The following is a 57,671-nucleotide window of genomic DNA, read 5'->3' on the forward strand; positions in this document are numbered from 1 at the left end:
AGGGAGAGGGAGCCTGATCCCGGTTGCTGCAAAAATTGAGACCGGCTCGGTATTTCGTGTCGCGGTAAATTGCCCCAGCTAAAACGGGCAGCCTTTCCTCAAGTAGGCGTCTGATCCCGGTCGTTTTCAGAACCTGAGATCGCCTCGATTTTTCAGGTCGGCGGAGCTTGCACATCCCCCTCGGTCAGTCCCCTCTCCCTGTGGGAGAGGGTTAGGGTGAGGGGCTCTTGCCTTTCGCCTTCTCTCCCGGAGGGAGAGGGAGCCTGATCCCGGTTGCTGCAAAAATTGAGACCGGCTCGGTATTTCGTGTCGCGGTAAATTGCCCCATCGAAAGCGGGCAGCCTCTCCTCAAGTAGGCGTCTGATCCCGGTCGTTTTCAGAACCTGAGATCGCCTCGATCTTTCAGGTCGGCGGAGCTTGCACATCCCCCTCGGTCAGTCCCCTCTCCCTGTGGGCGGTCCGACGTTTCGGGAGGGTTAGGGTGAGGGGCTTTTGCCTTTCGCCTTTCATGAACCTTTACCTTTTTCATTCGCCGGGTCGTAGACCCTGGTCAAGTCGCCGCCGAGGCGGAAGGTCTTGAACGGCTGCATGTCATGCTTCTTCTCCAGCACATCCGGCGTGCAGGTGTAGAGGGTGCAGAACGGTTCGAGCCAGGCAAATTTCGAGTCGACCTTAAGGTCAGTCATGTCCTGTTCCTTGCCGTTCTTCTCCTCGAACTCATCCGGGTCTTTCACCCCGGCGAGCACGCGATCACCCAGGCGTTTCAACGCACCGTTGTTTTCCTGACGCAGATCCACACCGTTGACCTGAGCGAAACTGGCGATCATCGCCAGCGGCGGCAGGGCGTAGTTGTGGTAGGCCAGTGCCCGTTGCTGACGCTTGAGTTCGTTCGGCAGGTAGCCGTCGGCGTCGACCTGATTGGCGCCGACCTTGTATTCCTTCACGGCCCAGTCAAACAGGTCGCGGCGGTTGGTGGCGACGGAGGTTGCCATCACCGACCAGGCGGCCCAGTAGGAGTGGTTGTTGGTCTGCTCCAGCGGCAGATTGTCCCAGTCGCTGACCACCTGATCGGCCATCTTGCTGAACCACGCTTCGATCAGCTGCGACTCTTGCTGATGGTTGGCCAGCGGATGGGAGTCGGAAAACTTCAGGCGGATGTAGGACGACGCCATGCTGCCCAACGCCCATTTGCGCATGGACTTGCCGGTGTGGTTGAAGTCCTTGGACATCAATGCATCCGCCTTGGCCCAAGCGGTCAACCAGGTCAGGGTGCACTCCAGTTGTTCCGGGCGACCGTCACGCATGAACTGCATCACCCGCTTGCTGGTGCCGCGCTCCATTTTGGTGATGTCCGCAGTACTGTCGCGGAAAGCTTTTTCCGACTGCACGTTCAGGGTCGAACGGGCCTTGTCCGAGCCTTCGTACTTGCTGCGAAACTGCAGCGAGCCGGTGTACGGCGTCGGCACTGCATCGCAGCCTTCGCTCTTGTCGCCGGTTTTGACTTTCTCGATCGGCGCAAAATAGCCCTGTGGCGGACGCAGTGGCGCAGCAGCTTGCGTAGCGCCGGCAAACATCGCCAGGCTCAGTAACGTCGGAGCCAACAGATTTGCAAGTTTCGGATTTCGCATGGCAGACCTCATTGCCCGGTCGAAGCGGTACGTTGCTCCGCGCCCGGGAATACGTTGCGTTTGCAGATTTTCGCTTCGACTTTCTGTGGCGTGGTGGCGTTTTCAGGCCCCTGGATTTCGACGGCCAGCAGGTTCTGCGAGGCCCAGTCTTCATCCGTGCGCAACTCGAAGGCGAAACGCCCGTCGGTGTCGGAGGTTTCCGGTTTGTCGATCTTGATGTCCTCGTGGCGTCCGTTCATGTACCAGAGGGTGGCTTGCAGGGTTTTCACCGAGGTGTCGGCGAAGCGGATGTCGACCTGATGGTTGCCGTTTTGCAGGTTCAGGTTTTTGCTGTTGACCATCAGTTCATTCTTGCCCGGCTTCAGGGTGGTGCTGCCGGACATCTGCGCATCCTTGCCTTCGCAACCGTTGTCCAGCAGCGCCATCATCTGGCGGTAGATGGTTTCCTGGTCGAGGCGATACAGGGGCGAGAATTCCCAGATGAGAATCTTCGGCGGGTTTTTCTGGAACTCTTCGCTGCCCAGGTACTGCAGCATCGAACCTTCCAGGCCGCCGCCAGGGAATGCCACGTTGAGGATGTCGGCGCCGATGGCCTCTTCGAGGAAACCGGCGAAGTTGTAGTTCTTGCCGCTGTGGCTGGTGCCGACCAGGGTAATTTCCGGGTTGCCGGAATCGCCGAACAGGTCGCCATCGCCCGCTTCGCCTTTGGGCTCGGTGGTGAATTGATCCATGTACTGGATCGCGTAGCTGGTGCCACAGAGTTGACCGGCCATGTTGTGCAATGTTCCGGTCTTGCCCATGCGACCCGACTTGTGGGTCTCGAATTCACGCTTGGGAATGTCGGCGAAGGCCGGGATCTGCTTGACCTTCTCGGCCACGATTTTCGCCGTGCGCTGGGCACCGTACGGCGTCCAGTGCTGGTCGCCGCGGAAGTAGAAATCGTGGGCGGGCAGGGTGTCGGGCAGCGACTCGTTGGTCAGCGGCGACAGGTCCGGCACCGCGTAACCCATCTGCGCGAAACGGCCGAGCATGGTCTTGTAGTTCTTCAGCGCCTTGTCGAAATCGAAGCTGGCTTTCTCCGCCGGGTTCAACTTGTTGCGGTTCACCAGGCCACGGGTCGGTTGATAGACCACAACCAGTTCCACGCCTTTGCTCTTGAACGCATCGTGCAGTTGCTTCATGCGCTTGTAGCCGGCGGGTGTGGTGTCGAATTCGGTGCGCAAGTCTTCCTGGGTACGGAACAACCAGTCACCCTGGGCCTGCACCAGCGTGGTGAAGTTCTGCTGATAACGCGTGGTGTAGTTCTTCGCGTCGTGGGCCGCCGGGCACAGACTGCAGCAGGGTTCGGCGCTGAACTTCGGTGCCTGGATATCATCGGCGCGCGCGCCGCCGCTGGCCGCGAGAATGCCGGCGGTCAGGGCCGACAGGCTGAGTAATTTGATCAGGTGTGGGTGCATAAAATTATCCTCAGTCCTGCATTTCGGTCTGGCGTTCGACAGGGTCGATCAGCACGGCTTTCTGCTGGCGCACCAGCAGGTCGAGAATTTCATCCTGGCGCTCACCGAGAATTCCCGAGAAGCTGATGCCGCTGGATTTGGTCGGGGCGAGCATGGACACGCGATACAGCTCGACGCTCAACGGCGAGTCGATGGACAGTGGGCCGCTGCCATTGGCTGCCAGTTCACCGCCGACCACGATCAGCGACACCTGGGCGTCGAACGGGTCGAGCTTGATGTCACGGTCGGTGTTGCTCAGGTCCTTGATGTGGCCGTAGACCCCGGTCAGGCCGTTGGCCATGGCGACGTTTTCGTACAGGCGAATGTTCACGCTGTTACGAATGCGGATGCCGTGGCGGCGGTTGCTGACGACCTTGTTGCCCCACAGCAGGTTGTCGGCACTCTCGTAGAGGGTGATGCCGTCGGTGTGGTTCTGGTAGATCTCGTTGTGAGCAATCAGGTTGTTGACGCTGTTACGGTCGATCACCAGGCCCGACAACTTGTTGTCGTAGCTGCGGTTGTTGAAGATGAAGCTGTCGTTGACCTCACGGGAAATAATGATCCCGTGCTTCTTCTTGGTACCAAACACCGTGTTGTCGGCAATGATCAGACCGTGGGAACGGTCGTGGGGGTCGATGCCGTAGACGATGTTGTCTTTGTAGGTGTTGCCCTTGACTACGAAGTCGCGGGTTTCATAGCAGTAGAAGCCGTACCACATGTCCGAGAATTCGGAACCGACGATCCAGCCGGTCGGCTCGGGACGCTTGAGTACCTTGGCCATGTTCGGCGTGTACTGGGAAATACTCACGCCATAGGACTTACTGTTGGCGTAGCCGAAACTGGCGATCTTGCTGTTGGCGATGTAGGTCTCGGTACCGCCCCAGGACAGCAGGAACGGACGGAATTCCTTGGGCGACTTGAAGGCAGCCGGGCCGTTTGCCTTCTCGCTCCAGCCAGTGATTTTGGTATCGCGCACGAACAACTGGCCGTCGTTGACCAGGAACGAACCGGCCTCTTGGGACAGGCGCAACTCCTGGGTCTGCTGGTCGATTTCGAGTATGCCGTGTTGGCCTACCACGATCGGCAACTTGGCCAGGAACACCCCCGGCGAGGTTTCGCTGAAGTACTGCTTGGGCAGCTTCTTCGCCAGGTCCTTGAGGTTCATGTAGCCGTCGTCGACGAAGATCGCCTGCGGAATGCCGTGCTGGCGCACCACCCACTCGGCCATCTTGTTGTCGCCGCCGATGAAGTCCTTCAGGGCGTCTTCCTGCATCATCCGGCGCACGCTGATCTTGCCGGCCTTGCTGCGCACCACTTTTGCTGCGACAGCTTCGGCGGTGTAGCCGGACACATCCGGCAGTTTTGGCGTGGCCAGTTCCAGCGGTGCGATCGGTGCGCTGCTGACGGTGTAGGTCTTGGCCTGTTGCAGCTCCTTGGCCACGGTCGCCTGCTTGCCTGGTTGAGGAGCTGCCGGCTCCACATTGGCGAAGGCAGTCGCGCTGGCCAGCAGCATCGCGCCGGCCAACAGGCTGATCGAGCCTTTTCTGGCTTGATGATTCATCTGGGGGACTCCCTTCGCAATGTGCATCAGAAGCGCCAGATCACGTCGATGAACGCGCGGTGCATGTACGAGTCGACATCCTTGCCGTAGGCATCGCCGGGCTTGAACACGCCGCCGCGCAAGCGCACCAGGGCCGCTGGCTCATCGATCGACTGGCTCAGCGACGCTGGCAACAGGCCTTGCTTGAAGTACTTGGTCACCACCAGGTCCATTTCCTGACCGAGGTCTTTTTCGCCATCGGCCAGCGGCAGGGAGGTGCTGGACAGTACGGCGCCAGTGACGTCGTCGGTGTTGTTCTGCACGGCGTCGATGCCATTGCTGCCGACCGGCTTGTTGCCGTCGACGCGCCAGAATTTGTGATAGATCAGGCTGGCATCGTATTCGTCGTTGAGCATCCACGAACCGAACAGCGTGGCGCTCTGCATGTTGCTCATTTCGCCACGGAAGGCTTCGCCGAAACGGTGCACCCGCGAGCGGGTACCGGTGTAGTTCGAACGGTTGCTTTCCAGGCCATTTTGCTCGTAATCCTCGCTGGCGCGGGCATAGGCGGCACCGACTTGCCATTGCGGATCGAGGCGCAGGCGCACGCCGATATCGGTGGCCCAGCCATCGACATCGCCGCTGCGCTTGGCTTGCGCGGGAGCCGTGCCATCGGCGTTCAGCGGGTTGACCGTATCGCGATCACCGCTCATGCCGGTGATGCTGCCCCAGTAGTTGACGGTGTTGCTGTTGCGCCAGTTGTAGGCATCGCTGTTGGCCTGCAGGCCCAGCCAGCTGATGTCACCGTTCTGTTTTTTGTCCAGCGAATCGGCGGGAACGCCGGGTTCGGCATAGTCGAGTTTGCCGTCATCGTGGGTGTGATGACCGCGAATGCCGGCCCAGTGACCCGGGGTCCACTGATACTCGGCATCGGCGAAAGCGTGCAGGCGATCCTTGTCTTCGGGGGCCAGCTCTTTCAGGTCAGTACGGTACTCGCTGAAGCGTTCGGCGATACCGACATTGGCGCGCAGCAGGGTGGTGTCGAACGTCCAGTTAAGCGCTTCGATGTTGGTGTCGCGCCACTGGCCGTCGTCATTGTGCAGACGCTGGCGACCGAATTTGAGGATCTCGCCAGGGTAGGGCGTGAAGCCGCTGTAGCCAACCCAGAACTCACGCATCGCCAGGTAGTTCTTCTTGGTCTTGCGGTCATCGTTTTCGGTGTTCTGTGTGCCGTCGCTGCCGGCTTGCTGCAGGGTGTCGGTCTCGATGATGTCGGTGGACGTCACCGCCTGACCCATCGCATAGCCACTCCACGCACCGCTTTCGCCATAGACCCACGGGCGCAGGTCGAGGCCGACGCCGTTGACGTCGCCGCCACTCTGGGTGCCGAGGTCACGGTCGTCTTCGGACTGGCCGGTGATCTTCACGTCCAGGCCGAAATTCTTGGTTTCTTCCGTCATCGCAGCGAGTGTCGGGCAAGACCAGATCAGCGCGATGGTGAGGCCGATACCGGCCTTCATGAATGGATTCAATTTCATAGGGATTCCTCGCCGTCTTCTTCTTGCAGGGCGTGCAGTTGCAGCGTGTTCTGGCTCAAGGCACCACGAACGCTCTGTTCTTGTTTCAACAGGCGTTGGGCCTCGGCGAGCTGCGCAGGCGGCAGTTGGGCTTCGAGTGTTTGTGCAAGCTCGGTGGCTTGCGGGGTGTTCTGCGCCTTGGCCAATTGGCTGAAGACGTACGCATTGAGTGGGTCAGGCTTGGTGCCTTTGCCTTGGGAAAACAGTTGGGCGATGGCGAAGTCGGCGCTGTTCTGGCCGTTGCGCGCAGCGGTCAGCAGGTGATCCAGTGCCTTCTGCGGATAGACTTTGCCCAGGTAGCCACGGCGGTAGATCTGGCCGAGGTAATAATCGGCGGCGACTTCGCGGCCGACGGCTTTCTGGAAGTGTTCTTCGGCGACCTTGGCATCGGCCGGGACCATTTTGCCTTCGTAGTAGAGCTTGCCCAGCAACAGCTCCGCGCGCGGCTGATCGGCGGCGCGGCCGTTGTCGAGGTACTTCATCATCTGGTCGACATCGCCCAGTTCAGGGAAGTCGTAGAGCAGTTGTGCGAGGGTGACCCAGGATGCCGGGTAGCCAGGAGCGATGGGTTCGAGCAGCGACTTTGCGGTTTTTTCGTCGGGCGTACCCAAGGTCGAATCGGCGAGGACGCGGGCGACGCTATCCACACGCTGAGCGGAAACTTTGCCGAGGGCGTGACCGGCCTGCATCTGCTTGATCAGCTCGGCCTGTTGTTCAGGCTGGGCTTTTTTCTGGTAGACCGTGGCCAGTTCGACGTAGCAGATGTCGGTGGTGTTGAGGGCAGCCTTGCAGATCTTTTCCACGTCATCCAGATGTTGGTCGTAAGTGCCCTGGGTGCGATACAGCAGCACCTGCGCCAGGCCCGCTTCCGGCTTGCCTTCAGCGCGCCATTGGCTGATCTGCTGCTGGGCATTCACGTTGGGGAAACTGTGCGGGTATTGCAGGTACAGCATCGCCAACGGGATCAGGGTGTTGCCTTCGCCAGCGGCCGAGGCTTTTTTCAGCAAGGTTTCGGCTTCGTGCTGTTCGGCTTCGGTGGAGCCGGGCTTGGCCACCAGCAGACGACCCAGACGCGCCTGGGCCCGCGGTGAAACGCTGGCGGCGGCGCGGTAAGTCGCCTCGGCCTGTTTCATCTGCGCCGGGTCGCGACTGTCGACCTGGATGTCGGCCAGACCAACCTGGGCTTCGCTGTAGCCCAGGTCTGCCAGTTGCTGATAGTTCTGCGCCGCCAGCGCGGTATCGCCACGCTTGAGGGCTTCATTGGCCAGGCGCTGGTCGGGCAGGCCGGCGCAACCGCTGAGGCTCACCGCCAATGCAACTGCACACAGTGAACCCATGTGGGAGCGGGCTTGCTCGCGAAAGCTGTGTGTCAGCCGGCATTGATTTTGAATGTCGAACCGCATTCGCGAGCAAGCCCGCTCCCACAGGGGATGTGGTGTGTTCACAAGATCTGGCGTCGTCACGTGCATCTCCTCCGGTTACAGACCAGCAGCCATGGCTTTGTCGATCAGCCAGCTCAGGTTCGGGCCACGGTCGCTGCTTACTTCTACCGGGCGGCCGGCGAGGGTGCTGTCCAGGGCGTCGTCCGGCTGGATCAGGACGCGGATGTCGGAGGACAGGTCGGCGCTTTTCAGGCTGGTGCTGCTGACGATCTTGCCGGTGCGGGTCTGGTCTTCGCCGGCGATCTGGAAACGCACGGCGGTGCCCGGGCGCACGTCACCGAACTGGCGGTAGGAGAAGCGTGCTTCGACATTGGCTTCGCTGTTGCGTGGCACCAATTGGAAGATCACGTCACCCTTGCTGGCGTACTGACCGTCGGCGACCATTTGCTGGGCCACGGTGCAGTCGCACGGCGAGGTCAAGGTGCCGGTCATTTGCTTGCCGAACAGTTCTTCAACCTTGGCAGGGGCCAGTTGATCGTCTTCCAGGTGACCCTTGAGCACGTCGAGCATGCTGGTGCTGAAGGTCGCCAGCGGTGCGCCCTTGGCGGCCACGCCGTCGGCTTTCACCAGGCTCTGCACGGTGCCGTCGCGCGGCATGGTGATGTTCACGCCCGGCACGCTGACCAGACCGGCCTGGGCGTGGCTGACGAAGTACATGCCGTACACCGACTTGAAGATGAAGCCGAACGCGGCCAGGCCCACCACGAAAATCCCCAGGCTGAACGTCACGGCTTTCATGCGTCCGAAGGCGGTCATGCCGTGGCCGCCGTCCTTGATCTTGCGCGCCTTGGTGAAGTTGTCGCGCTGCAGGGTCGCCAGCACTTCGCCGATGGTGACGATGTCGCCGGCCAGGTGCGAAGTGATCAGGTGGCGCAGGGTCGAGATGTCTTGCGGTTCCAGGTTCTGGAACTGGCATCCGGTGCGACCGGTTTCGCGATCATAGGAACGCACCTGCAACTCCACGTCCATGGCCAGGCCGAGGTTGTCGATGACGAATTGCAGACGGGCCTTGTACTTGTCGCCGATTTTCAGTGGCAACTGACCGGCATTGAACGCCAGGCCACCGGCGGACAGGTCGATCACCCGGGCTTCGACCGGAGTCCGGTCAGGGCCGAAGAAACGCAGCTTGGCCGGGATTTTCACGCGGGCGTGCTGGCGCTGGGCTTCGGATTCATGCACTACGTTGGCGTTGACGGCGGTATTCATAAGGGCGATTTCCTGGTTAATTCAAAAAGGGGGCGGTCAGACCATCATCAGCAGCACGGCGACAAAAATGCTGCCGGCGGAGAAGGTCATGGTCCGAGACGACCAGGTGTTGAACCAACGTTGAAAGCTGGCGAGATCACGGGTCAGGGCAGTGGGCTGGCGGGTCCAGGACTGTTGGTCGAGGCGGAAGAACACGTAGATCTTCACCAGCGCGCCGACGATCTGGTTGTAATAGAGAATCGCCGGGTAGGCCGGGCCGATCCGGTGACCGGAGCAGGACAGCAACAGGGTCAGGATCAGGCGAGTGATGCCGATCCACAGCAGGTACACGAGGATGAACGCGGTGCCGTACTTGAAGCTGGCGATCAGTGCCACGGTCAGGCCCAGCAGGGAGGTCCACATCGACACGCGCTGATCGAACAGCACCACCGAGGTGAACGCACCGAGGCGTTTGACCCCAAGGCCGAGGGCCCGGGAGTTCTGCCGCAGGTTGTTGCCGTACCAGCGGAACATCAGCTTGCGGCTGGCCTTGATGAAGCTCTTTTCCGGCGGATGTTCGACGGTGTTGATCGCAGCGTCAGGCACGTAGAAGGTGTCGTAGCCCAGGCGCATGAGGCTGAACCAGCTCGACTTGTCGTCGCCGGTAAGGAACTTGAAACGACCCAGGCGCCAGTGTTGCAGCGAGTCGCTTTCCACGTCGGCGATGAATTCCGGGTTGGTCACCACGGTGGCACGGAACACCGACATGCGTCCGGTCATGGTCAGCACGCGCTTGGACAGGGCCATCGAGCACATGTTGATGTGACGCTGGGCAAAACGCAGCTTGTGCCATTCGCTCATGATGTAGCCGCCACGCACTTCGCAGAATTCGTTGGTGGTCAGGCCGCCGACGTTGCCGAACAGCTGGAACCACGGCACGGTCTTGCGCACTACGCCTTCGCCGAGCACGGTGTCGCCATCGATCACGGCGACTACGGCGCGGTCATCCGGCAGGTGACGGGAGATGGCGCGGAAACCGAAGGCCAGGCCGTCGCGCTTGCCGGTGCCGGGGATGCGCACGAAGTCGAGCTTTACGTGCGGTGGCGGGTTCATCCGCTTCCACAGGCTCTTGACCAGCAGTTCATCGGACATTTCCACGATCGAGCAAACCACGGTGGTCGGCAGGCCGCAGTCGATGGCTTCGCGGATCACCGAGCAGTAGACCTGTGCGGTGGTCAGGGCGTCGATGCGGAAACTGGTGACCATCAAAAAAACATGGGATGGGTCAGCCGCTTTGCCCAGCTTGCGCACTTTGCGTCGCAGGTGCGGGTAGACCACGTAGAGGAACAGCATGCCGCGCAGGAAGTGCGTGGCACCCATCGAGTAGCGCCAGATGCCGACGATACCAATCAGGAAAATAAAGTCCTTCGACTCGGAGTCGAACGTGGACACAGGCAACGCCATGGCGATGCCCATCAGTAAACTCAAATAAAACAGCCAACCGGCGGCCTGGAGTAGGCCGTGTTTTAGCCTGTGCATAATCGGAATCCTAAAGTCAGTTGCAAGTCTCGCGCCCCCAGCAGGGACCGGCTTGCCGGCGATGGCGATCTCAGGTAGGCCATCGCTGGCAAGCCAGCTCCTGCAGGATTGCGGTGATCCTGTAGGAGCCGGCGCCCGCTGCGGCTTGCCGGCGATCAGCGCGAAGCGCTTACAACCCGCCGGTTACCAGCAAATGCCTTCGGTGCGACCGCTGACGCTGGTGGCCTTGGACATGAAGCCGACCAGGTCGATCACCTGCTTGCCGTGCGGTACGTCCTTCACCAGGGCGCGGAATTTCTCGTCACGGTTACCGAGGATGATCACGTCGGAGTTGTTGATCACGGCGTCAAAGTCGGCGTTGAGCAAGGACGAGACATGGGGAATCTTCGACTCGATGTAGTCCTTGTTCGCGCCGTGGACACGGGCGTATTCGACGTTGCTGTCGTAGATGCTCAGGTCGTAGCCCTTGCCGATCAGCAGTTCCGCCAGGTCAACCAGCGGGCTTTCGCGCAGGTCGTCTGTGCCGGCCTTGAAGCTCAGGCCCAGCAAGGCAACTTTGCGTTTGTCGTGGCTTTCAACGATGTCGAAGGCGTTCTGCACCTGGGACTCATTACTGCGCATCAGCGAGTTGAGCAGCGGCGCTTCGACATCCAGGGAACCGGCGCGGTAGGTCAGGGCGCGCACGTCTTTTGGCAGGCACGAGCCGCCGAACGCGAAACCCGGGCGCATGTAGTACTGGGACAGGTTGAGGGTCTTGTCCTGGCAGACCACGTCCATCACTTCGCGACCGTCGACGCCGACCGCCTTGGCGATGTTGCCGATCTCGTTGGCGAAGGTCACCTTGGTGGCGTGCCAGACGTTGCAGGTGTACTTGATCATCTCGGCAACGGCGATGTCCTTGCGGATGATCGGCGCGTCGAGTTCTTCGTACAGCGATTGCAGGACGTCGCCCGACGCCTTGTCGAACTCGCCGATGACGGTCATTGGCGGCTGGTCGTAGTCGGCGATGGCAGTGCTTTCGCGCAGGAACTCAGGGTTCACGGCAACACCGAAATCAACACCGGCCTTCTTCCCGGAGCAGTCTTCGAGAATCGGGATCACCACGTTGGCCACAGTGCCCGGCAGCACGGTGCTGCGAACCACGATGGTGTGGCGGGTGGTCTTGTCACGCAGGACAAAACCGATTTCGCGGCACACGGCTTCGATGTAGTTCAGTTCCAGGTCGCCGTTCTTCTTGCTCGGCGTACCGACGCAGATCATCGACAGGTCGGTGTCGCGAATCGCCTCGGCGAAGTTGGTGGTGCCGCGCAGACGACCGTTCTGGATACCTTGCGCCAGAAGTTCGCCCAGGCCGGGTTCAACAATCGGCGATTTACCGGCATTGATCATGTCGATCTTGTCTTTGGCAACATCGACGCCAACGACGTCATGGCCCCGTGCAGACAGGCAGCCGGCACATACCGCGCCAACGTAACCCAAACCAAATATGCTGATGCGCATCGCATTTACCTCTCTATTATCAAGCCTGTCTTTATCAGGCCATTAAATGGCCGGAGTTAATGGTGTTCAGCGGTAATAGTGCACTCGCAAGTGCGACTTGCAGGCGTCGCAATGCCGTGTGCAGGCATACAAAGTTCCGAGTGTCTAAATCGATGCACTCAAGATGTGCGTAACCAGGCCTTGTTATTATGATTTGCCCTGTTATGCAGCCAGACTTCTTGGAAGAAGTTCCAGGCGCAAAGGTACTGCACGCTCGATGTCAGGCCGAAAGCCCGTGAATCAAGCGGTTGGGTGCTCAGGCGAGCACGTTATAGGGGCGCGGCCTTGGCCTTTTAGGGGATAGGCATTAATGCATATCTCCAGTCTTTCCTGTGTTGACCAAATCAGGGATTAGTCAGCGTTAGTTTGCGCCGCAACTTTGCTGGCTCAATCACTTCTCTTCGTAAGTTATCTCGTACAGCCTCGGCGATAATCGTTACCGGTGGTATGAACTGCGCATCAGGACGAAGTTCCAGCCCATCCATCGGCGAATCTGAAATTTCTTGAAATATTGATGAAGATGGCACTGCTCTCAAATTGATAGCACTGGCCGTTTGGCCCTTTATATATAGGCGGAGAATTGCGGCGGATAGTTTTTTGCCACTACTGTTAAAAAATGTCAGTGCCACTACGGAAAAAAATGATTGAAGTCGAGTGAAACTAATTTAAGGAAAATCGGTGATGATTTTTTGACGCCAATAGAATGGCGATCAGGCGGGGGATTGTCGGACGATCAATGGGTGGCGCATGAGGGTTTATTCCCATGCGCCGATGCTTTGCATCACTGCGGTGCGTGGTCGCGTAAAAACACCAGATTGTCCGGTTTGGACTGTTCGGCGCTGTAGCGATAGCCTTGCACATCGAACTGCGTCAGTGCGGCCGGGTCGTTGATGCGCTCTTCAATGACGAAGCGACTCATCAGGCCGCGGGCTTTTTTCGCGTAGAAGCTGATGATTTTGTACTGGCCGTTTTTCAGGTCCTTGAACTCGGTATTGATGATGCGTGCGTTCAGGGCGCTGCGTTTGACCGCTGAGAAGTACTCGTTGGAAGCCAGGTTGAGCAGCACGTCATCACCCTGGTCGGCCAAGGCTTCGTTCAGCCATTCACTGATCCGCGTGCCCCAGAAAGCATACAGATCCTTGCCCCGGGCATTGGCCAGCTTGGTGCCCATTTCCAGGCGATAGGGTTGCATCAGGTCCAGCGGACGCAGCAGGCCGTAGAGGCCCGAGAGCATGCGCAGGTGTTTTTGGGCGTAGTCGAAATCGGCTTCGCTGAGGGTTTGCGCATTCATGCCGGTGTACACATCGCCCTTGAAGGCCAGCAGTGCCTGTTTGGCGTTTTCCGGGGTGAAGGCTGGGGTCCAGCTGCCGAAGCGCGCGGCGTTGAGGCCGCCGATCTTGTCGGAGACGTGCATCAGCTCGCTGATCTGCGCCGGGGTCAGCTCGCGCAATTGTTCGATCAGCTCCTGGGAATGGTCGAGGTATTGCGGCTGCGTGAAGCGCTGGGTCGCCGGCGGTGTTTCGTAGTCGAGGGTTTTGGCGGGGGAAATCACCATCAGCATGAAGTCGTCTCCTTTAATCGTGGCGGCGATTCTAGGGGGTTGTCGGTGACGACTCCAGCTATCAAGTCCATAGGTGATGACCGGTTCACCACAAACCCGTGGGAGCGGGCTTGCTCGCGAAAGCGCTATGACTTTCAACAAAAACGTCGACTGATACACCGCTTTCGCGAGCAAGCCCGCTTCCACAGTGGTTCGGTGTTGCTGCGGGAGTTGGTAGCGGATCAGCTATAGTGCCGCGCGGGTTTTGTTATGGAGACATCCCATTGCGTATCGCTTTTCTATTCTCAGCCTGGCTCCTGAGCTTCGGGGCCATGGCGTCACCGGGTGATGTGGCGACCCTTGATCGCAACAGCTGGCCTGAACAAATCAGCAACCCGACGCTGTTCGACGTCGCTTCACGCGCCGAAATCCTCATGTTCGCCCGTGGTCTGCTGGCCAGTGAATCCCTTGACGAGCCCGCCCTGGCCCAGCGCCTGGGCCTGCGCACGGTCAACATGGAGTCGGTCAATCGCGTGCGTCAGCGCATGTGGCAACGCCTGCTGAGCAACTACAACTTCGCCCAGCAGAGTTGCGACCAGGACGCGTCCTTCTGTTTTCTGGTCGAGGACATTGCCACCTTGCGCGAGCAGGCCGGCAAGTTTCAGGTCGGCAATGACAGCTATTACATGAAATGGGCCGAACCGAGTCGGCTGTTCCATAGCCAGTACCTGGACGAACAGTTGCGCAAGGCTGCGCTGTTCCCGCAAACCAGCAGCGAAGTCGATCATTTTGGCGACTATGAGCGAAACGGCGAACAGATGCATGACCGGCTGTTTCTGCTGACCTTCGACAGTGCCGCCAACGTCAGACCGGACAACACCGAATGGGCCACCGACTACCTGCGCAAGTCGAACCTGAGCGGCACCTTCTTTGTCCTCGGCAAGGATATCCAGAGCCGACTGACCGAGTACTCTGTAAGCAGCCTGCAATCGGTTTACTCGAACCAGTGCGTTGGCGTACAGGGCTGGGAGTATCGCTCCCACAGCCACTGGCAGGACTGGCAGGATTCGGTGCGACGCAGTGTCGAACTGGTGAAAAGCAAATTGCCGGAGAACTTCGTGCCGTTGTTTCGCCCCCCCGATGGACAACGCCGCTCCGATGCCGAACCTTTCTTCAAGTCCCAGGGTGTGCAAGTGGCGCTATGGGACATCGACGCCCAGGACGGAGCCGGCAAGCTCAAGGGCAACCAGAGTGCGCAACGGGTGCTGACCCTGATGCTGCTGTGGCGCCACGGCGTGATCAATTTCAATGTGAAGCAGGATGCGGTGAAAGCGGCGCTACCCTGGCTGCTCACGCAAACGGCACCCATGGGGATCGGCTGGGAAGACTGTCAGGACGGTTTTCGCTGAAAACGCCAAAAGCCCGGAAACATTGGGCTTGGGGTGAATTTTGGAGGGGATTCGTTGCAGGTTGACTTCCGACTGTAAACGGGTGGTGGCGGTCCGCCAAGTGTTATTGGTCATTCTGAAAAATAAACTTCAAAAAAGCGTCAAAGTACTTTTTTCTGTCATGGGTTTTGGAGTATTACGAAGACAGACCGCCGAAACCTGCAACACAGGTGGCGTCTTCCAAGACCCCGCTTGTACGCAGAACACTTGAGTCCCCGCAGGTGTATTCGGCAGTCACTTCGAGGCGCAGCACCGTCAGGGTATTGCGTCGAATGGCTCCCACAAAGGTGACCGAGTATGGATGATCACGGACGTAGCTCTTCTTCCAACCAGCCAATCCTTTATGTGCTCGATACCAACGTATTGATCCACGATCCAAACGCGCTGCTCAACTTCGAAGAACACCACGTCGCCATCCCGATGACAGTGCTTGAAGAGCTGGACAAGCTCAAGAGCGGGCACCATAGCGTTGCCGCCGAATGCCGCCAGGCCATCCGATTGATCGACAAGACCCTGGGCGATGCCTCACCCGAGGACGTCGAGCAGGGCGTACCGATCCAGCGCGGCAAGAGCGGGCCGAAGGGTTTGCTGTCAATTCTGATGAGCAAGCATGCCGAGCCGAACCTGATTCTGCCCGAGCACCTGAACGACAACAAAATCATCAACCAGTTGATCGACCTGCACGCGCGCGATCCGAAGAAACCGGTGGTGCTGGTCACCAAAGACATCAACATGCGTCTCAAGGCCCGGGCCTGCGGGATTGAGGCTGAGGACTACAGCACCGACCAACTGGTCGACGACGTGTCGCTGTTGCCCAACGGCTACCACAACATGACCGGCTCTTTCTGGGACCGCGTGAGCAAGGTCGAAACCCGCCAGGATCATGGCCGCACCTGGCACCAGGTACAATTGATCGACAACCTGCCGGCAGTGCACATCAACGAGTTCATCATCGACGAACAGGGTTTTGTCGGCTGGATCAAGGAAATCGCAGAAGACAAATTACTGATTCTCGACCTGCATCAGGAGCCCCTGTTGCACCAGGAAGCCTGGGGCCTGAAACCGCGTGACATCTACCAGAGCCTGGCGCTGTACGCCTTGCTTGATCCGGACATCCATCTGGTCAACCTGTCCGGTGCCGCCGGCTCGGGTAAAACCATCCTGGCCCTGGCCGCCGCTATCGAGCAGACCATGGTCAGCAAGCGCTACCGGCGCATCATCGCCACCCGCAGTGTGCAGGGCCTGGACCAGGAAATCGGTTTCCTGCCCGGCACCGAAGCGGAAAAAATGGAGCCATGGCTGGGCGCCATCACCGACAACCTCGAAGCCTTGCACATGGATGACGAAAGCACCCATGGCAGCGTCGACTACATCCTCAGCAAAGTGCCGTTGCAGTTCAAATCCCTCAACTACATCCGGGGCCGCAGCTTCCAGCAGAGCCTGATCCTGATCGACGAATGCCAGAACCTCACCCCGCACCAGATGAAAACCATCATCACCCGTGCCGGCGCCGGTTCCAAAGTGGTGTGCCTGGGCAACCTTGCACAGATCGACACCCCATACCTGTCTGCGACCAGCTCCGGGCTGACCTACCTCACAGAACGCTTCAAGGACTTCCCGAACGGGGTGCACATCACCCTGCAAGGGGTGCCACGCTCGATCCTGGCCGAATACGCCGAAACGCATTTGTAATTGCTTCACACAAAACCGGGCGGCCTTCAAAAGCCGCCCGGTTTTTCATGCCCAACCCAAATCAAATGTGGGAGCGGGCTTGCTCGCGAAAGCGGTGTATCAGTCACTATAAGTGTTGAATGACACTCCGCCTTCGCGAGCAAGCCCGCTCCCACATTGGTTCTGTGGTGTTCATGCAATCTAAGGTGCGGAAAATTGACCCGCGGGTTTACAATCGATACTCCTGATCAGGAGTAACCCCGTGCTGACTCATCTCGATTCCCAAGGTCGCGCCAACATGGTCGACGTCACCGAAAAAGCCGTGACGTTCCGCGAAGCGACCGCTCAGGCGCTGGTGCGCATGCTCCCCGAAACCCTGCAGATGATCGTCAGCGGCGGCCACCCCAAGGGTGATGTGTTTGCCGTGGCGCGCATTGCCGGGATTCAGGCAGCGAAGAAAACCAGTGATCTGATTCCGCTGTGCCATCCGTTGATGCTGACGGGTGTGAAAGTCGAGCTCAGTGCCGAAGGTGACGACAGCGTGCGCATCGTCGCGCGCTGCAAGTTGTCCGGGCAGACCGGCGTCGAGATGGAGGCTCTGACCGCTGCAAGCGTCGCAGCGCTGACGATCTACGACATGTGTAAGGCCGTAGACCGTGGCATGACCATCGAAAGCGTGCGTCTGCTGGAGAAGGTCGGGGGCAAGAGCGGGCATTTCCAGGCGGAGCAGCCATGAATCTGACTGTGAAGTTTTTTGCCCGTTATCGTGAAGCGCTGGGCGTCGACTCGGTAAAGGTCGAAGGCCATTTCACTACGGTCGAAGATGTGCGTGCCTTGCTGGCTCAGCGTGAAGGCGCTGATGTGTTGAGCGAACAGAACCTGATGTGCGCGCGCAACGAGGACCTGTGCCAGCTCGACGAACCGGTGAGCGATGGTGATGAAGTGGCCTTTTTTCCGACCGTGACCGGGGGCTGAGCCATGGCGATTCGCGTGCAATCGACAGCGTTCGACCCGGGTGCCGAAGTCAACGCCATGCACGACGCCAACGTGGGTGTGGGTGCAGTGGTGAGTTTTGTCGGCTATGTGCGCGACTTCAATGACGGGCTCGATGTGGCCGGGATGTTCCTCGAGCATTACCCGGGCATGACCGAAAAAGCCCTCGGCAAGATCGCCACCGAGGCGCAGCAGCGCTGGCCGTTGCTCAGGCTTGAAGTGCTGCATCGTATTGGTGCCCTGGAACCGGGCGAGCCGATCGTCTTTGTGGGCGTTGCCAGCGCCCACCGCCAGGCAGCATTCGACGCCTGTGCCTTTGTCATGGACTACCTGAAAACCCGTGCGCCGTTCTGGAAGAAAGAAAACACCAGTGACGGGCCGCGTTGGGTCGAGGGGCGTGACAGTGATCATGCGGCGGCGGATCGCTGGAAGCAGTAACTCCAGCGGTGATCTCGAGGACGCTATCGCGGGCAAGCCGCGCTCCCACAGGTGTTGTGTCGTGCGGACATTTTGTGACCGCCCCGATATCTGTGGGAGCAAATGTCTTCCCCTGCAATAGGCAACATAGACTGGCACAAATCCCGGCAACGCCATAAATCCCTGTGGGAGCGGGCTTGCCCGCGAAGAGGCCATCCGCCTCACCCAAGAACCTCTTGATTCACCCCCCGACCATTGGCCGGCGCGGGCTGCATTTGCCCGATTGACGATTTATACATAAAAGTCCAGTATGGAATTCTAAGTACAAAAAAGGCTTCCTCCCGTTTCATCTCTTTCTTCTGTCTTGCCAAACCAACAACAATCGCGAGAAAACGAACATGAAGAAGTTCCCCCTCATCACCGGTCTGGCTCTGAGCCTGTTGGCGTGCAGCTCTGTGTTCGCCGCCGAGAAGACCTTGCGCATCGGTATCGAAGCGGCGTATCCACCGTTCGCCTCGAAAACCGACAAAGGCGAAATCGTCGGTTTCGACTATGACATCGGCAACGCCCTGTGCGCGCAGATGAAGGCCAAATGTGTGTGGGTCGAAGGTGAGTTCGACGGTCTGATTCCTTCCCTGAAAGTGAAGAAAATCGACATGGCGCTGTCGTCCATGACCATCAACGAAGACCGCAAGAAGTCGGTGGACTTCAGCCACAAGTACTACTTCACCTCGTCGCGCCTGGTGATGAAGGACGGCGCGGTGGTGGATGACCAGTACGCCAGCCTCAAGGGCAAGACTGTCGGCGTGCAGCGCGCCACCACGACCGACCGTTACGCCACCGAGGTGTTCGAGCCCAAAGGCATCAACGTCAAGCGCTACAGCAACAACGAAGAAATCTACATGGACCTGGCCGCCGGCCGCCTCGACGCGATTTTTGCCGACACCATTCCGCTCAATGACTTCCTGTCGATGCCGCGCGGCAAGGGCTATGCCTTTGTCGGGCCGGAGCTGAAGGATCCGAAGTATGTGGGTGAGGGGGCGGGCATTGCGGTGCGCAAGGGTAATACCGAGCTGGTCAGCGAACTGAATACAGCTATTGATGGCATTCGCGCCAGTGGCGAGTACCAGAAGATTTCGGACAAATACTTCAAGTCGGATATCTACGGCGACTGACAGTTCGCTTTCGCGAGCAAGCCCGCTCCCACAATGGATCTCTACGAGGCACAGACTTTGTGTTCGACGCAGAACCAGTGTGGGAGCGGGCTTGCTCGCGAAGAGGCCAGATAAAACAATACAAATCCCGGGGCTCTAGCCCTTCAATTCCTTCAAATGCTTGTACACCGTCGCCCGCCCCATGTTCAGCACATTGGCCACATAGTTCGACGAACTTTTACCCTTGAATGCGCCTTCGGCATGCAACGCCAGCACCAGTTCGCGTTTGTGGTCGCGGGTCAGCAGGTTCAGGCTCAACTGGCGTTCGCGCAGCCACGCATGAAGGAAGGTGTTGATCCGCTCCTGCCAGTCGTCGCGAAACAGTGAGTCCGGTTGCGGAATCAGCTTGGTCGGTGACAGGAACAGATCCAGCGCGGCTTTGGCATTCTCGAACAGTGAGATGTTCAGGTTGATGCACAGCACGGCCAGCGGATGCCCCGCGCCGTCACGCAGCACAGTACTGAGGCTGCGAATTTTCTGACCATCCCAGTTGAGCTTCTCGTACGGCCCGATGTTACGTTCGCTGACATCGTCGCTGAGCATGTCTTCCAGCGCCGAGTCATCACCGATTTCCCGTTTCGACAGGTTATTGGCGATGTAGTCGACCTTTTGCGTGCGCAGGTCGTGCAATACCACTTCGGCATGGGGAAAGAACAGCGTGGCGATGGCGTCGGCGATCGCCCGGAAGTTGTCCATGGCACTGTGGTTCAGGGTCGAGTCTTTTTCAGGGGCGTTCATCAGTGGAGCTCCAGGCAGCATCAACGCCCCGTGAAAGGGGCGCTGAAAGTGTGCCGTAATCAGGTCGACACGTCATCCGCGCAGGCGGGTCAGCCCAGGCGAGCGGGGGAGAGCATCTCGGCGTTCAGGCCGAAACGGCTGAGCGGTTCGGGCAGCGCTTCGCCACGGACCAATGCCGCGCTGGCCTGGCCCATGGCCGGCGAGGTCTGGATGCCATAACCACCCTGTGCCGCGACCCAGAACAGCCCCGGTACCTTCAGATCGAAACCGCACAACAAGTCGCCGTCACTGACGAAGCTGCGCAGGCCAGCCCAAGTGCGGGTCGGGCGGCGGATGGTCAGGGTCGTGGCTTCTTCGATCTGGTAGATGCCCATGGCGATGTCCAGCTCTTCAGGCTGCACGTCGTGAGGTTCCACCGGGTCGGCGTTGGCCGGCGAGCCGAGGAACATCCCGGCGTCGGGCTTCATGTAGAAGGATTCGTCGAGGCTGACCAGCATCGGCCAGTGGTGAATGTCCAGGCCTTCGGGGCCGGCGAAGATGAACGCGGCGCGGCGCTTGGGTTGCAGGCCCAGGGGTTGGGCGCCTGCCAGTGCAGCGATCTTGTCGGCCCAGGCGCCGGCGGCGTTGATGATGATTGGCGCGCTGAAGGTCTGGTTGCCGGTCTGGACGTGCCATGTACCTTGGTCGTCGCGGCTCAGGCTGACGACTTCGCTGTCGGTATGCACTTCGCCCTGGTTGCGGCGAATACCGCGCAGGTAACCCTGGTGCAGAGCGTCGGTGTCGATGTCGCTGGCGGTCGGGTCGTAGATGGCGCCGTGGACTTTCTCTCGGCGCAGGATCGGCAGGCGCGTGCAGGCTTCGTCGGCGCTGAGCAATTGCATCTGCGGAACCGTGGCTTTCGCGCTCAGGTACTGATTGTTCAGTTCGGCCGGGTCACCAGTGAAGTCCACTGTCATTTCACCGCGCGGGGTCAGCAGTGGATGTTCGCAGAAGCCGCTCGGCGGACTGTCGAAAAATTCCCGGCTGGCCAGGGTCAAGGCCCGAACCTGCGGGGTGCCATAGGCTGCGGTGTACAACGCAGCCGAGCGTCCGGTGGAATGGTAGGCCGGATGGGTTTCGCGTTCGAGCACGACCACGCGTGCGTGCTGCGACAGCCAGAAACCGGTGGAAGCACCGGCAATCCCGCCGCCGATGATGATGAAATCTGCCTGGCTCATGAACGTCTCCTGTAGAACGCAAATGCCGAATTAATAGTGCTTTCCTTGGTGGGGGACGATTTTGTGGCGAGGGGGCTTGCCCCCGTTCGGCTGCGCAGCAGCCGCGAATCCCACTGCATGCGGTCTTTCTGAATAACAGCAGCAACTGGTTGTGGGGCGGCTTCACCGCCCAACGAGGGCAAGCCCCCTCGCCACAAAAAGCCCGCTTCACTGGAGCGGGTTTTTTCAGTGCATCAATTGGTAAAGCGCATTGGCCAGTGCAATGTCTTCCAGGCCCAGGCCGATGGAGCGGAAGAACACGTGGCGGTTGTAGTCGGGACGCGGCACTTTTGCGCTGAGCAGGTCGGGCAGGTCGCCAACGATCGTGCCCTTGTCCCAGCCATGTTGCTCGCCGGCAATCAGCATTTCACCCGCCGAGCCCGGTGTGGTCACGCGGTAGTCACAGAACACCTGCATGTCGTTGAGGCTCTGCGGCGGAACTTCATGGGCGCGCGGGGCGTTGGTGCTGATAGAAGTGATCAGCGCCGGTTTGCTCAGGGTAGACGGATCGATCACCGGGCCGGCGGACGACGTGCAGAGCATGACCACATCCGCGTCTGTGATGGCGGCCTCACGACTTTGCGTGATGGTCAGGCGTGGCTCGATAGATTTGAGCAGACTCACCGTCTCAGGGTCTTCGTTCAGGCTCGGCGAGTACAGGCTGATGCTGTGCCAGTCGCGCAGGTTCTTTACATAGTGCAGATGCGCCTGAGCCACTTTGCCGCTACCGATGATCGCCAGGCGCCTGGCGTTAAGTGGCGCCAGGGCATCGACCGCCACCGCAGTGGTCGCAGCGGTACGTGCAGTGGTCAGTTCACCGGCGTCACACAGCAGCAGCGGCTGGCCGGTCTGCATCGACATCAACAGGGTCCACGCCGTCACCAGTGGTCCTTGTTCGCCCACGATGTACGGCGAAGTCTTGATCCCGTACACGCCATCCTCGGCCAAGACGCCCAGGTAGTTGATGAAGTCCCCGGCACCCTGTGGAAACTCCACCAGTTGCTGCGCCGGCTGCACCGCTTGCCCGGCCGCCAGCTCGCGGAACAGCTTGCGCAGAATCTGCGGTACATCGACCTGCGCCAACAGTTCGCGGGCCTGAAGCTGGGTGATCACATGGGGCGTGCTGGACATGGGCGGCTCCGGAAGTGGGGTGTAAACTAATTTGTCTATTATGGACTTTTAGATATGGCGCACAATATCCGGACGAAAAAAAAGCGCAGTCCGTTTCCGGCTGCGCCTTTTTCTGCAAGTCGGCCGTTACGGGCGCTTGCGCTCAACCGGCCGCAGGAGATGCGTCGGTGGTGTTTCACAGCTGATCTTGCGCCCCAGCTTCTCTTCGATGGACGGTAGCTGGTAGGAGTCGTCTTCACCGGCAAAGCTGATGGACACGCCATCGGCACCGGCACGACCAGTACGACCGATACGATGCACGTAGTCGTCCGGGACTTCCGGCAGGGTGAAGTTGATCACATGGCTGATGCCGTCGATGTGAATGCCGCGACCGGCCACATCGGTGGCGACCAACACGCGGATCTTGCCCTCGCGGAAACCTTCCAGGGTCTTGATGCGCTTGTGTTGCGGCACGTCGCCGGACAGCTGCGCGGCATTGACGCCGTCACGCACCAGGCGCTCTTCGATGCGTCGCACTTCATCCTTGCGGTTGGCGAACACCATCACCCGCTCCCAACCGTTGTCGTTGACCAGGTTGTAGAGCAGTTTGTATTTGTCGGCCCCGGCCACTGCATAAATATGCTGCTCGACGTTCTCGTTGGCCACGTTGGTGACTTCGATTTCGACGATGGAAGGATCGGTGGTCCATTGCTTGGCCAGGTTCATCACGTCGTCGGTGAAGGTCGCGGAGAACAGCAGCGTCTGGCGCTCGTTCTTCGGCGGGGTCTGGCGAATGATCTGGCGTACCTGCGGGATGAAGCCCATGTCGAGCATGCGGTCGGCTTCGTCCAGCACCATCACTTCGACCATGTCCAGGTGCACGTCGCCGCGCTGGTTGAAGTCGAGCAGACGGCCCGGCGTGGCGACAAGGATGTCGCAGTGGCGGGCTTCGAGGTGTTTGAGTTGCTTGTCGAAGTCCATGCCGCCAACAAAAGTCATGACGTTGAGGCCGGTGTACTTGGTCAGGTCGGCGGCGTCTTTGGCGATTTGCACCACCAGCTCGCGGGTCGGGGCGATGATCAATGCCCGAGGCTCACCCATGTAGCGCTCTTTGGGCGGCGGGGTCTGCAACAGCTGGGTGATGATCGATATCAGGAACGCCGCGGTTTTACCGGTGCCGGTCTGGGCGCGGCCGATGGCGTCTTTGCCGGCGAGGGTGAAGCCCAGCACCTGCGCCTGGATCGGCGTGCAATACGGGAAGCCCAGGTCCTGGATGGCGTGCATCAGTTCAGGGGCGAGTTTGAAATCGTGGAAGCGGGTTTTGCCTTCCTGGGGTTCGACGACGAAGTCTTCGAGTTTCCAGGGAATGACCGGGGCCTTTGGCTTCGGTTCGCGGCGCGGTTTGGCCGGTTTCGGCGCTTCGCTGCGCGGCTGCTCGGCGGCGGCTGGCACGGCAGGCTGTGCGGCCGGCGCGGTCGTCGGCTCGTGTTTCGGTGCCGCTACAGGGGCGGACCGACCAGACTGATGACCGTCGGTACGGTGGCTGGGGGTGTGAGACGGAGCGCTGGGGACTGGCGCGAGTTGCTCAGTCTCGCTTTTACCGAACATTTTCTTGAGTGCTTTGAGCACGGTCATCTCATCAATTGATTAAGGAATGTACGCCGGCCAGTGTAATGCAAGAATCGGGCGCGGCGTAGTGGGATGATCAAAGGGCGTTTTTAAACATGAATGTTCAGCGCAGGCGTTCGGCAAGCCAGGTGCCTATGTCGCGGATTTCCTCGGGTAACACTTCGTGCCCCATTGGGTATTCCTGCCATGTCACGGTGACACCACGTTGCTTGAGATGCTCGTAGGCACTGCGGCCCATCGAATTCTGTACCACGTCATCGTATTGGCCATGCAAAACAAGCGCAGGAATGCGCTGCTGGCTGGCCGACAATTCAAGTTCGTCACTGAAGGTCGGTGCATAAGTAGAGAGGGCAAGTACGCCACCCAGTGGTCCCTGCCATTTCATAAACGCGGTGTGGAACACTACGGCGCCACCTTGTGAAAAACCGGCGAGGAATATGCGCGAAGCGTCTATTCCGCTGGTTTTCTGCTCTTCGATCAACTCGATGACCCGGTTCGAGGACGCTTCCAGTTGCTCGCGGTCAATCGCGCGCGCGGGGCTCATGGCCAATATGTCGTACCAGCTTGGCATTTCGTAGCCGCCGTTGATGGTGACGGGGCGGTGCGGTGCCTGCGGCAGGACGAAGCGGGTTGTCAGCAAGGTTTCCTGCAGGGCTTCAGCCACGGGAAGGAAGTCATAGCGATCGGCGCCCAGGCCGTGCAGCCAGATTACGCAGGCGTCTGCCGGCTTGACGGGTTGAAGAATCAGGGGCTCGGTCATGTCTGCTCCAATTTAGTGCGTTCGCTCTCATTCAGTGCGTGGTCTGAGTGCGCGTCTGGTTGATCCGTTAAGAAGATGTCGCAAGGGTACAAGTTTTGCTATTGACCTGTCCTTGATTGGCTTCGGAAAGCGGTGTGGTACGGGCTTTGCTATAGGGAAGCGGTGCAACCCATCTCGAGCCCGGCGGTAACACTATCAGTCTACTGCTGGCCGCGGGATAGCTAAGAATCCGGTGATGGATGTTCGCCAAAGGCCGATACGGGCTTCGCGAACGTGAAAGGGCTACAGCCCGTTCGGCCGATTGGTGAGAAGTGAGTACTCCATGATGTGGATTTTCTCCTACTAGACTCATAGCTGGCGTCTTACGTCGGTTGACCCCAAAACAAGCCAACCCCGGGTCAACTACGCCTCAAAAGGGTGCGACTGGACTCACGCTCCGACACAACAAGAGCAAAACTGGAGGTTTGAATGAAGATGTTGAAATCCACCCTGGCTATCGTGACTGCTGCTGCAGTACTCGGTGTCAGCGGGTTCGCTCAGGCGGGCGCAACCCTGGATGCAGTGCAGAAAAAAGGTTTCGTACAGTGTGGCGTCAGTGATGGTCTGCCAGGCTTTTCGGTTCCGGATGCTACCGGCAAGATCGTTGGTATCGATGCTGACTACTGCCGTGCTGTAGCGGCTGCCGTTTTCGGTGACGCGACCAAGGTCAAATTCAGTCAGTTGAACGCCAAGGAGCGCTTCACCGCGCTGCAATCTGGCGAAATCGACATCCTCTCGCGCAACACCACCATGACCAGCTCCCGTGACGCGGGCATGGGCCTGAAGTTTCCTGGCTTCATTACTTACTACGACGGCATCGGCTTCCTGGTTAACAACAAACTGGGCGTGAAGAGTGCCAAGGAACTGGATGGCGCGACCATCTGCATCCAGGCCGGTACCACCACCGAACTGAACGTGTCCGACTACTTCCGCGGTAACGGTCTGAAATACACCCCGATCACCTTCGACACCTCCGACGAAAGCGCCAAGTCGCTGGAATCCGGTCGTTGCGACGTGCTGACCTCCGACAAGTCCCAACTGTTCGCCCAGCGCAGCAAGCTGGCTGCGCCGAAGGACTACGTGGTTCTGCCGGAAACCATTTCCAAGGAGCCTCTGGGCCCGGTCGTGCGTAATGGCGACGACGAGTGGCTGGCCATCGTGCGCTGGACTGGCTACGCCATGCTCAACGCTGAAGAAGCCGGCATCACTTCGAAGAACGTCGAAGCTGAAGCCAAAGGCACCAAGAACCCTGACGTTGCCCGTCTGCTGGGTACCGACGGTGAGTACGGCAAAGACCTGAAAGTGAAGAAAGACTGGGTCGTGCAGATCGTCAAGCAAGTCGGCAACTATGGCGAAGTGTTCGAGAAGAACCTCGGCAAGAGCACCCCTCTGGAAATCGACCGCGGGCTGAACGCCTTGTGGAACGCTGGCGGCATTCAATACGCACCACCAGTGCGCTGATGGTTCTATCACCCGGTGGGCCAACCACCGGGTGATGTTCTGTTCCATTATTTGCGGGGCACCTCATGCAAAATTCAATCGGCGCACCAAAGCAGAGGCTCAGCCTCAGCGATCCACGAGTGCGTGCGTGGGTATTTCAGATCATCACCATTGTGGCGGTGGTCTCATTAGGCTGGTTTCTGTTCGATAACACGCAAACCAACCTTCAGCACCGGGGCATTACTTCCGGTTTCGACTTTCTTGAGCGCAGTGCCGGTTTCGGCATCGCCCAGCACCTGATCGACTACACCGAAGCGGACAGCTATGCCCGGGTGTTTGTCATCGGCCTGCTCAACACCCTGCTGGTGACCTTCATCGGCGTGATCCTGGCAACCATCCTCGGTTTCATCGTCGGTGTGGCACGCCTGTCGAAGAACTGGATCATCGCCAAACTGGCGACCGTGTACGTGGAGGTTTTCCGTAACATTCCGCCACTGCTGCAGATCCTGTTCTGGTACTTCGCAGTGTTCCTGACCATGCCGGGGCCGCGCAACAGCCACAATTTCGGCGATACCTTCTTTGTCAGCAGCCGCGGCCTGAACATGCCCGCAGCGTTGGCGGCGGATGGTTTCTGGCCGTTCGTGGTCAGCGTTGTCGTGGCCATCGTCGCCATCGTGCTGATGAGCCGCTGGGCGAACAAACGCTTTGAAGCGACGGGCGTGCCGTTCCACAAGTTCTGGGTCGGCCTGGCCCTGTTCCTGGTGATCCCGGCGCTGTGTGCGTTGATTTTCGGCGCTCCAGTGCACTGGGAAATGCCGGAGCTCAAGGGCTTCAACTTCGTGGGTGGCTGGGTACTGATCCCGGAACTGCTGGCCTTGACCCTGGCCCTGACGGTGTACACCGCAGCGTTCATCGCCGAGATCGTGCGTTCGGGCATCAAGTCGGTCAGCCATGGCCAGACCGAAGCGGCCCACTCGCTCGGCCTGCGCAACGGTCCGACCCTGCGCAAGGTGATCATCCCGCAAGCCCTGCGCGTGATCATTCCACCGCTGACCAGCCAGTACCTGAACCTGGCGAAGAACTCCTCGCTGGCGGCCGGTATCGGTTATCCGGAAATGGTCTCGTTGTTTGCCGGTACGGTGCTGAACCAGACCGGGCAGGCGATCGAGGTGATTGCGATCACCATGAGCGTGTACCTGGCGATCAGTATCAGCATTTCCCTGCTGATGAACTGGTACAACAAGCGCATTGCGCTGATCGAGCGGTAAGGAAAAGCGCATGACGACTCATACTTTCAAACCTGACATGCCGCCACCGAACCGCAGCATCGGTGTCGTGGCGTGGATGCGCGCGAACATGTTCTCCAGCTGGCTCAACACCCTGTTGACCCTGTTTGCGTTCTACCTGATCTACCTGGTTGTACCGCCGATCCTGCAATGGGCGATCCTCGATGCCAACTGGGTTGGCACCAGCCAGGCCGACTGCACCAAGGATGGCGCCTGCTGGGTGTTCATCCAGCAGCGCTTCGGCCAGTTCATGTACGGCTACTACCCGCCGGAACTGCGCTGGCGCGTGGACCTGACCGTGTGGCTGGCGGTCATCGGCGTGGCACCGCTGTTCATCTCGCGCTTTCGCCATAAGGCCGTGTATGGCCTGAGCTTCCTGGTGCTGTACCCGATCATTGCCTGGTGCCTGCTGCACGGCGGCGTGTTCGGCATGACCCAGGTGGCGACCAGCCAATGGGGCGGCCTGATGCTGACCTTGGTGATTGCCACCGTCGGCATTGCCGGTGCGTTGCCGCTGGGGATTGTCCTGGCACTGGGCCGTCGTTCGAACATGCCGGCGATTCGTGTGGTCTGCGTGACCTTCATCGAATTCTGGCGCGGCGTGCCGTTGATCACGGTGCTGTTCATGTCTTCGGTAATGCTGCCGTTGTTCCTGCCCGAAGGCATGAACTTCGACAAGCTGCTGCGAGCGCTGATCGGTGTGATCCTGTTCCAGTCGGCCTATGTGGCCGAAGTGGTGCGCGGCGGTCTGCAAGCGATCCCTAAAGGTCAGTACGAAGCGGCTGCGGCGATGGGGCTGGGTTACTGGCGCAGCATGGGCCTGGTGATTCTGCCGCAAGCCCTGAAGCTGGTAATTCCTGGCATCGTCAACACCTTCATTGCGCTGTTCAAGGACACCAGCCTGGTGATCATCATCGGCCTGTTCGACCTGCTCAACAGCGTCAAGCAAGCCGCCGCCGATCCGAAATGGCTGGGTATGGCCACCGAAGGCTATGTGTTCGCGGCCCTGGTGTTCTGGATTTTCTGTTTTGGTATGTCGCGCTATTCCATGCATCTGGAACGCAAGCTCGACACTGGCCACAAGCGTTAGGAGTTCTCTGTAATGAGCGAAGCAATCAAACAGCCTGTGAGCCCTGAAGGCATTATTCAGATGCAGGGCGTGAACAAGTGGTACGGCCAGTTCCATGTGTTGAAAGACATCAACCTCAACGTCAAGCAGGGTGAGCGTATCGTCCTGTGCGGTCCGTCGGGCTCTGGCAAATCCACCACCATCCGCTGCCTCAACCGTCTGGAAGAGCATCAGCAGGGCCGCATCGTGGTCGATGGCGTGGAGCTGACCAACGACCTCAAGCAGATCGAAGCGATCCGCCGTGAAGTCGGCATGGTGTTCCAGCACTTCAACCTGTTCCCGCACCTGACCATCTTGCAGAACTGCACCCTGGCGCCGATGTGGGTACGCAAGATGCCCAAGCGCAAGGCCGAGGAAATCGCCATGCACTACCTGGAACGCGTACGCATTCCGGAGCAGGCGCACAAGTACCCGGGGCAACTGTCCGGTGGTCAGCAACAGCGTGTGGCGATTGCCCGTGCGCTGTGCATGAAGCCGAAAATCATGCTGTTCGACGAACCGACTTCGGCACTCGACCCGGAGATGGTGAAAGAGGTACTGGACACCATGATCGGCCTGGCCGAAGACGGTATGACCATGCTCTGTGTAACCCACGAAATGGGCTTCGCCCGCACCGTGGCCAACCGCGTGATCTTCATGGATAAGGGCGAAATCGTCGAACAGGCCGCACCGAACGACTTCTTCGACAACCCGCAGAACGACCGCACCAAGCTGTTCCTGAGCCAGATCCTGCATTGATCTGATTCAAGCGTGGAAATGAACCCGGACTTGTTCCGGGTTTTTTTTGTGTGCCAAAAAACACTGAAAATCAACTGTGGGAGCGGGCTTGCTCGCGAAAGCGCCGGATCAGTCGAAATCATGTTTGGATGTCAAACTGCTTTCGCGAGCAAGCCCGCTACCACAGGATTTGTGGTCGACAGGTCCACTGTCGACACAAAACGTGTGCGGTTGCCCTCCAGTGCAATGTTGACTAACATGCCAGGAAATTCATCCTATGATTGGATGAAAGGGTGAATCCAATGTCAGTCATTTCTCCATTAGTTAAACGATCCTTGGTTGATCAAGCGCTGGATCAGTTGCGTCAACGCATCAACCAAGGCGTGTGGGTGGTGGGGCAGCGCTTACCCACCGAACCCGAGTTGTCCGCAGAACTGGGCATCAGCCGCAACACCGTGCGTGAAGCCATGCGGGTGTTGGCGTTTTCCGGGTTGATCGAGATACGTCAGGGCGACGGCAGTTACCTGCGAGCGGTGGTTGATCCGCTGGATACGCTGAAAGCCTTGTCCCGCTGTTCCCTCGAGCAGGCTCGGGAAACCCGGCACATTCTTGAGGTCGAAGCCATTGGCCTGGCGGCGTTGCGACGCACCGATGAAGATCTGCTGGCCTTGCGCGAGGCACTGGGTGTCAGTGGCAGTCACTATCACGGCGACCTCGACACCTACATCGCTTGCGATCTGGTGTTCCACCGCCGCCTGGTGGACGCCGCGCACAACCCGACCCTCAGCGAGTTGTATCGCTACTTTTCCAGCATCGTCGGCGCGCAGTTGCGCCAGACCTTGAACGTCACGCCCCGACGCCAGGAAGTGTTCGACCTGCATATCGAGTTGCTCGACGCCGTCGAACAACGCGATCCGGAGCGGGCCAAAGCCCTGTCGAGGCGGTTGATCAATGAACCTTGAAAAAGAGAACACCATGCCGAGCAAGTCAGGCAACACTGCTCAACCCAAGCGCACCGCAGAGCTCGAAGAGCTGCTGATCGACGCCGAGGTCGATGACGAACAGGTCCAGCCGGCTCAGCCGCTGCTGCGCCGGCCGTGGCTGTTGCTGCTCGGGCTGATTCTGGTGGCGCTGAACCTGCGCCCGGCGCTGTCGAGCATGGCGCCGATGCTCAGCGAAGTTTCCAGGTCCCTCGGCCTGTCGGCATCCCAGGCCGGTTTGCTGACGACCTTGCCGGTACTCTGCCTGGGTCTGTTCGCGCCATTGGCACCGGTGCTGGCAAGGCGTTTTGGTGCCGAGCGGGTGGTGTTGGGGATTCTCCTGACGTTGGCCGGTGGAATCATCCTGCGCAGTTCGTTCGGTGAAATCGGCCTGTTTGCCGGCAGCGTGTTGGCGGGGGCGAGCATTGGTGTGATCGGCGTGCTGCTGCCAGGCATCGTCAAGCGTGACTTCCCAAAGCAGGCCGGGACCATGACCGGCGTCTACACCATGGCCCTGTGCCTGGGCGCCGCGATGGCTGCCGGCGCAACGGTGCCGCTGAGCGAGCATTTCGACAAGAGCTGGGCCATGGGCCTGGGCTTCTGGGTGATTCCGGCGTTGGCGGCGGCGATTTTCTGGCTGCCGCAAGTTGGCCAGAAGCACGGCGCGCATCACGTCGCCTACCGGGTGCGTGGTCTGTTGCGTGACCCGCTGGCCTGGCAGGTGACGTTTTACATGGGCCTGCAATCGTCCCTGGCCTACATCGTATTTGGCTGGTTGCCCTCGATCCTGATCGGGCGCGGCCTGACGCCGACCCAGGCCGGGCTGGTGTTGTCGGGCTCGGTGATCGTGCAACTGGTCAGCTCTCTGGCCGCACCGTGGCTGGCCACGCGCGGCAAGGACCAGCGCCTGGCCATTGTGATCGTCATGGCGTTGACCCTCGGCGGCCTGTTCGGTTGCCTGTATGCACCGATCGAAGGATTGTGGGGCTGGGCCATTGTGCTCGGGCTGGGGCAGGGCGCCACGTTCAGCCTGGCGTTGACCCTGATCGTGCTGCGCTCGCGCGATTCCCACGTGGCGGCAAACCTGTCGAGCATGGCCCAGGGCTTCGGCTATACCCTGGCGTCCATGGGGCCGTTCGCGGTCGGTATCGTGCATGACTGGACCGGTGGCTGGACGGCCGTGGGCTGGATCTTCGGTGTGATCGGCCTCGGCGCGATCCTCGCCGGTCTCGGTGCGGGGCGATCGTTGTACGTTCAGGTGGAAAGCGAAAAGATCTGATTCCCGCACACTGTCGGTATTCGGTTCACGAATGCCGATAGTGCACAGTGCATTTGTTGACTATGGTGCAGGCAATCCTTATTAACGCTTGGACCCTGCCCATGACTGACGCCCATAACGCACTGATCACCCGGTTCTACGAGGCCTTCCAGCGCCTGGACGCCGAGGCCATGGGTGCCTGCTATACCGATGACGTGGTGTTCAGTGATCCGGCGTTCGGCGAACTGCGCGGGCGGGATGCCGGTGACATGTGGCGCATGCTCACCACGCGCGCCAGGGATTTCTCTCTCACCTTCGATAACGTCCGCGCCGACGAACGCGCGGGTAGCGCCCATTGGGTGGCGACCTATCTGTTCAGCCAGACCGGCAATACCGTGGTCAACGATATCCAGGCGCGTTTCGTTTTCCGCGACGGCAAGATCTGCGAGCATCACGACAGCTTTGACCTGTGGGCCTGGTCGCGTCAGGCACTGGGTTTCAAAGGGCTTTTGCTGGGCTGGACGCCCCTGGTGAGAAACGCTGTTCGTGCCCAGGCATTGAAGGGGCTGAAGGCATTCCAGGCCAGTCGCTGATAAGATCGCGACTTGTCCTTTTCAAGCCTTGATCGTCACGTGAGCAGCCCGAGCCAATCCCCTGTCATTGCCGCCGAACCGACACCGGTCAGCAAACCCTGGTTTGTCTATCTTGTGCGCGCCGCCAATGGCTCGCTCTACTGCGGGATCAGCGATGATCCCGTGCGCCGCTTCGCCAAGCATCAAAGTGGCAAGGGCGCGCGGTTCTTTCTTTCCAGCCCGGCCATGGCGCTGGTCTACACCGAAGCCTGTCGCGATAAAAGCGAAGCGCTGCGTCAGGAACGCTTGATCAAGAAACTCAGGAAAAGCGCCAAGGAGTGCCTGGTGGCCAGCGCTGCCAGCGCCTTATCAATCTGATTGATCAGTTGCCATCAGGCAGATCTGTAGGCTGCTATCCGATTGCGCGCTAAGCTGCTGCTTCCTTATCAGTGCGGCGGAGCCGAGCATGTCCGAGTTGATTCTTCATCATTACCCGACGTCCCCCTTCGCTGAAAAGGCCCGCCTGCTGCTGGGCTTCAAAGGCTTGTCCTGGCGCTCGGTGAAGATCTCGCCGGTAATGCCCAAGCCCGATCTCACGGCTCTCACCGGCGGCTATCGTAAAACCCCGGTGCTGCAGATCGGCGCGGATATTTATTGCGACACCGCGTTGATCGCCCGTCGCCTGGAGCAGGAAAAAGCCCTGCCGGCATTCTTCCCCGAAGGTCAGGAAATGATCGCCGCCAGCTTCGCCACCTGGGCCGATTCGGTGGTGTTCCAGCATGCGGTCAGCCTGGTGTTCCAGCCGGAATCGATCGCGGTGCGCTTCGCCAGTTTGCCGCCGGAAGCGATCAAGGGATTCATCGCTGACCGTGCCGGTTTATTCAGTGGCGGCAGCGCGACCCGATTGTCCGCCGAGCAGGCCAGGCATCAGTGGCCGACGATCATGACGCGCCTTGAGCAGCAGCTGCAGCGCGAAGAGGGTGATTATCTGTTCGGTGAGCCGTCGATTGCCGACTTCGCTCTGGCTCACTCGTTGTGGTTCCTCAAGGCGACGCCTGTGACCTCGCCGCTTGTGGATAACTATCCGGCGGTTGCGGCCTGGTTGGTGCGTGTCCTGGGCTTTGGTCATGGAGCGTCGAGCGAGATGACCTCGCAAGAAGCCCTGGACGTTGCCCGCAACGCTACGCCGGCAGCTTTGCCGGACGAGTCGTTCGAAGATCCGAATGGTTTCACCGCAGGCCAGCAGGTGGTGATTGCCGCGATCGATTATGGTGTCGATCCGGTGGCCGGTGAGTTGTTGTTTGCTGGCAGCGAGGAATTGATCCTGCGTCGGGAAGACGAACGTGGCGGCGTCGTGCATGTGCACTTCCCGCGGTTCGGTTTCCGTATCGAGGCTTGCTGATCAACTGTAGGAGCGAGCATGCTCGCGATGGTCGTGAACGATAACGCGTGAATCCAGATACCCAACGGGGTTCTCCGGTTTTTCGCGAGAGTGCTCGCTCCTACAGGATCATTTCAAAGCGGCGAGGATCGCATCCGGGTCGTAGCCGCGAATCAAGGTCCCGTTCACGTCGATGATCGGAATCCCGCCGCCGCCCAAGGCCTCGTAGTCCTTGCGAGCCAAGGCATCCTTCTCGATATCGACTTCCTTGTAGGGAATGCCTTTCTGATCGAGAAAGCGCCTGGTCAATTTGCAGTAACCACACCACTCAGTGGCGTAGAGCACCACGTTGGCCCTGGCCTGGGTCTGCTCCGACACCACCTGCGCCGGATTGAACACCCGCTCGATCTTGCCCCAGTTCTGATAAACCACGACCACCAGCAGGATCAGCAGGACTTTCTTCAGTACACCGCCGAGCATCAGTTGCGTCGCTTGAGCTGGTCGGTGAGCGAAGTCGGCAGGCCCTTGATGACCAGGGTGCCGGCCTCTTCGTCATACTCGATCTTCGAGCCCAGCAGGTGCGCTTCGAAGCTGATCGACAGGCCTTCGGCGCGGCCGGTGAAGCGGCGGAACTGGTTCAGGGTGCGTTTGTCGGCCGGGATCTCCGGCGACAGGCCGTAGTCCTTGTTGCGGATGTGATCGTAGAAAGCTTTCGGGCGCTCTTCGTCGATCAGCTCCGACAGCTCCTCCAGGCCCATGGGCTCGCCGAGCTTGGCCTGGCTGCTGGCGTAGTCCACCAGGGTCTTGGTTTTTTCACGGGCATCGTCTTCAGGCAGGTCTTCGCTTTCAACGAAGTCGCTGAAGGCTTTGAGCAAGGTGCGGGTTTCGCCCGGGCCGTCGACGCCTTCCTGGCAGCCGATGAAGTCGCGGAAATACTCCGATACCTTTTTGCCGTTCTTGCCTTTGATGAAGGAGATGTACTGCTTCGACTGTTTGTTGTTCTGCCACTCGGAGATGTTGATCCGCGCCGCCAGGTGCAACTGACCCAGGTCCAGGTGCCGGGACGGGGTCACGTCCAGTTGGTCGGTCACGGCCACGCCTTCGCTGTGATGCAGCAGGGCGATGGCCAGGTAATCGGTCATGCCTTGTTGATAGTGAGCGAACAGCACGTGACCGCCCACCGAGAGGTTGGACTCTTCCATCAGCTTCTGCAGGTGTTCCACCGCCACCCGGCTGAATGCGGTGAAATCCTTGCCGCCCTCCAGGTACTCCTTCAGCCAGCCGCTGAACGGGTGCGCCCCGGACTCGGCATGGAACAATCCCCAGGCCTTGCCTTGTTTGGCGTTGTAGCTCTCGTTGAGGTCGGCAAGCATATTCTCGATGGCGCTCGACTCGGCGAGTTCAGAGTCGCGAGCGTGTAGAACTGCTGGTGTGCCGTCGGGTTTTTTGTCGATCAGGTGGACGATGCAATGGCGGATCGGCATGGGCTTCTCGGCTGAATGAAGAGAGGAGGGCATGCTCCCCGAAAAAGCGCTCAGTGTACCGCAACCATTGGTTTTGGCGCGGGATGAAGGGCAAATCCGGGGCGACCGGTGGTCCTTATGCTGTTTTTTCCTGTTTTAGCACAAGAAAGCTGACCAAATGGTTCGCTAGAGGCGGATATTTCCACCTCTCTGTGCTAGCTTTGCCCGGTCTTGCGCGAAGTCACTGCGTTAAGCGTGCAGTCAGCAATTGTCAGGTCGAACCAAACCCTGATTTCGGAATCTATAACCCGGATCCCGAGGTTATTTACCCGAGGGTGCCGGATCCAAAAGATCGGGCTCGATGGCTGACACTGCACTCTGCAATCCATATGAATTTGATAGGGAAGGAACACTACATGGCTCTTACTAAAGACCAACTGATCGCCGACATCGCTGAAGCTATCGACGCGCCGAAAACCACCGCGCGTAACGCTCTGGACCAACTGGGCCAAATCGTTGCTGATCAGCTGGAAAACGGCGGCGAAATCACTCTGCCAGGTATCGGCAAGCTGAAAGTGACTGAGCGCCCTGCCCGTACCGGCCGTAACCCTTCGACTGGCGCTGCCATCGAAATCGCTGCCAAGAAAGTGATCAAGCTGGTTGTGGCCAAAGGCCTGACCGACGCTGTCAACAAGTAAGACTTGTTAAAAAACCGTGCGCCGGAGCGATCCGGGCACGGTTTTTTTGTGTCTGCGATTTGCCTCAAGCACCTCTAAACCATGTGGGAGCGGGCTTGCTCCCACAGTTGGACGACGTGGGGCGGTGACTCAGTTTTTGCTTGCCCAGCGCTCGCGCCAGGTCTGTTGCTGTGCTTTGGTCTGGAACGTCCAGGCGACAAAGCGACTCTGTTTTTGCCCCTGGGACATTTCCACCACCTGGCTTTCCAGCGCCCCAGCCTTTTTCAGGGCAGTCTGGATCGCCGGCAGATTCGATGCCTTCGACACCAGGGTACTGAACCACAACACCTGTTGCCCCACTTGCACGCTCTCGCTGATCAATTGTGTGACGAACCGCGCCTCGCCACCTTCGCACCACAACTCCGCCGCCTGACCGCCGAAATTCAGCACCGGCAGTTTGCGTTTCGGGTCGGCTTTGCCCAGTGCGCGCCATTTACGCGTACTGCCGCGGGTGGCTTCCTCCAGTGACGCGTGGAACGGCGGGTTGCACATGGTCAGGTCAAACCGCTCGGCGCTCTCCAACAGGCCGCTGAGGATCTGTTTGGGATTGCCCTGCTGGCGCACCTGGATGGCCTTGTTCAAACCGTTGGATTGAATGATGGCCTTGGCTGCGGCGATGGCAGTCGAGTCAATGTCCGAGCCGAGGAACTGCCAGCGGTAATCGCTGTAACCGATCAACGGGTAGACACAGTTGGCACCCATGCCGACGTCCAGCACCTTGACTGCGGCGCCCCGGGGAATCTCACCGTCATTGTTACTGGCCAGCAGGTCGGCGAGGAAGTGCACGTAATCGGCGCGCCCAGGTACCGGCGGGCACAGGTAATCGGCAGGAATGTCCCAGTGGGCAATGCCATAGAATGATTTGAGCAACGCCCGGTTGAACACCCGCACCGCGTCCGGGCTGGCGAAGTCGATGCTTTCCTTGCCGTATGGATTGATGATCACGAACTTCTTCAGTTCCGGGGTGCTTTTGATCAGCGCCGGAAAGTCGTAACGACCCTGGTGGCGATTGCGCGGGTGCAGGCTGGCCTTTTCCTTCGGTGCAACGGCTGTGGCCGGGGTCTTCGGTTCGGGCTTTTTGCGCGCAGGCTTGGGGGGACGTGGGGCGGTCATGGGTGTGGTCGATTCGGGTATGGCTGAAAGTGGCGAGCATTGTCCCACATAATCAGATACACGCGCGGCTGTCCGGAATCGTCCGCACCAAAATCGCTGACCTGCGTTGACTGTTGCTGATTGCGCAACGTCGTAGATTTTCCAGGTATAACAAAGGTGGTGCGCACGAGTGACATTCAAAGCATGGACAGTCGATTAGACTTCACCCGGAAAGCCCAGGTATGGCGCGTTACGCTCCAGTATATTCAAAGTCAGTGTAACACCAGCACTTGAGGTGAGTATTATATGAGGTGGTTCGTTATCCCAGCTAAATTCTATCGCTAACTTGTTCCCGCTTCGAGTCTGCAGGATTATCTCTTCTTTGTTGCTGGCTAGATTGTCGAGCGTCAAAATTTTTCCATTGCCATTCAGGATGTTGAAGCTGGTAGGGACGTCTGCTGTGCTGGTTGTTATATAACAGGGGTTTCCATGGATTGTGAATAGGTAATCGTGTTTTTTCTGGTCGAGTCTGGCGATCTCGTCGAGGGTTCTTCCGAAGTGTTCACCTTTAGTTCGGACATAGATGTTGTAGTAGTCGCCTTCACAGCGGAAATAAAATATAAAGGCAGCGTCATTGTCATCACCCAGCATTAACACCGGTAGGCCATATGGTCGTCCAATAATTAGCGGTTTATCCCATAATGCCAGTGTTGCAAGAAAAGATTTTTGTCGAAGTGTGCTCATAGTGAAATTCCTTTTCAGCTATAAAGTTACATAAGGTTTTAATGGTGATGCCAGTGCATTGATAGGCTATTAGATTTCATCCGGAAAACCCAGGTACGGCGCGTTGCGTTCCAGGATATTCAAACTCAAAATCATTTGATGATCTATGGCCGGATTTAAAGGGTGCGATATTCGTAGGGGGAAGTATCCTTCGCGGCTCCAATCAACTTCAAGAAACAGTCGTTTTCCATTTCGAGTTTGCAGGTATATATTTTCATTGTTGCTTGAAAGACTGTCGAGTGTGAGGGTTTTTCCATCAGTGTTCAGGATTGTGAAGCCCGTAGCTTTTGCACTGTTCGCTATAACATACTGGTCGTTTATGTCTAGAGTCTTTCCGAAATGGTTGCCTTCGGAACGGACATAAATGTTGTAGAAATCACCTTCGCAGCGAAAGTAAAAGATAAGGGCGGTGTCGTTGTGTTCGCTCACACTTAATGTGTCGTTGTTGTACGAGCGGTGAATGATCAGTGGTTTGCCTTTCAATGCCAATGTCGCAAGAAATGACTTTTGTCTGAGTGTACTCATAGTGGAAATCCTTTTCAGCTATAAAGTTATGTAAAGATTTAATTGTGTTGAAAGATAAACTAAGGTGCGTTGCGCTCTAAAATATTCAACTCGAGGTTCAGCTTGTATTGGCCAACCGTTGACACCCTTTGTGGATCGTCTCCCCAGACAATTTCGGTTTTTAACTCCTTGCCATCCCGGGTTTGCAGACGTATCACTTCTTTGTCGTTTGTCAGGTTATCGAGTGTCACGACTTTCCCGTCAGCATTCGTAAGATTGAACGTGGTTGGGTTGTTCGTGGTAGCGACTGTAAACACCACACCGGCCAAATTGATGGTTGGCCCTAAATGGTCATCTTTCGACCAAGCGTGCAGGGTGTAATGACCTTCTTCATAACGGAAATACACGACGTCGGCGACCCCGTTCTCGACGAGCGTCCATACCGGTGTATTGCCATTATGGGAAACCATCGCCAAGGCATTATTACCCGTATTCAATGTTGCGAGAAACGATTTGTGTTGTTGGGTACTCATACTGAGATTCCTTTTTCAGTGTTTTAGAATTTGCAGATAGTTCAAAGTCACTGCCAATCACAGCTTATCCATTTTTTATGAATAAGTGGCCTGATTAAATATTAAGTAATCATCCATAAAAAACGCCCCGATTATCGGGGCGTTTTTTGTACTTTATAGCCAGGCATTCAACAGCAATTTACAAACTTGCGATCCTTGCATGCTGTTCTGCCAATTTTCCCAAAGCCTGTTCGGCTTCGGCCAATTTGGCGCGTTCTTTCTCGATGACTTCGGCTGGCGCCTTGTCAACGAACCCGGCGTTGGACAACTTGCCACCCACGCGCTGCACTTCGCCTTGCAGGCGCTGGATTTCCTTGTCCAGACGCGCAAGCTCGGCACCTTTGTCGATCAGGCCGGCCATCGGCACCAGCACTTCCAGCTCGCCGACCAGTGCGGTAGCGGACAGTGGTGCTTCTTCGTCAGCAGCGAGTACGGTGATCGATTCGAGGCGCGCCAGCTTTTTCAGCAACGCTTCGTTCTCGGTCAGGCGACGCTGATCCTCGGCGCTGACGTTTTTCAGGAACAGCGGCAGCGGTTTGCCCGGGCCGATGTTCATTTCGCCACGGATGTTACGCGTGCCGAGCATCAGGCCCTTGAGCCATTCGATGTCGTCTTCGGCCGCCTGATCAATGCGTGTTTCATTGGCCACCGGCCAAGGTTGCAGCATGATCGTCTTGCCTTCGATACCGGCCAGCGGCGCGATGCGCTGCCAGATTTCTTCGGTGATGAACGGCATGAACGGGTGCGCCAGACGCAGGGCGACTTCCAGTACGCGAACCAGGGTACGGCGAGTGCCGCGCTGACGTTCGACCGGTGCGTTTTCGTCCCACAGCACTGGCTTGGACAGTTCCAGGTACCAGTCGCAGTACTGGTTCCAGATGAACTCGTAAAGTGCTTGTGCGGCCAGGTCGAAACGGAACTGGTCGAGTTGACGGGTCACTTCGGCTTCGGTGCGTTGCAGTTGCGAAATGATCCAGCGGTCCGCCAGGGACAGCTCGTAGGCTTCGCCGTTCTGGCCGCAGTCTTCGCCCTTGTCCAGCACGTAGCGCGCCGCGTTCCAGATCTTGTTGCAGAAGTTGCGATAGCCTTCGACGCGGCCCATGTCGAACTTGATGTCGCGACCGGTGGACGCCAGCGAGCAGAAGGTGAAGCGCAGGGCGTCGGTGCCGTAGCTGGCGATGCCTTCGGCGAATTCGTCGCGGGTCTGTTTCTCGATCTTTTTCGCCAGCTTCGGCTGCATCATGCCGGAGGTGCGTTTCTGCACCAGGGCTTCGAGCTCGATACCGTCGATGATGTCCAGCGGGTCCAGGACGTTGCCCTTGGACTTGGACATCTTCTGGCCCTGGCCATCGCGTACCAGGCCGTGAACGTACACAGTCTTGAACGGAACCTGCGGCGTGCCGTCTTCGTTTTTCACCAAATGCATGGTGAGCATGATCATCCGGGCAACCCAGAAGAAAATGATGTCGAAGCCGGTGACCAGTACGTCGGTGGAGTGGAATTTCTTCAGGAATTCGGTCTTCTCCGGCCAGCCGAGGGTGGAGAAGGTCCACAGGCCCGAGCTGAACCAGGTGTCGAGAACGTCATTGTCCTGTTGCAGGGCAACGTCCGGGCCGAGGTTGTGCTTGGCGCGCACTTCGGCTTCGTCGCGGCCTACATAGACCTTGCCAGACTCGTCGTACCAGGCCGGAATCCGGTGACCCCACCACAGCTGACGGCTGATGCACCAGTCCTGGATGTCGCGCATCCACGAGAAGTACATGTTTTCGTATTGCTTGGGCACGAACTGGATACGGCCGTCTTCAACGGCGGCAATCGCAGGCTCGGCCAATGGTTTGGTCGACACGTACCACTGGTCGGTCAGCCATGGTTCGATGATGGTGCCGGAGCGGTCACCTTTCGGCACTTTCAGGGCGTGATCGTCGACGCTGACCAGCAGGCCGGCGGCGTCGAACGCGGCCACGATCTGCTTGCGCGCTTCGAAACGGTCGAGACCGGCGTATTCGGCCGGGATCTTGCCGTCGATGGTTTCGTTCAGCGTGCCGTCGAGGTTGAACACCTGGCAAGCCGGCAGGACTGCAGCGTTCTTGTCGAAGATGTTCAGCAGCGGCAGGTTGTGGCGCTTGCCGACTTCGTAGTCGTTGAAATCGTGAGCCGGGGTGATTTTCACGCAGCCGGTGCCGAATTCAGGGTCGCAGTAGTCGTCGGCGATGATCGGGATGCGGCGGCCAACCAGTGGCAGCTCGACAAATTTGCCGATCAGGGCTTTGTAGCGTTCGTCGTTCGGGTTCACCGCGACGGCGGAGTCGCCGAGCATGGTTTCCGGGCGAGTGGTCGCGACGATCAGGAAGGCGTTGTCTTCAGCGGTTTTCGCGCCGTCAGCCAGCGGGTACTTCAGGTTCCACAGGAAACCTTTCTCGTCGTGGTTTTCCACTTCGAGGTCGGAAATCGCCGTGTGCAACTTGGTGTCCCAGTTGACCAGGCGCTTGCCGCGGTAGATCAGGCCGTCTTCATGCAGGCGCACGAAAGCTTCTTTAACCGCTTCCGAGAGGCCGTCGTCCATGGTGAAGCGCTCGCGGCTCCAGTCCACGGAGGAGCCGAGACGACGGATCTGACGGCTGATGTTGCCGCCGGACTCATCCTTCCATTCCCAGACTTTCTCGAGGAATTTCTCGCGGCCCAGGTCGTGGCGACTCTGGCCTTTGGCTTCGAGCTGACGCTCCACCAGCATCTGCGTAGCGATACCGGCGTGGTCGGTGCCCGGCTGCCACAGGGTGTTGCGACCCTGCATGCGGCGGAAACGGATCAGGGCGTCCATGATCGCGTTGTTGAAGCCGTGACCCATGTGCAGGCTGCCGGTGACGTTCGGCGGCGGGATCATGATGGTGTAGGACTCGCCCGCGCCTTGCGGGGCGAAGTAATTCTCTGACTCCCAGGTGTTGTACCAGGAAGTTTCAATGGCGTGCGGCTGGTAGGTCTTATCCATGCGCGGCGGGACCCTATTGGCATTTATTCAGGAAAAGCCGGCAAGTATAGCGGGGATGAGCGCATGCGCGTAGAGCGAGGTGACGGTGGGGGGTGAATAATTGTGATGATTTGGGGGGATGTTTTGCCCTTGCGGACGCCATCGTCGGAACGCCGAGTTCCGACGATGGCGAACTATCAGGCAACCCGATTCAGATCATTATGCCGCGTCTCCTTCAGGCACAGCACCGCAATCAGGCTCAGTACCGCCGCCCCGGACACATACCCGCCGACGTAACTCAAACCGCCCATTGCCACCAGTTTCTGCGCAAAGAACGGCGCCGCCGAAGCCCCGACAATACCCCCCAGGTTATAAGCCGCCGAAGCGCCGGTGTAGCGCACATGGGTGGGAAACAGCTCCGGCAACAGCGCGCCCATGGGTGCAAATGTCACACCCATCAGGAACAGTTCGATGCACAGGAACAACGCCACGCCCCAGGTCGAGCCCTGGGTCAGCAGTGGTTCCATGAGGAAACCGGACAGTACCGCCAGTACCCCACCGATCATCAACACCGGTTTGCGCCCGTAGCGGTCGCTGGCCCAGGCCGACAGCGGCGTGGCGGCAGCCATGAACAGGACGGCGAAGCACAGCAGGCCGAGGAAGGTTTCGCGGCTGTAGCCGAGGGTCGATACGCCGTAGCTCAGTGAGAATACGGTGGAAATGTAGAACAGCGCATAGCACACCACCATTGCACCGGCACCCAGCAATACGGGCACCCAGTACTGGCTGAACAACTCGACCAGGGGGAGTTTCACCCGTTCCTGGCGCGCCATGGCATTGGCGAACACTGGCGTCTCATGCAGCTTGAGGCGCACGTACAAGCCGACCATCACCAGCGCGGCGCTGAGCAGGAACGGAATGCGCCAGCCCCACGAGCGGAACTGCGCGTCGTCCAGCGTCATGGCCAGGGTCAGGAACAGACCGTTCGCCGCCAGAAAGCCGATGGACGGGCCGAGCTGCGGAAACATGCCGAACCACGCGCGTTTGCCCTTTGGCGCGTTTTCCGTCGCAAGCAATGCCGCGCCACCCCATTCGCCACCCAGCCCCAGGCCCTGGCCGAAGCGCAGCACGCAGAGCAGGATCGGCGCCCATGCTCCGATGCTGTCGTAGCCCGGCAATACGCCGATCAGCGTGGTACACACGCCCATCAGCAGCAGGGAGGCGACCAGGGTCGATTTGCGCCCGATACGGTCACCGAAGTGACCGAACAGCGCCGAGCCCAAGGGGCGAGCCAGGAAAGCGATGCCGAATGTGAGAAACGCCGAGAGCATCTGGGCGGTACCCGACGTCTGCGGAAAAAACACCGGGCCAATGACCAAAGCGGCGGCGGTGGCATAAACGTAGAAGTCGTAAAACTCGATGGCCGTGCCGATAAAGCTCGCAGTGGCCACGCGGGTGGCGGAGTTTGTCGGTTGAGCGGGTGCGGAATCGCTGTAAGTCGTGCTGGTCGTCATGCGGTTATCCCTGACTGTCATGTGCCCCGATGGAGCGAATTATTATGGTCGAGTACCCAGGGATGTGGGTGAGGGCGCGGTCGCTGTTCCAGGTAGGAACAGTCGGCGGTTGCTTGCGGATCTTGCAGGTGTCAGGCCGGAAATTGCGAGGTGCGGGGTAAGCACGGGGCCGGCGGGGCTTGGGTAAGCGGTTTGATTATAGGAAGGTGGCTAACGAATCAACAAGAGCAAAAAGATCGCAGCCTCGCTTCGCTCGAAAGCTCCTGCAGGGGAGCGCAATGCAGGCTGCGATCTTTTGATCTTTATCTATCGAACGTTGGCGATAGCAGGGGCGGAACTGGTCTGCCAGATCAGCACCTGGGTAACGCGATTGTCCTCGGTCTCCAGGATCTCCAGCCGATAGCGGCCGATCCTCAGGCAAACGGCGCTGTCGGGAATGGTCTCCAGCGCCTCGGTCACCAGACCGTTCAGGGTTTTCGGGCCGTCGCTGGGCAGGTGCCAGCCGAGGCTCTTGTTCAGCTCGCGGATTGACGCGGCGCCATCGATAAGCAGGCGCCCATCGGTTTGCGGGTGGATGTGCGGATTGTCCAGGCTGTGCTGGCTTTCGAATTCGCCGACGATTTCTTCGAGGATGTCTTCCAGGGTCACGATGCCCAGCACTTCACCGTACTCGTCGACCACCATGCCCAAGCGCCGCTGCTGTTTATGGAAATTGAGCAGTTGCAGTTGCAGCGGCGTGCTTTCCGGTACGAAGTAGGGTTCGTGGCTGGCGGCCAGCAGCGCTTCTTTGGTCAGGCTGGCGTCGGGCAGCAGATGCAGGATGTGCCGGGTGTTGAGCACGGCTTCGACCTGATTGATATCGCTATGGAATACCGGCAGGCGCGTGCGTCTGTTGTTGCGCAGTTGCTTGATGATCTCTTCGATGGAGTCGTCGAGGTTGATCCCGTCCACATCGCTGCGCGGCACCAGGATGTCATTGACCGTGATGTTGTCCAGCGCATGAATGCCCGAGAGTGCATGAGGGCGGTTTACCGGGTTTTCCGGGACGTCGTTGCGCTCGGTCGCAACCTCGTCCTCACTCTGTTGCACGACTTTGGCTTTGCGGGCGAACGGTCGCATCAGCAACTGGCTGATACCGTGCAGCAGCCAGGCGGCCGGGTAGATGATTCTCAGCGGCACGCGCAGCAGATTGTTACCCTGGGCCAGGATGGTCTCGGGGTAGCGGGCGGCGAGGGCGCGCGGCAGGTAATCGGCGAACACCAGCACCATGGCGCCAGCACCCAGGCAAGCAATCCATGGACCATTTTCGGCCCAGGTGAACAATGCCAGCAAGGTGCTGATGATCACCACCAGCGCACGGCAGAGGGTGTTGCAGAAGATCAGGCTGACCAGGGGGAAACTCAGTTTCGCCGGTGGTTTGTCGCTGGAGCGTGTGGCGATGCGCTGGGCCAGCAAATGCTGGTGCGCCGCTTCGATGGCAGTGAACAGCCCCGACCATAAGATCAGCAGGGCAATTACTGCAAGCATCGGCCCTATGGGCAAGTCGTCCATTTATGCGCCGCCCGTCAGATATGCAGGATGTATTCGCGAACCAGCTTGCTGCCGAAGTACGCCAGCATCAACAGGCAAAAACCGGCCAGGGTCCAGCGGATCGCCTTGTGCCCGCGCCAGCCGAGGCGGTTACGGCCCCAGAGCAGCACGCTGAAGACAATCCAGGCCACGCAGGCCAGCAAGGTTTTGTGCACCAGATGCTGGGCGAACAGGTTCTCGACAAACAGCCAGCCGGAGATCAGCGATAGCGACAGCAGTGTCCAGCCGGCCCAAAGGAAACCGAACAGCAGGCTTTCCATGGTTTGCAGCGGCGGAAAGTTCTTGATCAGGCCGGACGGGTGCTTGTGCTTGAGCTGGTGGTCTTGAAGCAGCAGTAGCAAGGCCTGGAATACCGCGATGGTGAACATGCCGTAGGCGAGGATCGACAGCAGGATGTGGGCGAGGATACCCGGTTCTTCGTCGATGACCTGTACGGTGCCGGCCGGGGTGAACTGCGCCAGCAGCGCGGTCAGGGCCCCCAGAGGAAACAGCAGCACCAGCAGGTTTTCCACCGGGATCCGCGAGCAGGCCAGCAGGGTCAGGGCAATGACCGCCGCCGCAATCAGGCTGGCGGCGCTGAAGAAATCCAGGCCCAGCCCCATCGGGGTTATAAGGTGGGTGACCAGGCTGGCGCCATGGGCCAGCACGGCAAGCACGCCGAGCAGAACCAGCAGGCGCTTGTCGGCCTTGGCCCTGGTGGCCAGGCGAGTGCCTTGATAGAGAGTCGCAGCGGCATACAAGCAGGCGGCGGCGAGTGTAGCAAGCAAGCTGGGTGACAAGGGGAGCATAAATCCTGTTAGGCAAGCCCGAAAGGTACTGAGTTTGGCATAGAACCCACATGGCACGAAAGACCGCACAAGCCTGACGGCGAGGTGTCCGCCGGGCGCAGTCTTCGCTATAATCCGCGACCTGCCCACGCCGCAGGCTCGCCGAGCACAGTTTTAGTCCGGTGCGGGCCGCCATTATCCCGGTCTACACAGGGCCTGAAAGGATCGCGCAATGTTTGAAAACTTAACCGACCGTCTCTCGCAGACGCTGCGCCATGTCACCGGCAAGGCCAAGCTGACCGAAGACAACATCAAAGACACCCTGCGCGAAGTGCGCATGGCGTTGCTCGAAGCCGACGTCGCCCTGCCGGTGGTCAAGGACTTCGTCAATTCGGTCAAGGAGCGCGCAGTCGGCACCGAGGTGTCGCGCAGCCTGACGCCGGGCCAGGCCTTTGTGAAGATCGTTCAGGCCGAGCTGGAAAGCCTGATGGGCGCGGCCAACGAAGACCTCAACCTGAGCGCCGTTCCGCCAGCGGTCATTCTGATGGCCGGTTTGCAGGGCGCGGGTAAAACCACCACCGCCGGCAAGCTCGCGCGCTTCCTTAAAGAACGCAAGAAGAAGTCTGTCATGGTCGTGTCCGCGGACGTTTACCGTCCGGCGGCGATCAAGCAGCTGGAAACCCTGGCCAACGACATCGGCGTGACCTTCTTCCCGTCGGATCTGAGCCAGAAGCCGGTCGACATCGCCAACGCGGCTATTAAAGAAGCAAAACTCAAATTCATCGATGTAGTCATCGTCGATACCGCCGGTCGCCTGCACATCGATGAAGAGATGATGGGTGAGATCAAGGCGCTGCACGCCGCGATCAACCCGGTCGAAACCCTGTTCGTGGTTGATGCCATGACTGGCCAGGACGCCGCCAACACGGCCAAGGCCTTCGGTGATGCGCTGCCGCTGACCGGCGTGATCCTGACCAAGGTCGACGGCGATGCCCGCGGCGGTGCTGCCCTGTCGGTGCGTGCCATTACCGGCAAGCCGATCAAGTTCATCGGTATGGGCGAGAAGAGCGAAGCGCTCGATCCGTTCCACCCTGAGCGTATCGCTTCGCGCATCCTCGGCATGGGCGACGTGCTCAGCCTGATCGAGCAGGCGGAAGCGACGCTCGACAAGGACAAGGCCGACAAGCTGGCCAAGAAGCTGAAAAAGGGCAAGGGCTTCGACCTCGAAGACTTCCGTGATCAGCTGCAGCAAATGAAGAACATGGGCGGCCTCGGCGGGCTCATGGACAAGCTGCCGAACATCGGTGGCGTGAACCTGGCGCAAATGGGCAATGCCCAGGGTGCGGCAGAGAAGCAGTTCAAACAGATGGAAGCCATCATCAATTCCATGACCCCGGCCGAGCGCCGCGACCCTGAGATGATCAGCGGTTCGCGCAAGCGCCGGATCGCCATGGGCTCCGGCACCCAGGTGCAGGACATCGGTCGCTTGATCAAGCAGCACAAGCAGATGCAGAAGATGATGAAGAAATTCTCCGCGAAAGGTGGAATGGCCAAGATGATGCGCGGCATGGGCGGTATGTTGCCCGGCGGCGGCATGCCAAAGATGTAAAGATGTAAAGAATCCGCGCCGGTCGTCGCACCGGCGCAGACCCCGCAAGGACGCGGGATCAACAGCAAACCCGCACTTGGCGGGAGCTGACCGGCCGTTTTCATTGACGGCTCTATATGCAAATCTGCACGGCATGCCATAGGCGCCGGAAAAAGTCATTTGCAAAAGTCCGGATATTCCTTAGAATATGCGGCCTTTCGGGCACCCATGCCCGCTGTGCATTTAGATTTGCAGCACCGACTACAGGAACGATGTTCACATGCTAACAATCCGTCTTGCCCTTGGCGGCTCCAAAAAGCGCCCGTTTTACCACCTGACCGTAACCGACTCCCGCAACCCGCGTGACGGTTCCCACAAAGAACAGGTTGGTTTCTTCAACCCTGTTGCTCGTGGTCAGGAAGTTCGTCTGTCCGTGAACCAAGAGCGCGTAGCCTACTGGCTGAGCGTTGGTGCACAACCTTCTGAGCGCGTTGCTCAGTTGTTGAAGGAATCTGCTAAGGCTGCGGCCTGAGCAATATGAACGCGACGCCAGCTGTTGCTGATGATTTGATCGTTATCGGCAAAATTTACTCGGTACACGGCGTTCGCGGCGAAGTGAAGGTGTATTCCTTTACTGATCCGATCAAGAACCTGCTGGACTACAAAACCTGGACGCTCAAGCGTGACGGCAATGTAAAGCAGGTAGAGCTGGTCAGCGGACGCGGGAACGACAAGTTCCTGGTCGCAAAGCTCAAGGGTCTCGATGATCGTGAAGAAGCTCGTCTTCTGGCCGGTTATGAGATCTGCGTGCCGCGCAACCTGTTCCCTGAACTGACCGACGGCGAGTACTACTGGTACCAGCTGGAAGGTCTCAAGGTCATCGACACCCTCGGGCAACTGTTCGGGAAGATCGATCACCTGCTGGAGACCGGCTCGAATGATGTAATGGTGGTCAAGCCTTGCGCTGGCAGCCTGGATGATCGCGAACGCCTGTTGCCCTATACGGAGCAATGCGTGTTGGCCATCGACCTGGCCGCAGGCGAGATGAAGGTGGATTGGGATGCGGACTTCTAAGCGTGGCTAACTTGCGCGTAGAAGTGATCAGTTTGTTTCCCGAGATGTTCTCCGCCATCAGCGAGTACGGCATCACCAGTCGTGCGGTGAAACAGGGGCTCTTGCAGCTGACCTGTTGGAATCCGCGAGACTACACGACGGATCGACATCACACTGTGGACGATCGCCCGTTTGGCGGTGGTCCGGGCATGGTGATGAAGATCAAGCCCCTGGAAGATGCTCTGGTTCAGGCCAAGGCAGCAGCCGGGGAGGCGGCGAAGGTAATTTACCTGTCCCCCCAAGGCCGTCAACTGACTCAGTCGGCGGTACGCGAGTTGGCGAATCTGGATGCATTGATCCTGATTGCCGGCCGCTATGAAGGCATTGACGAGCGTTTTATTGATGCTCATGTCGATGAAGAGTGGTCGATTGGCGACTATGTACTGTCTGGCGGCGAGCTGCCGGCGATGGTCCTGATCGATGCGGTTACACGACTGCTGCCTGGAGCTTTAGGGCATGCGGACTCCGCCGAGGAAGATTCCTTTACGGATGGTTTGCTGGATTGCCCGCACTACACCCGACCGGAGGTGTATGCGGATCAGCGTGTTCCCGACGTATTGCTAAGTGGCAATCACGCGCACATCCGGCGTTGGCGTTTACAGCAGTCCCTTGGTCGGACCTATGAACGACGCGCCGATCTTCTGGAAAGCCGCTCGCTTTCTGGAGAAGAGAAGAAGCTGCTCGAGGAATACATCCGCGAGCGGGACGATAGTTAACAACGTATCGATGGTAGATCCGACGATTTACCTTAGGAGCACAGCATGACTAACAAAATCATCCTTGCACTCGAAGCAGAGCAGATGACCAAAGAGATCCCTACCTTTGCCCCGGGCGACACCATTGTCGTTCAGGTGAAAGTGAAGGAAGGCGACCGTTCGCGTCTGCAAGCGTTCGAAGGCGTAGTTATCGCCAAGCGTAACCGCGGCGTAAACAGTGCATTCACCGTTCGTAAAATCTCCAACGGTGTTGGCGTAGAGCGTACTTTCCAGACCTACAGCCCGCAAATCGACAGCATGGCCGTTAAACGTCGCGGTGACGTACGTAAAGCCAAGCTGTACTACCTGCGTGACCTGTCCGGTAAAGCAGCTCGCATCAAGGAAAAACTGGCTTAAGTCCAGCTTCCGATGCAGAAAAAAAGCAGCCTGCGGGCTGCTTTTTTGTTGCCCGCAATTTATCTTCGTTGGCCGTATTAGCGGTCCCTCCTGAGCCTTTATGCCAGCCATCGAACATCCATTGATAGACCAGTTCCTCGACGCCCAGTGGCTGGAAAAAGGTCTGTCCGACAACACCCGCGACGCCTACCGCAGCGATCTGGCCCTGTTCAATGGCTGGTTGCAGGAAAAAGGGCTGGAGTTGATCAACGCCGGGCGCGAATTGATCCTTGATCACCTCGCCTGGCGCCTGGAGCAAAACTACAAGCCTCGCTCGACCGCACGATTTCTTTCCGGTGTGCGTGGGTTCTATCGCTATCTGCTGCGGGAAAAACTCATCGCCGTCGATCCTACCCTTCGCATCGACATGCCGCAGTTGGGCAGGCCGCTGCCCAAATCCCTGTCAGAAGCCGATGTGGAGGCGTTGTTGAAGGCGCCGGACCTGAGCGAAGCCATAGGCCAGCGCGATCGCGCCATGCTGGAAGTCCTTTACGCCTGTGGCCTGCGGGTGACGGAGTTGATCAGCCTGACGCTGGAGCAGGTCAACCTGCGCCAGGGTGTGCTGCGCGTGATGGGTAAGGGCAGCAAGGAGCGACTGGTGCCGATGGGCGAGGAGGCGATCGTTTGGGTCGAGCGCTACCTGCGCGATGCCCGCGTTGAATTGCTCGGTGGACGCCCCAGCGATGTGTTGTTCCCCAGCCAGCGCGGCGAGCAGATGACCCGCCAGACTTTCTGGCACCGAATCAAGCATCAGGCCAAAGTCGCCGGGATTGGCAAGTCGCTGTCGCCGCATACCTTGCGCCATGCCTTCGCCACGCACCTGCTCAATCACGGGGCGGACCTGCGGGTGGTGCAGATGCTGCTCGGCCACAGTGATTTGTCGACCACCCAGATCTATACCCATGTGGCCCGGGCACGATTGCAGGACCTGCATGCCAAACACCACCCGCGCGGCTAGCACGGTTACCGAAATTGAAATGCTGACCTGTGGCTAGGGGGTTTACCCCCGTTCGGCTGCGCAGCAGTCGTAAACCGGTACTCACGGAGCAACTCATTTAACCCGGTGGTAGATTTCGGGGTTGCTTCGCAACCCAACGGGGGTAAACCCCCTCGCCACAATAATGGGTGTCAGTTAGCAAAGTGGTGTCTTTGTTACCCGCATTCGGCCACACCGGCCTTATGTGGTAGGCTTGAGCGGTTTGCACGATGGGCGGTTATGACCCGGTGTTTCGGCACGGGCGTTCTGGTCGTCCCATATGTTCGCCTTCAGGAGTTCTCATGCGTCTGACCCAGATTTTCGCCGCCGCAGCCATTGCGTTGGTCAGCACCTTTGCCGTCGCCGACAACGCGGCCGACAAAGCCATCCGTAAAAGCCTGGAAAACCTCCAGCTCGAAGTGCCGGTCGAAACCATTACCGCCAGCCCGCTGCCGGGCCTGTACGAAGTCAAGCTCAAGGGCAGCCGCGTGCTTTACGCCAGCGCCGATGGCCAATACGTGGTTCAGGGCTATATGTTCCAGCTCAAGGACGGTAAGCCGGTCAACCTGACCGAGAAGACCGAGCGCCTGGGCATCTCCAAGCTGATCAACGACATCCCGGTTGCTGAAACCGTGGTGTACCCGGCGATTGGCGAAACCAAATCGCACATCACCGTATTTACCGACACCACTTGCCCGTACTGCCACAAGCTGCACGCCGAAGTGCCCGAGCTGAACAAGCGCGGCATCGAAGTGCGCTATGTGGCGTTCCCGCGCCAGGGCCTGGGCTCGCCGGGTGACGAACAGTTGCAAGCGGTCTGGTGCTCGAAAGACAAGAAAGCCGCCATGGACAAAATGGTCGATGGCAAGGAAATCAAGGCCGCCAAGTGCGATAACCCGGTTTCCAAGCAGTTCGCCATTGGTCAGTCGATCGGCGTGAACGGCACACCGGCCATCGTTTTGGCCGACGGTCAGGTCATTCCGGGCTACCAGCCGGCGCCACAAGTCGCCAAACTGGCGCTGGGTGCGAAATAATTTCGCATCGTCACGGGTAACCGTTGGCGATCATGGTCCGGTGTCAGTTTTGCCGGGCCATCAATAGAGAGCCGCGAACATGCGGCTGTTTTCACGGCCGGCCTCGAGTCGGCCGTTTTATGGGGAGTTCACAGTGAAACCGGTCAAAGTAGGCATCTGTGGGTTAGGGACCGTCGGTGGCGGTACCTTCAACGTACTTCAGCGCAACGCCGAGGAAATTGCTCGTCGTGCCGGGCGTGGGATCGAAGTGGCGCAAATTGCCATTCGCACGCCAAAGCCTCAGTTCCAAACGACCGGTATTGCGATTACCACCGATGTCTTCGAAGTGGCCACGAACCCTGAGATCGACATCGTTATAGAGCTGATGGGCGGCTACACCGTTGCCCGCGAGCTGGTACTCAAGGCCATCGAGAATGGCAAGCATGTGGTCACCGCGAACAAGGCATTGATTGCCGTTCACGGTAATGAAATTTTCGCCAAGGCCCGCGAGAAAGGCGTGATTGTCGCGTTCGAAGCGGCAGTGGCCGGTGGCATCCCGGTGATCAAGGCGATTCGCGAAGGCCTCTCGGCTAACCGTATCAACTGGGTAGCGGGCATCATCAACGGCACCGGCAACTTCATTCTCACAGAAATGCGTGAGAAGGGCCGTACCTTTGAAGACGTGCTGGGCGAAGCCCAGGCTTTGGGTTACGCCGAAGCCGATCCGACTTTCGACGTCGAAGGCATCGACGCAGCCCACAAGCTGACGATCCTCGCTTCCATCGCTTTCGGCATTCCGCTGCAGTTCGACAAGGCCTACACCGAAGGCATCACCAAGCTGACCACGGCTGACGTGAACTACGCCGAAGCCCTGGGCTATCGCATCAAGCACCTCGGCGTGGCCCGCAGCACTGCAGCCGGTATCGAGCTACGCGTGCACCCGACGCTGATCCCGGCCGATCGCCTGATCGCCAACGTCAACGGCGTGATGAACGCGGTAATGGTCAACGGTGACGCTGCCGGCTCGACCCTGTTCTACGGCGCTGGCGCCGGCATGGAACCGACCGCTTCGTCGGTCATCGCCGATCTGGTGGACGTGGTTCGCGCCATGACTTCCGATCCGGAAAACCGTGTACCGCACCTGGCTTTCCAGCCGGATTCGCTGTCGGCTCACCCGATCCTGCCGATCGAAGCCTGCGAAAGTGCTTACTACTTGCGCATCCAGGCCAAGGACCATCCTGGCGTGCTGGCCCAGGTCGCGAGCATCCTGTCGGAGCGCGGTATCAACATCGAATCGATCATGCAGAAAGAGGCCGAGGAACACGACGGTCTGGTGCCGATGATCCTGCTGACCCACCGTGTGGTGGAGCAGCGCATCAACGATGCGATCGCCGCCCTGGAAGCCCTGGCGGGGGTAGTCGGTCCGGTCGTACGTATCCGCGTCGAGCACTTGAACTAAATAATAACAGCGGCGAGCTGTAAGCCCCCAAGCGGCAAGTTGAAGGCAGTTCAGCTTTAACTTGTCGCCAATAGCTTGAAGCTCAAAGCTAAAACCGAAGGTTTGCCCCTATGCGCTACATCAGTACCCGCGGCCAGGCACCGGCCCTGAATTTCGAAGACGTCCTGCTGGCAGGTCTTGCCACCGACGGCGGTCTGTACGTCCCGGAAAACCTGCCACGTTTCACCCAGGAAGAAATCGCTTCCTGGGCCGGCCTGCCTTATCACGAGCTGGCCTTCCGAGTGATGCGCCCGTTTGTTACCGGCAGCATTCCCGATGCCGATTTCAAGAAGATTCTCGAAGAAACATACGGCGTGTTCGCCCACAGCTCCGTGGCCCCACTGCGTCAGTTGAACGGCAACGAATGGGTACTGGAGCTGTTCCACGGCCCGACCCTGGCGTTCAAGGACTTCGCCCTGCAACTGCTGGGTCGCCTGCTCGATTACGTGCTGGAAAAGCGCGGCGAGCGCGTGGTGATTGTCGGTGCCACTTCCGGTGATACCGGCTCGGCTGCCATCGAAGGTTGCAAGCACTGCGAAAACGTCGACATCTTCATCCTGCATCCGCACAACCGTGTGTCCGAAGTGCAGCGTCGGCAGATGACCACCCTCTTCGGTGAGAACATCCACAACATCGCCATCGAAGGTAACTTCGATGACTGCCAGGAAATGGTCAAGGCGAGCTTCGCCGACCAGGGCTTCCTCAAGGGTACTCGCCTGGTGGCGGTGAACTCGATCAACTGGGCGCGGATCATGGCCCAGATCGTTTACTACTTCCACGCCGCCCTGCAGTTGGGAGGCCCGGCGCGTTCGGTGTCGTTCTCGGTACCGACCGGCAACTTCGGCGACATCTTCGCCGGTTACCTGGCACGCAACATGGGCCTGCCGATCAACCAGTTGATCGTCGCCACCAACCGCAACGACATCCTGCACCGCTTCATGAGCGGCAACCAGTACGTCAAGGAAACCCTGCACGCCACGCTGTCGCCATCCATGGACATCATGGTGTCGTCGAACTTCGAACGCCTGCTGTTCGACCTGCACGGTCGCAATGGCGCGGCCATTGCCGGCCTGATGGATTCGTTCAAGCAGGGTGGCGGCTTCAGCGTCGAACAGGAACGCTGGACCGAAGCCCGCAAGCTGTTTGACTCTCTGGCCGTGGATGATGCGCAGACCTGCGAAACCATCGCCGAGGTCTACGAGCAAACCGGCGAGGTGTTGGACCCGCACACGGCCATCGGCGTCAGGGCGGCACGGGAATGCCGTCGTAGCCTGGATATTCCTATGGTGGTCCTGGGCACGGCGCATCCGGTCAAGTTCCCCGACGCGGTGGAAAAAGCCGGTGTAGGAAAAGCGCTACAACTGCCTGCACATCTTTCTGATTTGTTTGAGCGTGATGAGCGTTGCACCGTGTTGCCAAACGACCTGAAGGCCGTGCAGGCCTTTGTCAGTCAGCATGGCAACCGCGGCAAGCCTTTGTAACAGGCTGATACTGTCACATTTTGAAGCCCGTCTACTGACGGGCTTTTTTGTTCCAGCATGCATACTTGTCATGTTTCGCCCATGAAGGAGAGGCGAGTGAATCACGAAGGACGGGGTAATGCTGGTTTCAAAAGGGTTCAAATCTGCCGCGCGCTGGCTGTTGTTAATGGCTGTTCTCGGGGCAGGGCAATGGGCGGTGGCGGCACAGTCGGGCAAGCCCCGTGCGTCAGATACCGGTACCTTGATCAAACTGGATGCACGGGAGCGGCAATGGCTTGCCGAGCATCCACGAGTGGTTGTCGCGTCTAAGCAGTATCCACGTTACCTGTTCAGGGACGCGGAGGGTCGGTGGAGTGGCTTCAACTACGATGTTCTTCAGCGCATCAGCGCCATGACGGGTCTGCAATTTGTCTATGACGAGTCGTTTTCCACCGGCCAGTTGCTGGCCAGGCTGGAAAACGGTGCGGCTGACATGAGCACGATCCTGTCAATGAATGATGAGCGTAAGGCACTCCTGGACTTCAGTCACGCCTTTGGCGGCGCAGCCTGGGTATTCGTCGGTCGTGCGCAGGCGCCTGTGGTGGAGTCGCTGGAACAACTGAAAAAAAGGGTGCTGGTGCTACCCAGCCAACATGCCCTGGAGCCCATCATTCGCCGTGACTTTCCGTCCATCGAGGTGCGTACGGTGAAAACCTACGCCGAGGCGAGGGCATGGGTCGAAAGCGGCGAGGCCTACGCCACTATCGAAAACGAAATCACCGCCCGGCTCTACCCGCCGGGCCAGCTCCAGGTCGGCCATGCAGTGGAAGGCACCTGGGCCGGTGATTATCTGGCGGTACGCAAGGGGCAGCCGCAGTTGTTGAGCATTCTCAACAAGGCGCTGGAAGCGTTCCCGCCCGCCGAGTTACGCGCGATACGGCATAAATGGTTCGAGACCCTGGCTCCTGCGCCACGACCCTCGACCTGGCAGCGGCTGAACCGGGAAAGTGGTTGGGGGCTGTTGCTGGTCAGTGTGCTCGCTGTGCTGTTGCTGCTGTGGAGCCGGCGGCGTGCGGTACTGGCGCGCCAGCGTCCGAGCGCCGAGAAAAAACTGCGCGATAAACTCGCCTTTCAGAATGCATTGATAGATGCCATGCCCGACCCGATGTTCGTCCGGGATCTGCAGGGGCGCCTGGTCATGTGCAACAAAAGTTATGAGGATGTTTTATCGACCCGCTTCGATCTGATTCAGGGGCGTCAGTTGACCGAAGTCGACGTCATGCCCAGGCACACCGCTGAACTGCTGCATAGCGAACTCATGGCTCAGTTGGCTGCACGCAGGGCGCGCTTCTGCGAGCGTCAATTGATGTTCAAGGATGGCATGAGGAACATCTATCAATGGTCGGTGCCGTTTTACAGCGCGGACGGGCAGTTGCGGGGATTGTTGGGAGGCTGGGCCGACATTGGTCAAAGGAGCCGACAGAGCTGATGCCGGCGTTTTTTCTCTGTCATGTTTGCCGTGCATGCTCTGGGGATGTGACGTACAGGTGCGCCTGCGCCCAGTATCCAGAACTTTCTTCTTGCGCTGGTGGTCATTTACTTTAGACACACCCCAGGCATGTTGTTTTCGAACTATTGAGTGGTGATCGGGATGGAAAGTATCAGCCTGTTGCTCGGCGAGGCGCTGAGCCCTTATCAAGTCATATTGACCCCGTCCGGTATCCATGGCGAATGCAGGGTCAGCCTGAAGAATGCACTCGGCGCCATCGTGGTGGAGCGGGAATTCAATCAGGCGCAGTTGAGTGACAAGCGTCTTTTGACCGATGTGGTCGATGGATTGCACCGCGACGTGCTGATCGCTGAAGGACGCCTGGAGCCCTGTGTTATCGCGGCGTTGCGTAATGCAGCCCAAGACAAGCTGCTGGCCAGCCGCAACTGAATCGATGTTTGCGGGAACCTTCCTGCGCGCAGGTCAGTCAGACCTTGTAACGGCAGGATCAAGCATTGTGCTCCGATGCTTGGCGCCTGCTGCTACTGGTCTTTAAGGCCAAGTTTGACCCCGGGTCGTCTCCCCACTTCTCGGGGTTTCTTTTGCCTGCGATTTGTCATGGCTGGAGCTTGTTGTCGAAAAACTCCGCCAGATCAGATGGCGCCGTCTTTGCGCAACTGGGCGATCTGCGACGCGTCATAGCCAAGTTCCTGTAGCACCAGTGCATTGTGCTCACCCAGTTGTGGCCCGACCCATTCGCATTCACCGGGAGTCTCTGAGAGTTTCGGTACGATTCCCGGCATCTTGAAGTCTTTGCCATCCGGCAGCTTGGCCTGCAGGAACATCTCCCGCGCCAGGTACTGCGGATCACTGAACATGTCTTCGGCGCTGAATATCCGGCTGGCGGGCACGTCAGCCTGGTTGAGCAGCGCCAGCACCTGGTCCAGCGGCAATGAATTGACCCAGCGATCGATGACCCCATAGATCTCGTCGCGACGGCTGTCGCGGCCATCGTTGCTGGCAAGTTGAGGATCGTCGGCCAGGTCCTCCCGACCGATGATCAGCATGAAGCGTTTGAAGATCGCATCGCCATTGGCGCCGATCTGCACGTGCTTGCCATCTGCGCTGGTGTGGATAGAAGAGGGGGTGATGCCCGGCATGATGTTACCGGTGCGTTCGCGGATGAAACCGAACACATCGAACTCCGGGACCATGCTTTCCATCATGGCGAAAATCGCTTCGTACAGCGCCACGTCCACCACTTGCCCCTGTCCACCGTTGACCTCGCGATGACGTAGGGCCATCAAGGCACCAATCACGCCCCAGAGCGCGGCAATCGAATCGCCGATGGAAATTCCGGTGCGCACCGGCGGCCGGTCTTCGAACCCGGTGATGTAGCGCAGGCCACCCATGGATTCACCCACCGCACCGAAACCGGGCTGATCTTTCATCGGGCCAGTCTGGCCGAAGCCCGATAGTCGCACCATCACCAGCTTCGGATTGAGTGCATGCAGCACGTCCCAGCCCAGGCCAAGTTTTTCCAGGACGCCAGGGCGAAAGTTCTCGATCAGGATGTCCGCTTCGCCAAGCAGTTTTTTCAGAATGGCCAGGCCGTCAGGATGCTTGAGGTTGAGCGTCAGGGACTTCTTGTTGCGTGCCTGAACGAACCACCACAAAGAGGTGCCTTCATAGAGTTTGCGCCATTTACGCAGCGGGTCGCCGCCGTCCGGGGACTCGATCTTGATCACTTCGGCACCGAACTCGGCGCAGATTCGTGAGGCAAAGGGGCCGGCAATCAAGGTGCCCAATTCGATGACTTTCAGACCGCAAAGCGGTTTGGAGGTGAGCGGCATACGAAATCCTGTAGGACAA

The 57,671-nt window shown here is 59.0% G+C and carries 52 protein-coding genes; 27 read left to right on the top strand and 25 right to left on the bottom strand.

Annotated features, from left to right (window positions below):
• Positions 1-506: 506 nt before the first annotated feature.
• The 9 genes from AC07OG_RS05470 to yaaA form a co-directional block, all read right to left on the bottom strand.
• On the bottom strand, positions 507-1,628 hold the full coding sequence (locus AC07OG_RS05470) for a mannuronate-specific alginate lyase (RefSeq protein WP_495066411.1): 1,122 nt from the start codon (positions 1,626-1,628) through the stop codon (positions 507-509).
• Positions 1,629-1,636: 8 nt separating this feature from the next.
• Positions 1,637-3,085, bottom strand: coding sequence for an alginate O-acetyltransferase (locus AC07OG_RS05475; protein ID WP_495066412.1), 1,449 nt, complete (start codon positions 3,083-3,085; stop codon positions 1,637-1,639).
• A gap of 10 nt (positions 3,086-3,095) precedes the next feature.
• Positions 3,096-4,685: a mannuronan 5-epimerase AlgG gene (algG, locus tag AC07OG_RS05480; protein WP_495066413.1), complete on the bottom strand. Its 1,590-nt coding sequence runs from the start codon at positions 4,683-4,685 to the stop codon at positions 3,096-3,098.
• Positions 4,686-4,711: 26 nt separating this feature from the next.
• The gene (locus AC07OG_RS05485) at positions 4,712-6,202 is read right to left on the bottom strand and encodes an alginate export family protein (protein WP_495066414.1); all 1,491 of its coding nucleotides are present in this window, start codon (positions 6,200-6,202) and stop codon (positions 4,712-4,714) included.
• Entirely contained in the window at positions 6,199-7,704 is a 1,506-nt protein-coding gene (algK, locus tag AC07OG_RS05490; protein WP_495066415.1) for an alginate biosynthesis TPR repeat lipoprotein AlgK, read from the bottom strand. Before algK ends, AC07OG_RS05485 begins: the two co-directional genes overlap by 4 nt.
• Before the next feature lie 15 nt (positions 7,705-7,719).
• Positions 7,720-8,889 (bottom strand): PilZ domain-containing protein, encoded by a 1,170-nt coding sequence (locus AC07OG_RS05495; protein WP_495066416.1) that lies wholly within the window; start codon positions 8,887-8,889, stop codon positions 7,720-7,722.
• Positions 8,890-8,925: 36 nt separating this feature from the next.
• Positions 8,926-10,407: a mannuronan synthase gene (gene alg8, locus AC07OG_RS05500; RefSeq protein WP_060539509.1), complete on the bottom strand. Its 1,482-nt coding sequence runs from the start codon at positions 10,405-10,407 to the stop codon at positions 8,926-8,928.
• Between the two features lie 183 nt (positions 10,408-10,590).
• Positions 10,591-11,907 carry a nucleotide sugar dehydrogenase gene (locus AC07OG_RS05505; protein WP_060539510.1) on the bottom strand — a complete coding sequence of 439 codons (1,317 nt, stop codon included), beginning with the start codon at positions 11,905-11,907 and terminating at the stop codon, positions 10,591-10,593.
• An 820-nt stretch (positions 11,908-12,727) separates the two neighbouring features.
• The gene (gene yaaA, locus AC07OG_RS05510) at positions 12,728-13,507 is read right to left on the bottom strand and encodes a peroxide stress protein YaaA (protein WP_060539511.1); all 780 of its coding nucleotides are present in this window, start codon (positions 13,505-13,507) and stop codon (positions 12,728-12,730) included.
• A gap of 263 nt (positions 13,508-13,770) precedes the next feature.
• On the opposite strand from yaaA, the gene AC07OG_RS05515 reads away from it, so the two are divergent.
• The 6 genes from AC07OG_RS05515 (at position 13,771) to AC07OG_RS05540 (ending at position 19,190) form a co-directional block, all read left to right on the top strand.
• On the top strand, positions 13,771-14,895 hold the full coding sequence (locus AC07OG_RS05515; protein ID WP_495066417.1) for a polysaccharide deacetylase family protein: 1,125 nt from the start codon (positions 13,771-13,773) through the stop codon (positions 14,893-14,895).
• 336 nt (positions 14,896-15,231) lie between these two features.
• Positions 15,232-16,626 (top strand): PhoH family protein, encoded by a 1,395-nt coding sequence (locus AC07OG_RS05520; protein ID WP_060539513.1) that lies wholly within the window; start codon positions 15,232-15,234, stop codon positions 16,624-16,626.
• A 241-nt stretch (positions 16,627-16,867) separates the two neighbouring features.
• On the top strand, positions 16,868-17,341 hold the full coding sequence (gene moaC / locus AC07OG_RS05525) for a cyclic pyranopterin monophosphate synthase MoaC (protein ID WP_007972660.1): 474 nt from the start codon (positions 16,868-16,870) through the stop codon (positions 17,339-17,341).
• The gene (moaD, locus tag AC07OG_RS05530) at positions 17,338-17,580 is read left to right on the top strand and encodes a molybdopterin converting factor subunit 1 (protein ID WP_060539514.1); all 243 of its coding nucleotides are present in this window, start codon (positions 17,338-17,340) and stop codon (positions 17,578-17,580) included. The genes moaC and moaD overlap by 4 nt, the downstream gene beginning before the upstream one ends.
• A 3-nt stretch (positions 17,581-17,583) precedes the next feature.
• The gene (gene moaE / locus AC07OG_RS05535) at positions 17,584-18,036 is read left to right on the top strand and encodes a molybdopterin synthase catalytic subunit MoaE (protein WP_218424677.1); all 453 of its coding nucleotides are present in this window, start codon (positions 17,584-17,586) and stop codon (positions 18,034-18,036) included.
• Between the two features lie 377 nt (positions 18,037-18,413).
• Positions 18,414-19,190 carry an ABC transporter substrate-binding protein gene (locus AC07OG_RS05540; protein WP_218424676.1) on the top strand — a complete coding sequence of 259 codons (777 nt, stop codon included), beginning with the start codon at positions 18,414-18,416 and terminating at the stop codon, positions 19,188-19,190.
• Between the two features lie 135 nt (positions 19,191-19,325).
• Here the strand turns inward: AC07OG_RS05540 and AC07OG_RS05545 are convergent, their stop codons facing one another.
• The 5 genes from AC07OG_RS05545 to AC07OG_RS05565 form a co-directional block, all read right to left on the bottom strand.
• Complete coding sequence (locus tag AC07OG_RS05545) at positions 19,326-19,967, bottom strand: helix-turn-helix transcriptional regulator (protein WP_495066418.1); 642 nt, start codon at positions 19,965-19,967, stop codon at positions 19,326-19,328.
• Positions 19,968-20,056: 89 nt separating this feature from the next.
• Positions 20,057-21,184: an NAD(P)/FAD-dependent oxidoreductase gene (locus AC07OG_RS05550; RefSeq protein WP_495066419.1), complete on the bottom strand. Its 1,128-nt coding sequence runs from the start codon at positions 21,182-21,184 to the stop codon at positions 20,057-20,059.
• A gap of 225 nt (positions 21,185-21,409) precedes the next feature.
• A complete protein-coding gene (locus AC07OG_RS05555) occupies positions 21,410-22,354 on the bottom strand; it encodes an ornithine cyclodeaminase family protein (RefSeq protein WP_495066420.1) in 945 nt (314 codons plus the stop codon).
• A gap of 126 nt (positions 22,355-22,480) precedes the next feature.
• Entirely contained in the window at positions 22,481-23,968 is a 1,488-nt protein-coding gene (gene rhlB, locus AC07OG_RS05560) for an ATP-dependent RNA helicase RhlB (RefSeq protein WP_060539519.1), read from the bottom strand.
• A 97-nt stretch (positions 23,969-24,065) separates the two neighbouring features.
• On the bottom strand, positions 24,066-24,722 hold the full coding sequence (locus AC07OG_RS05565; RefSeq protein WP_060539520.1) for an alpha/beta hydrolase: 657 nt from the start codon (positions 24,720-24,722) through the stop codon (positions 24,066-24,068).
• Positions 24,723-25,190: 468 nt separating this feature from the next.
• Between AC07OG_RS05565 and AC07OG_RS05570 the strand changes: the two genes are divergently transcribed.
• From AC07OG_RS05570 to AC07OG_RS05610, 9 genes are all read left to right on the top strand, one after another.
• Entirely contained in the window at positions 25,191-26,222 is a 1,032-nt protein-coding gene (locus AC07OG_RS05570) for an amino acid ABC transporter substrate-binding protein (protein WP_060539521.1), read from the top strand.
• Between the two features lie 65 nt (positions 26,223-26,287).
• Positions 26,288-27,469, top strand: a complete 1,182-nt coding sequence (locus tag AC07OG_RS05575; RefSeq protein ID WP_060539522.1) for an amino acid ABC transporter permease — start codon at positions 26,288-26,290, stop codon at positions 27,467-27,469.
• 10 nt (positions 27,470-27,479) lie between these two features.
• Positions 27,480-28,577, top strand: coding sequence for an amino acid ABC transporter permease (locus AC07OG_RS05580; protein ID WP_060539523.1), 1,098 nt, complete (start codon positions 27,480-27,482; stop codon positions 28,575-28,577).
• Between the two features lie 12 nt (positions 28,578-28,589).
• Entirely contained in the window at positions 28,590-29,354 is a 765-nt protein-coding gene (locus AC07OG_RS05585; RefSeq protein ID WP_003178331.1) for an amino acid ABC transporter ATP-binding protein, read from the top strand.
• Between the two features lie 281 nt (positions 29,355-29,635).
• Positions 29,636-30,295 (top strand): FadR/GntR family transcriptional regulator, encoded by a 660-nt coding sequence (locus tag AC07OG_RS05590; RefSeq protein ID WP_495066421.1) that lies wholly within the window; start codon positions 29,636-29,638, stop codon positions 30,293-30,295.
• Positions 30,285-31,592 (top strand): CynX/NimT family MFS transporter, encoded by a 1,308-nt coding sequence (locus AC07OG_RS05595; RefSeq protein ID WP_495066422.1) that lies wholly within the window; start codon positions 30,285-30,287, stop codon positions 31,590-31,592. The genes AC07OG_RS05590 and AC07OG_RS05595 overlap by 11 nt, the downstream gene beginning before the upstream one ends.
• Positions 31,593-31,693: 101 nt before the next feature.
• On the top strand, positions 31,694-32,164 hold the full coding sequence (locus AC07OG_RS05600; protein WP_060539526.1) for a nuclear transport factor 2 family protein: 471 nt from the start codon (positions 31,694-31,696) through the stop codon (positions 32,162-32,164).
• A gap of 39 nt (positions 32,165-32,203) precedes the next feature.
• Positions 32,204-32,521, top strand: a complete 318-nt coding sequence (locus AC07OG_RS05605; protein ID WP_060539527.1) for a GIY-YIG nuclease family protein — start codon at positions 32,204-32,206, stop codon at positions 32,519-32,521.
• 88 nt (positions 32,522-32,609) lie between these two features.
• The gene (locus AC07OG_RS05610) at positions 32,610-33,545 is read left to right on the top strand and encodes a glutathione S-transferase family protein (protein WP_495066423.1); all 936 of its coding nucleotides are present in this window, start codon (positions 32,610-32,612) and stop codon (positions 33,543-33,545) included.
• A 108-nt stretch (positions 33,546-33,653) separates the two neighbouring features.
• Here the strand turns inward: AC07OG_RS05610 and AC07OG_RS05615 are convergent, their stop codons facing one another.
• Together AC07OG_RS05615 and yejK are read right to left on the bottom strand one after the other, a co-directional pair.
• A complete protein-coding gene (locus AC07OG_RS05615) occupies positions 33,654-34,004 on the bottom strand; it encodes a glutaredoxin family protein (protein ID WP_495066424.1) in 351 nt (116 codons plus the stop codon).
• Positions 34,004-35,008 carry a nucleoid-associated protein YejK gene (gene yejK / locus AC07OG_RS05620; RefSeq protein ID WP_060539530.1) on the bottom strand — a complete coding sequence of 335 codons (1,005 nt, stop codon included), beginning with the start codon at positions 35,006-35,008 and terminating at the stop codon, positions 34,004-34,006. Before yejK ends, AC07OG_RS05615 begins: the two co-directional genes overlap by 1 nt.
• Before the next feature lie 395 nt (positions 35,009-35,403).
• Here yejK and AC07OG_RS05625 point away from each other — a divergent pair, with 395 nt between their 5' ends.
• The gene (locus tag AC07OG_RS05625; protein ID WP_007905514.1) at positions 35,404-35,685 is read left to right on the top strand and encodes an HU family DNA-binding protein; all 282 of its coding nucleotides are present in this window, start codon (positions 35,404-35,406) and stop codon (positions 35,683-35,685) included.
• A 129-nt stretch (positions 35,686-35,814) separates the two neighbouring features.
• On the opposite strand, the gene rlmF is transcribed toward AC07OG_RS05625, so the two are convergent.
• The 8 genes from rlmF to AC07OG_RS05665 all read right to left on the bottom strand — a co-directional run bounded on the left by rlmF (position 35,815) and on the right by AC07OG_RS05665 (position 45,532).
• Complete coding sequence (gene rlmF / locus AC07OG_RS05630; protein ID WP_495066425.1) at positions 35,815-36,837, bottom strand: 23S rRNA (adenine(1618)-N(6))-methyltransferase RlmF; 1,023 nt, start codon at positions 36,835-36,837, stop codon at positions 35,815-35,817.
• A 195-nt stretch (positions 36,838-37,032) separates the two neighbouring features.
• Positions 37,033-37,560 (bottom strand): hypothetical protein, encoded by a 528-nt coding sequence (locus tag AC07OG_RS05635; RefSeq protein ID WP_218424670.1) that lies wholly within the window; start codon positions 37,558-37,560, stop codon positions 37,033-37,035.
• A 69-nt stretch (positions 37,561-37,629) separates the two neighbouring features.
• Positions 37,630-38,124, bottom strand: a complete 495-nt coding sequence (locus AC07OG_RS05640; RefSeq protein ID WP_495066426.1) for a hypothetical protein — start codon at positions 38,122-38,124, stop codon at positions 37,630-37,632.
• 59 nt (positions 38,125-38,183) lie between these two features.
• Complete coding sequence (locus tag AC07OG_RS05645) at positions 38,184-38,636, bottom strand: hypothetical protein (protein ID WP_060539534.1); 453 nt, start codon at positions 38,634-38,636, stop codon at positions 38,184-38,186.
• A gap of 178 nt (positions 38,637-38,814) precedes the next feature.
• On the bottom strand, positions 38,815-41,661 hold the full coding sequence (locus AC07OG_RS05650) for a valine--tRNA ligase (RefSeq protein ID WP_495066427.1): 2,847 nt from the start codon (positions 41,659-41,661) through the stop codon (positions 38,815-38,817).
• A gap of 176 nt (positions 41,662-41,837) precedes the next feature.
• Positions 41,838-43,154 carry an MFS transporter gene (locus tag AC07OG_RS05655; RefSeq protein WP_495066428.1) on the bottom strand — a complete coding sequence of 439 codons (1,317 nt, stop codon included), beginning with the start codon at positions 43,152-43,154 and terminating at the stop codon, positions 41,838-41,840.
• Between the two features lie 306 nt (positions 43,155-43,460).
• A complete protein-coding gene (locus AC07OG_RS05660) occupies positions 43,461-44,705 on the bottom strand; it encodes a transporter associated domain-containing protein (protein WP_495066429.1) in 1,245 nt (414 codons plus the stop codon).
• Between the two features lie 14 nt (positions 44,706-44,719).
• A complete protein-coding gene (locus AC07OG_RS05665) occupies positions 44,720-45,532 on the bottom strand; it encodes a cytochrome C assembly family protein (protein WP_495066430.1) in 813 nt (270 codons plus the stop codon).
• Between the two features lie 211 nt (positions 45,533-45,743).
• On the opposite strand from AC07OG_RS05665, the gene ffh reads away from it, so the two are divergent.
• The 11 genes from ffh (at position 45,744) to AC07OG_RS05720 (ending at position 56,249) form a co-directional block, all read left to right on the top strand.
• Positions 45,744-47,120 (top strand): signal recognition particle protein, encoded by a 1,377-nt coding sequence (gene ffh, locus AC07OG_RS05670; protein ID WP_495026051.1) that lies wholly within the window; start codon positions 45,744-45,746, stop codon positions 47,118-47,120.
• Positions 47,121-47,379: 259 nt separating this feature from the next.
• On the top strand, positions 47,380-47,631 hold the full coding sequence (rpsP, locus tag AC07OG_RS05675; RefSeq protein ID WP_003198088.1) for a 30S ribosomal protein S16: 252 nt from the start codon (positions 47,380-47,382) through the stop codon (positions 47,629-47,631).
• Between the two features lie 5 nt (positions 47,632-47,636).
• A complete protein-coding gene (gene rimM / locus AC07OG_RS05680) occupies positions 47,637-48,173 on the top strand; it encodes a ribosome maturation factor RimM (protein WP_034149001.1) in 537 nt (178 codons plus the stop codon).
• Positions 48,174-48,175: 2 nt separating this feature from the next.
• Positions 48,176-48,928, top strand: a complete 753-nt coding sequence (gene trmD, locus AC07OG_RS05685) for a tRNA (guanosine(37)-N1)-methyltransferase TrmD (RefSeq protein ID WP_007941398.1) — start codon at positions 48,176-48,178, stop codon at positions 48,926-48,928.
• A 45-nt stretch (positions 48,929-48,973) separates the two neighbouring features.
• On the top strand, positions 48,974-49,324 hold the full coding sequence (gene rplS, locus AC07OG_RS05690) for a 50S ribosomal protein L19 (protein WP_003175895.1): 351 nt from the start codon (positions 48,974-48,976) through the stop codon (positions 49,322-49,324).
• A gap of 100 nt (positions 49,325-49,424) precedes the next feature.
• Positions 49,425-50,321, top strand: coding sequence for a site-specific tyrosine recombinase XerD (gene xerD / locus AC07OG_RS05695; protein ID WP_495066431.1), 897 nt, complete (start codon positions 49,425-49,427; stop codon positions 50,319-50,321).
• Positions 50,322-50,641: 320 nt separating this feature from the next.
• Positions 50,642-51,373, top strand: coding sequence for a thioredoxin fold domain-containing protein (locus tag AC07OG_RS05700; protein WP_495066432.1), 732 nt, complete (start codon positions 50,642-50,644; stop codon positions 51,371-51,373).
• A gap of 133 nt (positions 51,374-51,506) precedes the next feature.
• Positions 51,507-52,811 carry a homoserine dehydrogenase gene (locus tag AC07OG_RS05705; protein WP_060539754.1) on the top strand — a complete coding sequence of 435 codons (1,305 nt, stop codon included), beginning with the start codon at positions 51,507-51,509 and terminating at the stop codon, positions 52,809-52,811.
• A gap of 110 nt (positions 52,812-52,921) precedes the next feature.
• Positions 52,922-54,331 carry a threonine synthase gene (gene thrC, locus AC07OG_RS05710; RefSeq protein WP_495066433.1) on the top strand — a complete coding sequence of 470 codons (1,410 nt, stop codon included), beginning with the start codon at positions 52,922-52,924 and terminating at the stop codon, positions 54,329-54,331.
• A 118-nt stretch (positions 54,332-54,449) separates the two neighbouring features.
• On the top strand, positions 54,450-55,799 hold the full coding sequence (locus AC07OG_RS05715) for a transporter substrate-binding domain-containing protein (RefSeq protein ID WP_218424663.1): 1,350 nt from the start codon (positions 54,450-54,452) through the stop codon (positions 55,797-55,799).
• Positions 55,800-55,961: 162 nt separating this feature from the next.
• Positions 55,962-56,249 carry a DUF3509 domain-containing protein gene (locus AC07OG_RS05720; RefSeq protein WP_495066434.1) on the top strand — a complete coding sequence of 96 codons (288 nt, stop codon included), beginning with the start codon at positions 55,962-55,964 and terminating at the stop codon, positions 56,247-56,249.
• Between the two features lie 203 nt (positions 56,250-56,452).
• On the opposite strand, the gene AC07OG_RS05725 is transcribed toward AC07OG_RS05720, so the two are convergent.
• Positions 56,453-57,652 (bottom strand): CaiB/BaiF CoA transferase family protein, encoded by a 1,200-nt coding sequence (locus AC07OG_RS05725; protein WP_495066435.1) that lies wholly within the window; start codon positions 57,650-57,652, stop codon positions 56,453-56,455.
• Positions 57,653-57,671 lie beyond the last annotated feature (19 nt).

Source organism: Pseudomonas sp. GW821-FHT09H03 (assembly GCF_059415945.1).

Bases quoted from the DNA above. Each gene is read 5' to 3' on its own strand.
- AC07OG_RS05470 (WP_495066411.1), bottom strand. From the start codon at position 1,628: ATGCGAAATCCGAAACTTGCAAATCTGTTGGCTCCGACGTTACTGAGC.
- AC07OG_RS05475 (WP_495066412.1), bottom strand. From the start codon at position 3,085: ATGCACCCACACCTGATCAAATTACTCAGCCTGTCGGCCCTGACCGCC.
- algG (WP_495066413.1), bottom strand. From the start codon at position 4,685: ATGAATCATCAAGCCAGAAAAGGCTCGATCAGCCTGTTGGCCGGCGCG.
- AC07OG_RS05485 (WP_495066414.1), bottom strand. From the start codon at position 6,202: ATGAAATTGAATCCATTCATGAAGGCCGGTATCGGCCTCACCATCGCG.
- AC07OG_RS05495 (WP_495066416.1), bottom strand. From the start codon at position 8,889: ATGAATACCGCCGTCAACGCCAACGTAGTGCATGAATCCGAAGCCCAG.
- alg8 (WP_060539509.1), bottom strand. From the start codon at position 10,407: ATGCACAGGCTAAAACACGGCCTACTCCAGGCCGCCGGTTGGCTGTTT.
- AC07OG_RS05505 (WP_060539510.1), bottom strand. From the start codon at position 11,907: ATGCGCATCAGCATATTTGGTTTGGGTTACGTTGGCGCGGTATGTGCC.
- yaaA (WP_060539511.1), bottom strand. From the start codon at position 13,507: ATGCTGATGGTGATTTCCCCCGCCAAAACCCTCGACTACGAAACACCG.
- AC07OG_RS05520 (WP_060539513.1), top strand. From the start codon at position 15,232: ATGGATGATCACGGACGTAGCTCTTCTTCCAACCAGCCAATCCTTTAT.
- moaD (WP_060539514.1), top strand. From the start codon at position 17,338: ATGAATCTGACTGTGAAGTTTTTTGCCCGTTATCGTGAAGCGCTGGGC.
- moaE (WP_218424677.1), top strand. From the start codon at position 17,584: ATGGCGATTCGCGTGCAATCGACAGCGTTCGACCCGGGTGCCGAAGTC.
- AC07OG_RS05540 (WP_218424676.1), top strand. From the start codon at position 18,414: ATGAAGAAGTTCCCCCTCATCACCGGTCTGGCTCTGAGCCTGTTGGCG.
- AC07OG_RS05545 (WP_495066418.1), bottom strand. From the start codon at position 19,967: ATGAACGCCCCTGAAAAAGACTCGACCCTGAACCACAGTGCCATGGAC.
- AC07OG_RS05550 (WP_495066419.1), bottom strand. From the start codon at position 21,184: ATGAGCCAGGCAGATTTCATCATCATCGGCGGCGGGATTGCCGGTGCT.
- AC07OG_RS05555 (WP_495066420.1), bottom strand. From the start codon at position 22,354: ATGTCCAGCACGCCCCATGTGATCACCCAGCTTCAGGCCCGCGAACTG.
- rhlB (WP_060539519.1), bottom strand. From the start codon at position 23,968: ATGACCGTGCTCAAAGCACTCAAGAAAATGTTCGGTAAAAGCGAGACT.
- AC07OG_RS05565 (WP_060539520.1), bottom strand. From the start codon at position 24,722: ATGACCGAGCCCCTGATTCTTCAACCCGTCAAGCCGGCAGACGCCTGC.
- AC07OG_RS05570 (WP_060539521.1), top strand. From the start codon at position 25,191: ATGAAGATGTTGAAATCCACCCTGGCTATCGTGACTGCTGCTGCAGTA.
- AC07OG_RS05575 (WP_060539522.1), top strand. From the start codon at position 26,288: ATGCAAAATTCAATCGGCGCACCAAAGCAGAGGCTCAGCCTCAGCGAT.
- AC07OG_RS05580 (WP_060539523.1), top strand. From the start codon at position 27,480: ATGACGACTCATACTTTCAAACCTGACATGCCGCCACCGAACCGCAGC.
- AC07OG_RS05585 (WP_003178331.1), top strand. From the start codon at position 28,590: ATGAGCGAAGCAATCAAACAGCCTGTGAGCCCTGAAGGCATTATTCAG.
- AC07OG_RS05590 (WP_495066421.1), top strand. From the start codon at position 29,636: ATGTCAGTCATTTCTCCATTAGTTAAACGATCCTTGGTTGATCAAGCG.
- AC07OG_RS05595 (WP_495066422.1), top strand. From the start codon at position 30,285: ATGAACCTTGAAAAAGAGAACACCATGCCGAGCAAGTCAGGCAACACT.
- AC07OG_RS05600 (WP_060539526.1), top strand. From the start codon at position 31,694: ATGACTGACGCCCATAACGCACTGATCACCCGGTTCTACGAGGCCTTC.
- AC07OG_RS05610 (WP_495066423.1), top strand. From the start codon at position 32,610: ATGTCCGAGTTGATTCTTCATCATTACCCGACGTCCCCCTTCGCTGAA.
- AC07OG_RS05615 (WP_495066424.1), bottom strand. From the start codon at position 34,004: ATGCTCGGCGGTGTACTGAAGAAAGTCCTGCTGATCCTGCTGGTGGTC.
- yejK (WP_060539530.1), bottom strand. From the start codon at position 35,008: ATGCCGATCCGCCATTGCATCGTCCACCTGATCGACAAAAAACCCGAC.
- AC07OG_RS05625 (WP_007905514.1), top strand. From the start codon at position 35,404: ATGGCTCTTACTAAAGACCAACTGATCGCCGACATCGCTGAAGCTATC.
- rlmF (WP_495066425.1), bottom strand. From the start codon at position 36,837: ATGACCGCCCCACGTCCCCCCAAGCCTGCGCGCAAAAAGCCCGAACCG.
- AC07OG_RS05635 (WP_218424670.1), bottom strand. From the start codon at position 37,560: ATGAGCACACTTCGACAAAAATCTTTTCTTGCAACACTGGCATTATGG.
- AC07OG_RS05640 (WP_495066426.1), bottom strand. From the start codon at position 38,124: ATGAGTACACTCAGACAAAAGTCATTTCTTGCGACATTGGCATTGAAA.
- AC07OG_RS05645 (WP_060539534.1), bottom strand. From the start codon at position 38,636: ATGAGTACCCAACAACACAAATCGTTTCTCGCAACATTGAATACGGGT.
- AC07OG_RS05650 (WP_495066427.1), bottom strand. From the start codon at position 41,661: ATGGATAAGACCTACCAGCCGCACGCCATTGAAACTTCCTGGTACAAC.
- AC07OG_RS05655 (WP_495066428.1), bottom strand. From the start codon at position 43,154: ATGACGACCAGCACGACTTACAGCGATTCCGCACCCGCTCAACCGACA.
- AC07OG_RS05660 (WP_495066429.1), bottom strand. From the start codon at position 44,705: ATGGACGACTTGCCCATAGGGCCGATGCTTGCAGTAATTGCCCTGCTG.
- AC07OG_RS05665 (WP_495066430.1), bottom strand. From the start codon at position 45,532: ATGCTCCCCTTGTCACCCAGCTTGCTTGCTACACTCGCCGCCGCCTGC.
- ffh (WP_495026051.1), top strand. From the start codon at position 45,744: ATGTTTGAAAACTTAACCGACCGTCTCTCGCAGACGCTGCGCCATGTC.
- rpsP (WP_003198088.1), top strand. From the start codon at position 47,380: ATGCTAACAATCCGTCTTGCCCTTGGCGGCTCCAAAAAGCGCCCGTTT.
- rimM (WP_034149001.1), top strand. From the start codon at position 47,637: ATGAACGCGACGCCAGCTGTTGCTGATGATTTGATCGTTATCGGCAAA.
- rplS (WP_003175895.1), top strand. From the start codon at position 48,974: ATGACTAACAAAATCATCCTTGCACTCGAAGCAGAGCAGATGACCAAA.
- xerD (WP_495066431.1), top strand. From the start codon at position 49,425: ATGCCAGCCATCGAACATCCATTGATAGACCAGTTCCTCGACGCCCAG.
- AC07OG_RS05700 (WP_495066432.1), top strand. From the start codon at position 50,642: ATGCGTCTGACCCAGATTTTCGCCGCCGCAGCCATTGCGTTGGTCAGC.
- thrC (WP_495066433.1), top strand. From the start codon at position 52,922: ATGCGCTACATCAGTACCCGCGGCCAGGCACCGGCCCTGAATTTCGAA.
- AC07OG_RS05715 (WP_218424663.1), top strand. From the start codon at position 54,450: ATGCTGGTTTCAAAAGGGTTCAAATCTGCCGCGCGCTGGCTGTTGTTA.
- AC07OG_RS05720 (WP_495066434.1), top strand. From the start codon at position 55,962: ATGGAAAGTATCAGCCTGTTGCTCGGCGAGGCGCTGAGCCCTTATCAA.
- AC07OG_RS05725 (WP_495066435.1), bottom strand. From the start codon at position 57,652: ATGCCGCTCACCTCCAAACCGCTTTGCGGTCTGAAAGTCATCGAATTG.